The sequence below is a fragment of the Rhizomicrobium electricum genome (assembly GCF_011762045.1).
In the GTDB taxonomy this organism is placed as follows: Bacteria; Pseudomonadota; Alphaproteobacteria; order Micropepsales; family Micropepsaceae; genus Rhizomicrobium; species Rhizomicrobium electricum.
This window is the reverse complement of record NZ_JAASQS010000005.1, coordinates 343,013-400,683: the sequence shown is the minus strand read 5'-3', so window position 1 is coordinate 400,683 and position 57,671 is coordinate 343,013. Positions and strand designations below refer to the sequence as shown.

42 protein-coding genes (2 of these 42 running past the window's edge) are annotated in these 57,671 nt (G+C 61.4%); 32 read left to right on the top strand and 10 right to left on the bottom strand.

The features are described from left to right. The 4 genes from FHS84_RS12305 to FHS84_RS12290 form a co-directional block, all read right to left on the bottom strand. Positions 1 to 273 carry the 5' portion of an alpha/beta fold hydrolase gene (locus FHS84_RS12305; RefSeq protein WP_166934614.1) on the bottom strand. Its footprint begins 495 nt before the window's first position, so only the first 273 of its 768 coding nucleotides appear in the window; it begins with the start codon at positions 271 to 273; the stop codon falls past the left edge of the window. Between the two features lie 203 nt (positions 274 to 476). Further along, positions 477 to 671, bottom strand: a complete 195-nt coding sequence (locus tag FHS84_RS12300) for a hypothetical protein (RefSeq protein WP_166934611.1) — start codon at positions 669 to 671, stop codon at positions 477 to 479. Between the two features lie 225 nt (positions 672 to 896). Beyond that, complete coding sequence (locus FHS84_RS12295; RefSeq protein WP_166934609.1) at positions 897 to 1,391, bottom strand: DUF302 domain-containing protein; 495 nt, start codon at positions 1,389 to 1,391, stop codon at positions 897 to 899. A gap of 84 nt (positions 1,392 to 1,475) precedes the next feature. Beyond that, the gene (locus FHS84_RS12290) at positions 1,476 to 2,246 is read right to left on the bottom strand and encodes an alpha/beta hydrolase (protein WP_166934606.1); all 771 of its coding nucleotides are present in this window, start codon (positions 2,244 to 2,246) and stop codon (positions 1,476 to 1,478) included. 191 nt (positions 2,247 to 2,437) lie between these two features. Between FHS84_RS12290 and FHS84_RS12285 the strand changes: the two genes are divergently transcribed. Then, positions 2,438 to 3,400, top strand: a complete 963-nt coding sequence (locus tag FHS84_RS12285) for an AraC family transcriptional regulator (protein WP_166934604.1) — start codon at positions 2,438 to 2,440, stop codon at positions 3,398 to 3,400. Between the two features lie 257 nt (positions 3,401 to 3,657). On the opposite strand, the gene FHS84_RS12280 is transcribed toward FHS84_RS12285, so the two are convergent. Next, the gene (locus FHS84_RS12280) at positions 3,658 to 4,491 is read right to left on the bottom strand and encodes a spondin domain-containing protein (RefSeq protein ID WP_166934710.1); all 834 of its coding nucleotides are present in this window, start codon (positions 4,489 to 4,491) and stop codon (positions 3,658 to 3,660) included. A 229-nt stretch (positions 4,492 to 4,720) separates the two neighbouring features. Between FHS84_RS12280 and FHS84_RS12275 the strand changes: the two genes are divergently transcribed. The 3 genes from FHS84_RS12275 to FHS84_RS12265 all read left to right on the top strand — a co-directional run bounded on the left by FHS84_RS12275 (position 4,721) and on the right by FHS84_RS12265 (position 6,285). After that, positions 4,721 to 4,984 carry a hypothetical protein gene (locus FHS84_RS12275; protein ID WP_166934602.1) on the top strand — a complete coding sequence of 88 codons (264 nt, stop codon included), beginning with the start codon at positions 4,721 to 4,723 and terminating at the stop codon, positions 4,982 to 4,984. A gap of 117 nt (positions 4,985 to 5,101) precedes the next feature. Continuing rightward, positions 5,102 to 5,659, top strand: coding sequence for a sigma-70 family RNA polymerase sigma factor (locus tag FHS84_RS12270; RefSeq protein ID WP_166934600.1), 558 nt, complete (start codon positions 5,102 to 5,104; stop codon positions 5,657 to 5,659). A 2-nt stretch (positions 5,660 to 5,661) separates the two neighbouring features. Then, a complete protein-coding gene (locus FHS84_RS12265) occupies positions 5,662 to 6,285 on the top strand; it encodes an NrsF family protein (protein ID WP_166934598.1) in 624 nt (207 codons plus the stop codon). 327 nt (positions 6,286 to 6,612) lie between these two features. On the opposite strand, the gene FHS84_RS12260 is transcribed toward FHS84_RS12265, so the two are convergent. Further along, entirely contained in the window at positions 6,613 to 7,098 is a 486-nt protein-coding gene (locus FHS84_RS12260) for an RES domain-containing protein (protein ID WP_166934596.1), read from the bottom strand. A 560-nt stretch (positions 7,099 to 7,658) separates the two neighbouring features. On the opposite strand from FHS84_RS12260, the gene FHS84_RS12255 reads away from it, so the two are divergent. The 11 genes from FHS84_RS12255 to FHS84_RS12205 all read left to right on the top strand — a co-directional run bounded on the left by FHS84_RS12255 (position 7,659) and on the right by FHS84_RS12205 (position 23,157). Next, entirely contained in the window at positions 7,659 to 8,309 is a 651-nt protein-coding gene (locus FHS84_RS12255) for an RNA polymerase sigma factor (RefSeq protein ID WP_166934594.1), read from the top strand. A gap of 1 nt (position 8,310) precedes the next feature. Continuing rightward, positions 8,311 to 9,246, top strand: coding sequence for a FecR family protein (locus tag FHS84_RS12250; RefSeq protein ID WP_166934592.1), 936 nt, complete (start codon positions 8,311 to 8,313; stop codon positions 9,244 to 9,246). A gap of 91 nt (positions 9,247 to 9,337) precedes the next feature. Then, on the top strand, positions 9,338 to 12,505 hold the full coding sequence (locus FHS84_RS12245) for a TonB-dependent receptor (RefSeq protein WP_166934590.1): 3,168 nt from the start codon (positions 9,338 to 9,340) through the stop codon (positions 12,503 to 12,505). 416 nt (positions 12,506 to 12,921) lie between these two features. Further along, positions 12,922 to 14,976 carry a glycoside hydrolase family 88 protein gene (locus tag FHS84_RS12240; RefSeq protein ID WP_166934587.1) on the top strand — a complete coding sequence of 685 codons (2,055 nt, stop codon included), beginning with the start codon at positions 12,922 to 12,924 and terminating at the stop codon, positions 14,974 to 14,976. An 89-nt stretch (positions 14,977 to 15,065) separates the two neighbouring features. Continuing rightward, positions 15,066 to 18,179 carry a TonB-dependent receptor gene (locus FHS84_RS12235; RefSeq protein WP_166934585.1) on the top strand — a complete coding sequence of 1,038 codons (3,114 nt, stop codon included), beginning with the start codon at positions 15,066 to 15,068 and terminating at the stop codon, positions 18,177 to 18,179. 91 nt (positions 18,180 to 18,270) lie between these two features. Further along, complete coding sequence (locus FHS84_RS12230) at positions 18,271 to 19,017, top strand: FadR/GntR family transcriptional regulator (RefSeq protein ID WP_279589313.1); 747 nt, start codon at positions 18,271 to 18,273, stop codon at positions 19,015 to 19,017. Between the two features lie 50 nt (positions 19,018 to 19,067). Beyond that, entirely contained in the window at positions 19,068 to 20,330 is a 1,263-nt protein-coding gene (locus FHS84_RS12225; protein WP_166934581.1) for a DUF2264 domain-containing protein, read from the top strand. Between the two features lie 32 nt (positions 20,331 to 20,362). Next, positions 20,363 to 21,967 (top strand): DUF5597 domain-containing protein, encoded by a 1,605-nt coding sequence (locus tag FHS84_RS12220; RefSeq protein ID WP_166934579.1) that lies wholly within the window; start codon positions 20,363 to 20,365, stop codon positions 21,965 to 21,967. Between the two features lie 534 nt (positions 21,968 to 22,501). Further along, complete coding sequence (locus FHS84_RS12215; RefSeq protein WP_166934577.1) at positions 22,502 to 22,705, top strand: cold-shock protein; 204 nt, start codon at positions 22,502 to 22,504, stop codon at positions 22,703 to 22,705. A gap of 57 nt (positions 22,706 to 22,762) precedes the next feature. After that, positions 22,763 to 22,972 carry a hypothetical protein gene (locus FHS84_RS12210; protein WP_166934575.1) on the top strand — a complete coding sequence of 70 codons (210 nt, stop codon included), beginning with the start codon at positions 22,763 to 22,765 and terminating at the stop codon, positions 22,970 to 22,972. After that, entirely contained in the window at positions 22,969 to 23,157 is a 189-nt protein-coding gene (locus FHS84_RS12205; RefSeq protein ID WP_166934573.1) for a hypothetical protein, read from the top strand. The genes FHS84_RS12210 and FHS84_RS12205 overlap by 4 nt, the downstream gene beginning before the upstream one ends. 438 nt (positions 23,158 to 23,595) lie before the next feature. On the opposite strand, the gene FHS84_RS12200 is transcribed toward FHS84_RS12205, so the two are convergent. After that, positions 23,596 to 24,048, bottom strand: coding sequence for a hypothetical protein (locus FHS84_RS12200; RefSeq protein ID WP_166934571.1), 453 nt, complete (start codon positions 24,046 to 24,048; stop codon positions 23,596 to 23,598). Positions 24,049 to 24,438: 390 nt separating this feature from the next. Between FHS84_RS12200 and FHS84_RS12195 the strand changes: the two genes are divergently transcribed. Further along, the gene (locus FHS84_RS12195; RefSeq protein ID WP_166934569.1) at positions 24,439 to 25,047 is read left to right on the top strand and encodes a hypothetical protein; all 609 of its coding nucleotides are present in this window, start codon (positions 24,439 to 24,441) and stop codon (positions 25,045 to 25,047) included. A 56-nt stretch (positions 25,048 to 25,103) separates the two neighbouring features. On the opposite strand, the gene FHS84_RS12190 is transcribed toward FHS84_RS12195, so the two are convergent. Next, positions 25,104 to 25,361, bottom strand: a complete 258-nt coding sequence (locus FHS84_RS12190; protein ID WP_166933916.1) for a hypothetical protein — start codon at positions 25,359 to 25,361, stop codon at positions 25,104 to 25,106. 409 nt (positions 25,362 to 25,770) lie between these two features. Continuing rightward, positions 25,771 to 34,284, bottom strand: coding sequence for a glycoside hydrolase family 94 protein (locus tag FHS84_RS12185; RefSeq protein WP_208393829.1), 8,514 nt, complete (start codon positions 34,282 to 34,284; stop codon positions 25,771 to 25,773). A 776-nt stretch (positions 34,285 to 35,060) separates the two neighbouring features. Between FHS84_RS12185 and FHS84_RS12175 the strand changes: the two genes are divergently transcribed. Further along, on the top strand, positions 35,061 to 35,246 hold the full coding sequence (locus tag FHS84_RS12175) for a hypothetical protein (RefSeq protein WP_166934567.1): 186 nt from the start codon (positions 35,061 to 35,063) through the stop codon (positions 35,244 to 35,246). A gap of 452 nt (positions 35,247 to 35,698) precedes the next feature. Here the strand turns inward: FHS84_RS12175 and FHS84_RS12170 are convergent, their stop codons facing one another. Continuing rightward, positions 35,699 to 35,983, bottom strand: a complete 285-nt coding sequence (locus FHS84_RS12170) for a hypothetical protein (RefSeq protein WP_166934564.1) — start codon at positions 35,981 to 35,983, stop codon at positions 35,699 to 35,701. 315 nt (positions 35,984 to 36,298) lie between these two features. On the opposite strand from FHS84_RS12170, the gene FHS84_RS12165 reads away from it, so the two are divergent. The 15 genes from FHS84_RS12165 to FHS84_RS12095 all read left to right on the top strand — a co-directional run. Further along, positions 36,299 to 36,931, top strand: coding sequence for a TetR/AcrR family transcriptional regulator (locus FHS84_RS12165; RefSeq protein WP_166934562.1), 633 nt, complete (start codon positions 36,299 to 36,301; stop codon positions 36,929 to 36,931). A gap of 84 nt (positions 36,932 to 37,015) precedes the next feature. Next, complete coding sequence (locus FHS84_RS12160) at positions 37,016 to 38,050, top strand: efflux RND transporter periplasmic adaptor subunit (protein WP_243850996.1); 1,035 nt, start codon at positions 37,016 to 37,018, stop codon at positions 38,048 to 38,050. Positions 38,051 to 38,059: 9 nt separating this feature from the next. Continuing rightward, on the top strand, positions 38,060 to 41,104 hold the full coding sequence (locus tag FHS84_RS12155) for an efflux RND transporter permease subunit (protein WP_166934558.1): 3,045 nt from the start codon (positions 38,060 to 38,062) through the stop codon (positions 41,102 to 41,104). After that, positions 41,101 to 41,373 (top strand): TetR family transcriptional regulator, encoded by a 273-nt coding sequence (locus tag FHS84_RS12150; RefSeq protein ID WP_166934556.1) that lies wholly within the window; start codon positions 41,101 to 41,103, stop codon positions 41,371 to 41,373. The genes FHS84_RS12155 and FHS84_RS12150 overlap by 4 nt, the downstream gene beginning before the upstream one ends. A 138-nt stretch (positions 41,374 to 41,511) precedes the next feature. Then, on the top strand, positions 41,512 to 42,084 hold the full coding sequence (locus FHS84_RS12145; RefSeq protein WP_166934554.1) for an ANTAR domain-containing response regulator: 573 nt from the start codon (positions 41,512 to 41,514) through the stop codon (positions 42,082 to 42,084). Beyond that, a complete protein-coding gene (locus FHS84_RS12140; RefSeq protein WP_166934552.1) occupies positions 42,081 to 43,214 on the top strand; it encodes a CmpA/NrtA family ABC transporter substrate-binding protein in 1,134 nt (377 codons plus the stop codon). The genes FHS84_RS12145 and FHS84_RS12140 overlap by 4 nt, the downstream gene beginning before the upstream one ends. A gap of 290 nt (positions 43,215 to 43,504) precedes the next feature. Next, the gene (locus FHS84_RS12135; RefSeq protein ID WP_166934550.1) at positions 43,505 to 44,716 is read left to right on the top strand and encodes an MFS transporter; all 1,212 of its coding nucleotides are present in this window, start codon (positions 43,505 to 43,507) and stop codon (positions 44,714 to 44,716) included. A gap of 2 nt (positions 44,717 to 44,718) precedes the next feature. Next, positions 44,719 to 47,157: a nitrite reductase large subunit NirB gene (nirB, locus tag FHS84_RS12130; RefSeq protein ID WP_166934706.1), complete on the top strand. Its 2,439-nt coding sequence runs from the start codon at positions 44,719 to 44,721 to the stop codon at positions 47,155 to 47,157. A 2-nt stretch (positions 47,158 to 47,159) separates the two neighbouring features. Then, positions 47,160 to 47,501, top strand: coding sequence for a nitrite reductase (NAD(P)H) small subunit (locus FHS84_RS12125; protein ID WP_166934548.1), 342 nt, complete (start codon positions 47,160 to 47,162; stop codon positions 47,499 to 47,501). A 38-nt stretch (positions 47,502 to 47,539) separates the two neighbouring features. Next, complete coding sequence (locus tag FHS84_RS22245; RefSeq protein ID WP_341801824.1) at positions 47,540 to 50,143, top strand: molybdopterin-dependent oxidoreductase; 2,604 nt, start codon at positions 47,540 to 47,542, stop codon at positions 50,141 to 50,143. Further along, a complete protein-coding gene (locus tag FHS84_RS12115) occupies positions 50,140 to 50,946 on the top strand; it encodes a uroporphyrinogen-III synthase (protein WP_166934544.1) in 807 nt (268 codons plus the stop codon). Before FHS84_RS22245 ends, FHS84_RS12115 begins: the two co-directional genes overlap by 4 nt. Positions 50,947 to 51,279: 333 nt before the next feature. Continuing rightward, positions 51,280 to 51,936, top strand: a complete 657-nt coding sequence (locus FHS84_RS12110) for a hypothetical protein (protein WP_166934542.1) — start codon at positions 51,280 to 51,282, stop codon at positions 51,934 to 51,936. 106 nt (positions 51,937 to 52,042) lie between these two features. Continuing rightward, positions 52,043 to 53,665 (top strand): alpha-L-fucosidase, encoded by a 1,623-nt coding sequence (locus FHS84_RS12105; protein WP_166934540.1) that lies wholly within the window; start codon positions 52,043 to 52,045, stop codon positions 53,663 to 53,665. A 29-nt stretch (positions 53,666 to 53,694) separates the two neighbouring features. Continuing rightward, complete coding sequence (locus FHS84_RS12100) at positions 53,695 to 55,848, top strand: beta-galactosidase (protein ID WP_208393827.1); 2,154 nt, start codon at positions 53,695 to 53,697, stop codon at positions 55,846 to 55,848. A gap of 42 nt (positions 55,849 to 55,890) precedes the next feature. Continuing rightward, positions 55,891 to 57,671 carry the 5' portion of a sialidase family protein gene (locus tag FHS84_RS12095; RefSeq protein WP_166934538.1) on the top strand. The gene runs 430 nt beyond the window's last position, so the window shows 1,781 of its 2,211 coding nt (coding positions 1-1,781); the start codon lies at positions 55,891 to 55,893; its stop codon lies beyond the right edge, outside the window.

The following is a 57,671-nucleotide window of genomic DNA, read 5'->3' as shown; positions in this document are numbered from 1 at the left end:
CAGGACTGTCGGCCCATCTTGCCGGTCAAGCACGCGCTGGGCGGAGGCGACAGCCTCCGGCAGCGTCGTCAGAGGATTCTGCACGGCGGTGGCGTTGAGCCCCGCCGCTTGCAGGCGCGTGATCACTTCGGACCAGCACGATCCGTCGGCGAACAGCCCGTGCACGAGAACGATGTTGCGGGCTGGCACAGGAGCGGCGGCTATGCCGCCGATAGAAGTCAACGAGGCAGCGGCAATCAGTGTGGTCGAGAAAGTGCGTCTGTTCATCGTCATCGTCCTTTGGTCGTGAGAGGGGAAGATGTCTGTCGGTACACGGTGCTGTATCCGGACAGGTCTCTTCGCCATCGGATTAGGCACCATGCCTTAGTTCATGGCCATTGAAGTTGACGCCGCTGCAGCTTTTTCGATGGGATTAGCCGCAATGGTATTCATTTTGTGCATGCCATGGCTCGCGCCATCCGTTCGGCTGACCCGCGCTAGGACTTCAACAGGTAGAGCGTAGCATTGGGATAGTCCCAAACAGTCTTGTACTGTTTGAGGAACGCGTAGCCCATCCGAAATTCAGGAGCGAATTCTGCGTCGTGCGGAGACACCAGGGCGATGGCGGCCGGGGTGGCGACTACGCCTGTTAGAACGAGAGCGGTGGCAAAGGTGATCGCCGTGCGCAGCATGTAAGCTCCTTTCAGAGTCCCGCGCGTATATCGCCGCAAGACCTGGGTGGCTGGGCCGCTCGCGGCGAGCACCGCCAAAGATTTTTCCATGTCAGGCGCGAATGTGGAGACGTGACAAGTGTCGAGACCTTGGGGCTCACGTGATGACCCCGCCACGCCAGGAATAAGGCTTAAGCACGGTCGGCGGTTCGCCCGTCGGCTGCGAGAAAGCGTCATCAGGACGTTTTATCTTGCACATTCGCGCAGCAAGGTTGTGATTTTCGTATCGAGATTGCGGGCGACAGCAAGTGCTTCCGCACTGCCATACGGCAGCAGATAACTCTCCATTGTGTCATAGGAGACATGCACGCCATCGGATCGTTCATCAATAAGGATCGTGACGGGAGCGTAGGATCCGGCATCGGGTACGTGCTTGACCATTTCCTTCATGATGAGGGGATTGCCCACTATCAGCCGCATGCTCTTGGGCGTCTTGGAACCAGTTTCGCGACGCAGGACGGTGCCCAAGTCGAATTCCGCGAAAAGCATAAGACCCGTGCGGCCAAGGGCACGTTGCACAACTTGCTCCAGATCTGGAAAGGAAATTGCCGCCCTCGCCGCATTGAAGAATTCGACGATGTCAGGCAGCCCGACCGCCGATTTGAGCGTGGTCACAACAGCGTCGAATGACTTTGAACTCGTGAGGCTGAAACGTTCCACCTCGATTTTATTTATCGTCATTTTGTCCTCGGCGCGGTCGATGCGTTCTGTATTCCCTTGGGCTGGCGCGGACGCTCCCGGAACAAAAGTACCGGGAGCATAGCGTCACTTCGCGAGCGAAGCTTTTTCAATCACCGCGGCGACTTCGTCGGCGTGAACGACGAGCGCGGCATGGCTGCCGGCCACTTCCGTCGTATCGGCCTTTATCTTGGCGGCGAAATACTTCTGGACTTCGGGCGCGATCACCTTGTCCTTGGTGCTGATCACATAGAAATTTGGCTTGTCCTGCCAAGCGGCCGTGTCGACCGGCGCCTCGAACGCCACGTGGTTCAACGGGAGCTGATTATTTGCCAGGGATTCGGCGATCTGCGGGGGAAGGTCAGCCGCGACTGCATCAGGAAATACCTTGGGATCGATAGTGAGGTTGCCCTTGTCGTCGGGGTGTATCGCCGCGGCGCCTTCGGTTACCGGGCCGCTCTTGGCGAGGGCCGCCAGAGATTGTCCCACGTCGGGCGCAAATGCGGAGACGTAAACGAGTGCCGAGACCTTGGGATCGTTACCGGCTTGCGTGATGACGATGCCACCCCAGGAATGGCCAACGAGAACAGTTTTGCCGTTCTGCTTCGCCAGCGCTTGTTTGGTGGCATCGACGTCCGCGGCAAGGGAAGTGAGTGGATTTTCGACAAGCGTGACGTTGTAGCCCTTCTTTGTGAGGATGTCGGCAACGGGCTTCCAACTTGTCTGGTCAACAAAAGCGCCATGGACCAGCACAATGTTGCGGGCCGCTCCCTTGGGCAGTTCGGTCGATTGGGCGGGGGCGGCAAATGCGGCTCCGGCCATGAGGACGGCGGCAGTTGAAAGGAGAAAATTCTGCATTAGAGGCTCCTGTTGGCACGACGGATGACGTTTCCGCAGGGTCGCGGTTCTTCCATCTGCAGTTTTGAAAACAAATGACCCGCACGATGCGTCCGTGCGCTCAGCAGGACCTAATATGAAGACCTCTCGGACGGTAGAGCCCGATCGTCCAAAGGTTGTGTCCGATCGTCCGCGGGAATAGCATCAGCGTTATGGACATGCTCGCCGAAGTGCTTGATCGCGTTCGTCTGGGCGGGACCTTGCTTTTTCATTTCGAGCTTGGCCATCCCTGGCGGTTGGCGTTGCCGCAACGTCCATACGCCCTGTTCCATTATCTCAGTCGTGGCTCAGCAACCCTCGCGCTCGAACAGGGACGAGAACTCCGCATGACCGGGGGCGACTTTGTTGTCATTTCGCGCGGGGAGCCACATGAGGTTTATTCGGATCGTCGAACGAGGCCATCCTCGGTTCTGGACCTCGTTCGATCGCCCGCGCATCTTGGCGTCGTCCGTCACGGCGGGGACGTAGAGCCATACGCGACGATGATCTGCGGTAAGTTCACCATGACGCGGCCTTCGCGCTGCAGCGTCTTGGAATTGCTTCCGCCCGTGCTTCTCTTAAAGCCGGCGGAAGATGGCGAATGGCGCGAGGCGATTCTGCGACGCATGGTGAGCGAATCCGCGCGTGAGCGTCCCGGCCAAGGCATCGCGCTTTCGCGGCTAACAGAAGTGCTATTTGTCGAGGTGTTGCGAAGCTGGACCAAGTCACTCGGTCCCGGAGAGGGTGGGTGGCTTGGGGCGATGGCGGACCCGCACATCGGACCGGCGCTTAAGTTGATCCATGAACGGCCGGATCGGCCTTGGACCCTCGACGACCTCGGGCAACGCGTTGGGCTGGGTCGCTCGGCCTTTTCGGCCCGCTTCACGAAGCTCGTCGGTCAGTCCATGTATCGCTATCTGATCGTGCGGCGGATGGAGGAGGCCGCGTTTCTACTCGAGACAAGCGACGAGGGAATCGCACAGATTGCGAGCAGCGTCGGCTACGAGACCGTGGCAGCATTTTCGAAGGTGTTCCTTCGACATCACGGCCTGTCGCCCGGACGCTATCGGACATCTCACCGGTCTGATGGAGGCCAAAGGCAATCGAATGCTCTGGAAGTGGTAGCAACGGACTGACGTCGGGTTAGGTCACCATCGAGAGGGACCGATCTCTTGCTCTGGCCGGGGCGAGGATTCGGCTTGGGATTCACCGTTCTTCGCGATCCCACTGTCGCGGCTTCGCCGGAAACCATCGTATGGCGGTTTAGCCGACACAGTCGGCTTCTGTTGCTGCGCTGACGGATGCGCTTCGCATTCCGCCGCCCCCCCGCATTCCGGGGAAGGCGCGCGGATTTTGGGACTGAGGCAGGAGACGCCGCATGCGCAAGTGTTGGTCAAGCCGCTTGAGCGTCTTGGCTCCCGTTTCGCCGGCGGCGACGGCTGACAGCAAAGCCGCTCAGCATGGTAGCGGCCAGCATCAGAGTCCAACTCGCCGGCTCCGGCACCTCGCTGATGGTAATGCTGGCGAAGGTAAAACCGCCACGCTTGGCGACGTCGGCGTCGGCCGCATTGAAGGTATGCCCATTGGGTTCGAGCTGCCCGTCAAAGGTGCCAAAGCCGGGATGTAACCCCACCGCCAGGTTCTCGGTGTCGCCAAGAGCGGCGTTCTGGCCGACCACGAAGGCGGAACCGAACAACTGGTCCACCTCGGTGCCGGCATCCCAGATATCGTTGCCGGTCAGCGTCAGGGTCTTGTTGCCAAGGAAATGCCCGGCGCTGTCGAACAGGGCGAGGGCATTGTCGAGTGACGTGAAGGCGTCATTGGACGGCACCACCATGGCCGCAAAGTTGAAGAAGCGATTGGTGGTGGGATTGATGTCGAGAATGATAGAGCCGGACTCGCCCGGCTCGATCTGGGCGAGGCCGCTCGCGCCGGGAACCGGGATTAAACCAGTAACCGCACCCGGATCTGTCGCGGCAAGGCGTGACGCTAGACCGCTCGGGTTGCCGCTCTCAGCTAACGGCTCAAGACCGGGCGTCGCCAAAGAACCCGCATTGAAGACGTCGAAGGAACCGTTTCCGAACGTCACCCACAGCGGCGAGAGGTTCAGTCCGCCAACCGGCGAATTGTTGTGGATCGTGATTTTGATCTGGCCGGCGTGTGCCGCCGGTGCGAGTGCAAAGGCGATCGTCGTGACGGCCGCAGCCAACCACTTTGTGCGTGCCATTATTTTCACCTCCTGTTGAATCCAAGTACATCGCAGGTACGGCCGGCGCCTCGTGTCGTTTCATCGGGTTTGCGGAATATTTATTTTTCCGCGCCTGTAACCCGCGTCGCGCCGATTTCGTAGGGCTGCGGGCAAGCGCCGCCGCCACGACCGCATCGCCGCTCAATGCGAGGACATGTTGTCTTTCATGGCGGCGTCGGTGGGCTTGGCCGCCATATGATCGGACGATATGCTGCTCATCGCGCCCGTTGACATGCCGGCTGAGGTCGACATCGCGCCGGCCTTGGCCATTGGTTTGGCGGTCTTCTTTTTATGGGGCATCGCCACAGCCTTCATCGGTGCCGATCCGCCGGTCATCGCCGATGATTGGGCTGCGGGTGTCGCCATGCTGTCGTTGGCGCTGGCCGGCACGGTATACGCACAGGTCAGGAACGCCGCGGCGAACAGGGAAAAGAGTTTGGGCGTGAACATGACAATTCTCCAGTTTGAATGATATCCGAGGACGATCGTGTGATCTCCTGCTGTGCATTACGAAAGGCTCTGCTACAAAGTTACGGCTGGAACTTGTTTTTGGCCGCGATGTAACCGTTACGGACGACGCGACGTCATCATGCCAGGCAGCGACACCGACGAGAGAGGCAACGAGCGCTGGCGCGCCCTGGCCATAGCGGCTGCAGGCGGCGGCACAGCGATGGGCCTTCTCCTCGCCGAGCTGGTGCCGCTCCTCCGCCGTTATTGCGCTTCGCAGTTGGCGCGGTACGGCCGTGGCGATTGGGCCGAGGATATGGTGCAGGAAATCATGCTGACGGTGCATCTGAAACTGCATACCTATGACGACGCCATGCCGTTCCTCGCCTGGCTCTATGCCGTTGCCAAGCACAAGATGATTGACGCGCTGCGCCGCGAGCGCATTCATCACGTGCCGCTTGAAGAAGCTGCGGACGTCGTCGATGGCGGTGGCGAGGCCCCGCTGGCGCAGCGCGATCTGACGCAATTGCTTGCCCAATTGAAGCCGCCCGCGGGAGCGATCATTCAGGCTTTGAAAGTGGAAGGAGCTTCGGTCAAGGCCCTGGCCGCGCAATACGGTATGAGCGAAAGCAATATCAAGATCGTTGTCCACCGCGGATTGCGCCGCCTCGCCGAGATGATGGCAAAGGAGCGCGCCTGACCATGCGAACGGATGACTTGATCACGCTTCTCAGCCAGACACCGCCGCGGCGCCCGCCGCTGCGATTGTCGCTCGCTGTCGTCGCGGCGATCGCGGTGACAATGGTCGTCAATACCTTGGTGCTCGGTTTGCGGCCCGATATCGCGGTTCTGCCGCTGTCTATGGTCTACAAGAGTACCGTGCTGCTGGCGCTCGCTGCGTTGGCTGGAGGTATTCTGACGCGCATTGCCCGGCCGCTCGCCACTGTAAACCGGGGCGTGATCGCAGTGGTTCTGTTCGCCTTACTGGTGGCAGGTTCACTCGGTTGGGAATGGAGCCACGCAGCGCCGGCCGCGATCCTGCATTCCTTCGCCTTGCCGAATTTTCCCTTTTGCCTCGGTGCGGTGACGATCTATGGCACGTTGGCCGCCGGCGCCTTGACGGGACTGATGCGGTTCTACGCCCCGGCAAACGAGGGCCGTGCCGCGGCCGCCATAGGATTTGCTGCCGCCGCGGCTGGGGCTGTCGGTTATTCCATCCACTGTCCGATCGACAGCCCGACCTTCGTGGTTGTTGCGTATGGCCTGCCTATCGCCTGGGTGACACTGGCGAGCCGGATGTTGTTCGTGCGCCTCATCCGGTGGTGATTGCCATATCCGGAAGATTCCTCTGTTATCGCTCAAAATGTGTTCAGCGGCCCGCTTCAGAGTGGCTGCCTCGACGGAGATGCCAACCTTCTCGGCCCTATCCGCCGACGTCTCTCCAGCGCCAAACGAGGAAGGTCGTTCAGTGTCTGTGCGACGATCTTCTGAATATCATCCATGTTTGATCGCTTCGGCCTCAATGGCATGGGAACCGAGTGTCATCACAGTATGCGCCAGGGCGAGGTGTGGATGGGCTGTGCGCGGCATCTGGATCGTAGCCGAGAGCTGGTACCCGTCGCCTTCGTCTTGGCGTCGAGCGTTGTCTATGCCTCAGGTCAGGCCATAAAGGCGCTGGTCCCACCACACCGGTTCTGCCAGTGCATGCGAGATGGCCTTCGCTTCCGGGTGCTGCGGGTTGATCAGGACGTTCCGTTCGATGCGCGCGGGCAATGATGGCACGATCAGCAGGGCAGAACGCTTCTCATCAAACCAGTCTTGGCTATACGTTTTGCAGATCGTTTCGTCGCGTGAGTCCCACCCTGGGTGAGCGGCAGTCGGAAAGACCTCGTAGCTGATGCCGTTCGGGATCGTGATGGCGACGAAATGCTGGTTCGCCGGCAGCACCAAGTTGCTATGCACCAGCTTTTCGAGCACCGCCGTCGAATAATGCTCAGACGTGTAGATGATCGGGCTCGACGGTGTGTTCCAACGGCCGGGATAAAGGCGGGCGCCCTCGCTGTCGTAGATCGGGTGAGCGCCTGCCGGGTCGCCGATGCGATAGCAGGTCAGAACCCGGTCAGTGCGCTGCGCCATCAAACGCCGCCGCTGTACGCCGCGCGGCCGAGGAGGTTCATCACGACATCGGCACCGGGGCCGGTCGCCAAGGCGACATCGATTCGCCGAACCGCGCCCGTTTCATGCCGAGCAGGTTCTCGATCATCTGGGCTTTGTAGGCCATCGCTGCCTCCGTCTCATCTGATCTATTTGCCGGCGAGAATCAGAGCGGGAAGAACGTCCGTTCATGCGCCCGTGCCCAGCGTGCCAACTACACGGATTCTGCACGGCCCCGTTCGGGTCGTTCAACGCCTTTCGCAGCCGTTCGCATTGGCGAGAAACGCAAGTTAAGACGTTGATTTTGTTTGATTTTAATGGTGCGGAGGTGTGAATCGAACTCACGACCTACCCCCTATCAAGGTGCTTGATCGTGCAGATTGCGACGAGGGTCGCGTGGTAGCCACCGCCGTGTAGGTGTGGCCACCAAACTTATGCGGGCAGAGAAGGTGGTTTCCCAAACGCAGACAGGCTGGTCATCTTGCCGCGCAAGATTGCCCCAAAATTTTTCTAGGGGTTTTCTGCCCTCATACGTCACTACAATAATGACCGCGACAAAAGCCGTTCGAGCTTTGGCTGTATCGGAGCCGGTGGTCGGAGACGACCAGGGGAGCATCGCCATTTCGTCTAGCAGCAAAGAAGATCTGGATGGCTGGTTTCTTCGCGAAGTCATGCCCCTCGACGCGATGCTGAGGCGATACATCGCGCGGAGCTGGCGTGAGGTTAGTGAACGGTCAGACCTGCTTCAGGACATCTATACGCGAGTATATGTGTCGGCCCAGCGGGAACGGCCGGTAGCTGTGAAACCGTTCCTGTTCGCCGTGGCCCGCAACCTAATCATCGACAAGGTGCGGCATGTTGGTAGCGTTCCCGTAGAATCTTTGGCCGAAGTGCCCGATTTGGACGTCATAGATGATGAGCCCTCACCGGAGCAGAAAATCTTGGCCCAAGAGGAATTCGAACGGGTTCAGTGCGCGATCAACAATCTGCCGCCCCGCTGCCGCGACGTGTTGATCCTGCGCCGCGTCGAACGCATCTCGCAACGTGAGGTGGCCGTCCGATTAGGCATAACGGAACAGATTGTCGAGTATCAACTCGCCAAGGCGATGCGGCTTTTGACATCGGCCCTATATGGACCTCGGGAGGGGATTATTGCGCAAACCAAGCGCTATATCGCTGTCCGGGGACGGAATTGAGATGAAGGCAGTGAAGAAAATAGAGACGCAGGCGGCGTCATGGTGTGCGCGCGAAGACCGGGGCCTCAGTGCCGCCGAACGCGCCGATCTTGATGCCTGGTTGGGCGGGGACCTGGACCACCGTATCGCCTATCTGCGCATCAAAGCGGCATGGCAGGATGACGTCATCACTGCCGCCGCTGAAAGCGTGGTCCGTCAAAGCGCACCGCGCCGTTGGAGGTTCGCCTTGGCGCCAAGCTGGGCTGCGGCGGTCGCGACCGTGTTGTGCCTCATCATCGGCGGAGGTTATGTGTTGTTGTCGCGCCCGGACGTCTATGCCACCGAAATCGGTCAGCAGATGACGGTAAGCCTTGCCGACGGCAGTCGTGTGGAACTCAACACCAACACGCGGTTGCGCGCGAAAATCTTGCGGCATTCGCGTACGATCACGATCGACCACGGCGAAGCCTATTTCCATGTCGCGCACAACGCGGCCGTTCCTTTCGTTGTTTTCGTCGGGTCGCAGAAAGTAAGCGATGTTGGCACCAAGTTCCTCGTCCGCCAGGATGGCGATCAGGCCGAAATCCTGGTGACCGAAGGTGCGGTGCGCATCGAAAACAGCAAACGCAGTGTTCAGCCGCGTTTTGCCAAGGCGCAAGACGATGTCCATGTTAATGGTGATGCCGTTGTCGCGTCCAAGAATTCGGCGCAGGAGATCGCCGACAAGTTGAGTTGGCGCGACGGCTTTCTGGTGTTCAACCAAACCTCCCTCGCGGCGGTCGCCGCAGAGTTCAACCGCTACAACACCAAACAAATCGTTGTCATGGGGGAAGCTCGGGGTTTGAAAATCGGCGGTCGGTTTCGCTCCGACAATCTCACGGGCTTCGTTGCATTGTTGCACGACAGTTTCGGCTTGAGCGTGCAGGAGACTGAGCAGGCGTTTGTCATCTCTAAATAGTATGATAATTTGCTCGGCGCGATAACAGCACCCGAGATGCTGAAGAGTCCCTAAATCGGGCTGGATCGCACAGTCCTTGGGGGAGGTCGTGATGAGGAGGCGCAGGAAGGGGGCAGCCCTCAGGCTGGCTGTCTGCGTGCTTGCGCTCAGCGGCGCCGCGGCTTCCAAGCCGATCACTATTCCCGAGCAGGATCTGCGCGCCGCGCTCGACGAATACATTCGCCTGACCAAAATCCAACTTGTTTATCAGGTCAGCGATTTGGCTGGCCGGCGCAGTCATGCTGTCGCCAATGCCGCCTCGACCGAACAGGCTTTGGATGTGCTTCTGGCCGGGACGGGTTTGCTGCTCCAGCGTGACGGTTCCGGCGCGGTCGCCGTTTATCTGCCGAAGCAGGCCGCGAGCGCAGCGCCCTTATTGGCGGTGCCGCCGGACTTTGTATGGGAGCCGCCGGAAACCATCGTGGTCAACGGCTTTCGCGCCAGCCTGGACAAGTCGCTCGATGAGAAGCGCGCCGCTATCGGGGTGCGCGATACCATTCTGGCTGAGAACATCGGCAAATACCCGACCTCGAATATCGCGGAATCTCTGGTGCGCATTCCCGGCATCATCATCGTGCGCGATACGCGGACCGACGAAGGAAAATCGGTCACCATTCGCGGCCTCGGCGCGGAGTATTCGATCGTCACGATCAACGGCAATCCGGTGCGCATCGTCACCGGCACCAGCGTGGGGTTCAACAACCGCTCGGTCGACATCGACGGTCTGGATGCCGATCTGTTCACGCGGGTGGATTTCTACAAGTCGCCGCGGCCTCAACTGGACGAGGGCGGTATCGGCGGCGTGATCGATATGCGCACGCCCCATCCGTTCGACGCTCCCGGTACCAAGGCGGTCTTTTCGGTCGGATATTCGCTCAATACCTATCGCAGCCGGGCGATGCCGCGCGGCAGCCTGCAGTTCAGCCATACCAGCGGTCATTGGGGCATGCTGATGGCGCTCACGCTGTCGAAGAACGCTTATCAGTTGATGGGAAGCGAAACTGCGGGCTGGGCCCAGTCGCGCAACGCCGTCGGCGACAGCATGATCGCCACGACGTTCGATTTCGGCCCGCGCTATGGCGGGTTCGATCCGCGCGCGGACATCGGCACCTATACGCCCGCGGATATCGAGCACGCGTATATTCCGCGCTTCCTGTCGCGCCAGCATCTCGAGCTGGAAGACCGTACCCGTTACGGCGCCTTGCTGTCGCTACAATACAAGGTCGACGACCGTTGGGACGTCAGCCTCGATGTGCTTGCCTCGCATATGTCCGACCGGCGCAGCGAATATACGCTCGGAGCATTTTTGCGCAGCACCGAAACCACTGCCGCGGGGTGGGCGGCATGCCAGGCGGCACCGGAGAAAATCGGCACGAGGGGTTGCAATGGCGTTGTGCTCGTTGCCCCGAAAATCGATCGGAACAACAACCTCTATGGCACGTTCGCGGACGTCGGTTGGGTCAACGAGAACCGTTGGTATGATGGCGACGATTATTATCTGAACGCCACCGCGAGCGCCCGGTATCAGGCGAACGATCGCATGGGTGTGACGGCGGCCGGCGGCTTCAGCGGTAACCGGGCGAGCTATTCCGACAACCGCATCTATTTTTATATGTACGACACGACGGTCAATTACGATCCGAGCGTGAACAACAAATTCCCGACGGTGTGGACGGCAGCCGATATGACCGATGCGCGCCGCTATTCTAGTCCCGCCGTCGACGCCAATCTCTACAAGGAAAACGACAGTGTCCGCTTCGCCAAGGTGACGGGCGATATCCGTTTCGACACCGGCGTTTCGATTTTTGATCATGTCACGGCCAAGCTGGGCCTCAGCTTGGTGACATCGCAGAAGACCAACGACGCCAAATCGAACGGTGCCGCCGTCATGAACGAGCCGCGCGCCGACGGCCGGTCGATCGCGGCCATGGCGATCGGCGAATACGCCATCGACCGCCTGCCGGTGACCGATTTCCTCGGCGGTATCCGTCATGGCGAGCGCGTTATGAATTGGGCGACCGTCCCGCGCAGCTTTTACGAGACGCTGCATATGAACGACATCCTGAAGCGGCAGGAAAGTTCCCGCGGCGGGCTCTACGATGTGTCCGAGCAGGTGCTGAGCGCTTTTTTCTCCATCGATTCCGCCGGCGAGGTATGGGGGCGCCGGCTGCGGATCGAGGCGGGCGTGCGTTACGCCGATACGCGGCTGACGGGATCGAACTACAGCACCAGCCGCGACGCCGCGGGAGCGATCGTCTACGGGCCGAAGGGCGTGGAGAACGTCTACGACGACGTTCTGCCTTCGGTCGGCCTCAGCTACGAACTTGCAGACGATGTGCTGGCGCGAGCCTCTTTCGGCGAGGCGATCACCCGTCCTTCGCTCGGTGCCATCGCCCAGGGCACGACGATCGTGACACGCTTCGGCATGGATGCGCAGTCGGGCAATTCCAAACTGAGGCCGCTCAAATCCAAGAACGTCGATCTCGGAATTGAGTGGTATTTTTCGCCCGGTGCGGTGGTCTCACTTGGCCTATTTCACAAGGACCTGAAGAACCTTTTGTCGAGCGGCACCGAAGTGGTGACGTTTGGCTCGCTCAATTTGCCGTGGTCCTCGCTCGATCCCGGAGTGTTCGGCACGGTTGAGAACCCCAATCTGCCGATACGGCTGTCGCGGCCGGTGAACATGAACCCGATGACGGTTCAGGGCATCGAACTATACTACCAGCACCCCTTCAGTTTCCTGCCGGAGCCGTATGACGGCTTGGGCACGATGCTCAACTTCACCTATACGGCCGGCGCCACCGGCGGGCAGGGCACCGGCTTCACCGCCAACAGCGGCGCCGTCTACAAGATGCAGATCAATGGCCTGTCCACTTATACCTATGGTGCGACCGGCTATTACGACAAAGCCCCCTATAGTCTGCGCCTGACTTATAGCTGGCACTCCAAAGCGACCGGGAGCGCGAACTACTATAACTCGGATCTGCTATTGTGGACGCAAGCGCGCGGCAGCCTCGATTGTACGGTGGGGTACCGCCTGTCCGATCTGGTGCAAGTGCGCCTCGACGCCACCAATCTGCTCAACGCCGACGAATACGCTTTCCTGGCCGATGGCACCGGCGGGCGCGGTGGGATCGCGGCGGGCGCGGGTGCCTCGCGCGTCAACTTCGACTATTACCATGGCACAACGCTGACGCTGTCGGTGCGCGGGACGCTGTAAGCGTTGCAATTTTGTCCGTGGTAACGCTCCCTTGAGTTTGTCGTACAGCCTCACCAAAAAAATCATACAAATATTTTCAGGCAAGTCCTCGCGCCGTCCGTCTTGAAACGTGAAGGGCCACCGGTGGGTGCCGGCGGACCCTAAGCAAAAGACGGTACGGGAGGTGTGCGTTCGACATCCGGGTCTTTGTTGGGGCCGCCAATGATCGATTGGCGGACTCGATCGGGTACGGTTCGAACGGAAGGACTTGCAGGCGGCGGAATAACCGGCTTTTGCCGGAAGTAATCACGAGTTGGTCGTTCATTCGGGCACTCCCCTCGAATGGCGTACTGGGCGGCGCGGTCATTCGCGTCGCCCCGCTACGGATGCACGTCTTCAGCAGTGGGCCGTCCGGGTGGCAGTCGGGGAGTTGTTCTATGAAGCGTTTTGGTCTTGCTCTCTTTTTGATGCTCTCGGCTCTGCCGGCTTCGGCCCAAGCGGCGTCGCCGCCAAATCCTCAGGATGTCCTGCGCCAGACCGAGCGCGTTGCCGATTGGCAGTTGTCGGCCATTGCAAGCGTCGAAGCCAAGGCCGGGCCCAACGAGCAGATGTCGCCGCGCGGCTGGGTGTTCGGCGCCTTTTATGTCGGCCTGAGTGCCCTCGCGGACGTGTCGGCCAATCCGCGCTATGACGAGGCGATCATCGCCCATGGCAAGCGCGAACGATGGCAGCTCGAAAGCCGGCCATTCCATGCCGACGACTACATCATCGGGCAGAGCTGGATTTGGGCCTACAACCGCACCCATGATGCCGAGGCGCTGGCGCCCATCAAGGCGCGGCTTGATGCGATCATTGCGGCATCGCCGAAGGTGTCGCTGGAATACGGCAGCAATCCGCCGCCGAATGTCGAGAGCGCCTGCCAAGAACGCTGGTGCTGGGCCGATGCGCTGTTCATGGGCCCGCCGGCCTTTGCGGCCATGACCAAGGTCACCGGCGATCCCAAATACCTTCGCTACGCCGACAGCGAATATTGGGCCACGGCGGACTTTCTTTTCGACAAGAAAGAGCACCTGTTCGCGCGCGACAGCCGGTTTTTTACGCGGGTTGGCGATCACGGCGAGAAGATCTTCTGGAGCCGCGGCAATGGCTGGGTCTATGCGAGCTTGGTCCGCATGCTCCAACTGATGCCCGGCGATTATCCCTCGCGCTCGCGTTATGAGGACCTGTTCCGGGCAATGTCGGCGCGCCTGGTTCAGCTTCAGAAGCCGGACGGGACCTGGCCGGTGTCGCTCCTGTCGCCGCCCGAAGGAACGCCGCCTGAAACCAGCGGTACGGGCTTCTACACTTTCGGTCTGGCGTATGGCGTGCGCACCGGTCTTCTCAAAGAGCCGATCTATCGCGCGAGTGCGGACCGCGGCTGGCAGGCGTTGACGAGTGCGGTATCGGCCGACGGCCGTCTGGGCTGGGTGCAGCGCATCGGCGTCGGTCCGGATCAGGTCAAAGCGGACGACACGCAGCTTTACGGTGTGGGCGCCTACCTTCTTGCCGGAACCGCGATGTATCAGCTCGCGCTGGACGATCGGAGCGCTGCAGCGACGCCTGCGAAAGCCGTGCGCCTTGCCCATGCTTCCATTCCGATGCTGGTCGGCGGGACCGTGCGCGAAGTGTCTTCGGTGGTTGTGCCGAAAACGCACGTGATCCACGATCCGCTGTTTCCGATTGAGGGTGCCGGTGTCGAATCCGACCGGATCGCGTATCGCGTCTATCTCGATGGGCGCAATGCGGTCGACGTGTTCGGAAAGAAGCAGCCCGGCATCATTCTCGACAAGATCGGGCAGGGCGGAACCTCGTATCACGAGGAAACCGCCTGGGGCATGGATTTCTGGCACGTCGGCGACAGCCTTGGCGCCGGCAGCCTTGGCGTTCTCGACAACGGCATGGCCCGCCAGATCGGCGATCCGGCGCAGATCTCGGCGCGGGTGGAGAAGGCCGGACCGAACGCCGCGCGCCTGCGTATCGAAAGCCGCGGCTTCACCGTTGACGGGCGCAAAGCGACGCTGACGGCGCACTACGCCATGGTGCCGGGCTCGCGGCTGATGAGCGTCGAAGCGAGCGCAAGCAAGGGCATTCCGCTGGTCGCGGGCTTCGCCAAATATCCCAACACGACGATCATCAGCGTGCGGCGCGACAAAGGCTGGGCCTATTTCGCGACCTGGGGCCGTCAAAGCGAAAACGGAAAGGACAATGTCGGTATGGCGCTGTTCTATCCGGTAAGCGCGGTGTCCCGCACCGGCGACGATGGCCGCGGCCTGTATGTGCAGTTCAACGATGCCCGCCGCGCCCGCTATGCGGTCGCCGCCGCCTGGGAGAAGGAAGGCGATGGCATCAAGGACGAAGCGGCGTTCCGCGCATATCTCGACCATACGGTCGCCGAGCTTGGCCGCGCCGCGTCGGAGCGACCCATTCGAAGAGTTACCTCCAAGACGAAGTAAACGCACTCTGGAGGTAAAGGGGGCGGTTGATGCGGTGTCGGTGAAGTAACGCTGCACGGCCAGCCGAAAAAACGGGAGAGGAAACCCACATGCAAAGCAGAAATACCTACCGTTCGACATTGCTGCGTACCTCGGTTCTGACAGGCATCGCATCGGTGTTGTTCCTGACGCCGCAAGCCTTGGCGCAAAGTGCGGAAATGGAAACGGTCGTCATCACCGGCTACCGCGCCAGCCTCGAGAAAGCTCTCGACGTGAAGCGCGATTCCGTCGGCGTGCGCGATTCCATCGTTGCCGAAGACATCGGCAAATTCCCGGCCACCAATATCGCCGACTCCTTGCAGCGTGTTCCCGGCGTCGCCCTGAACCGCGACTCGCGCAGCGACGAAGGTAAGAGCGTTGCCGTCCGCGGCCTGAATCCGGGCTACACGGTCGTCACGATCAACGGCAACCCGGTCCATGCATCGACCAACAACAGCATCGGCAGCAATCAGCGTTCGGTCGACCTCGACCTTTTCAGCGCCGATCTGTTCGGCCGTGTCGATTTCTACAAGTCGCCGCAGGCGAACCTCGACGAAGGCGGCATCGGCGGCGTGATCGATCTGCGCACCCCTCATCCGTTCGACTACAACGGCATGAAGGTGAACTACAGCGCCTCCTACAATATGAACAGCAACCGCATGACACCGTTGCCGGGCGCGACGTTCCAGGCCAGCAACACGTGGGGTCCGTTCGGTCTGTTGTTCGCGGCCACGTTCCGCGAGAGCGACTACGAACTCTTCAGCCATGAAACCACGGGCGTCACGCAGACCCGCAACGAGCAGATCGACGGAACGGTCAATCCCGCCAGTCCGGGCAGCGCCATCAAAAGCCCGGACGGCAACTATTACCGCAACCCGAACGGCATGACGTTCGACGACTACGGCACGCCGACGGCCGGCAGTCTCCCGTTTGTCCGAAGCTCGTTCGATCCGCGTTCCAATATCGGCACCTACACCTGGCAGCAGGTGGATCAGGCCTTTATCGGGCGTTTCGAGCGCAACCATATCGAACAGAACAAGACCTCCCGTATGGCGGGCCTGCTGTCGCTCCAGTTCAGGCCCAACGAAAAGTGGGACGTCACGCTCGACATGATGGGCGCGTTGTACAATCAGGATCACAACGAATACACGCTCGGTCTGACGCTCCGTTCGATGTCGACGACCGCGGCCGGCTGGACGGCGTGTCAGGCAAATTCGGCGCTGATCGGCCAAACGAACTGCCGCGGCAATGTTCCGATCAACATCAAGATCGACCAGAACAACAACATCTACGGCACGTTTGGCAATACGCAGTGGCTGGCGGAAAACCGTTGGTACGAAGGTTATACCCACTTCGCCAGCGTTGATCTGAAGGCCAAGTATCAGGCTACCGACAATCTCGTCGTCAATTTCGAGGCTTCGGAGAACGCGAGCAACGGCCAGTTCTCGGACGATCGCATCTATGCGGTTGCCGTCAATACGACGTCGACCTTCGATCCGACCGTGAACTACAAGATCCCGCTGTTGTCGACGACGGCCGACCTGACAAACCCGGCCTTGTTCAACATGAGCCTTGGCGGCGTCGATGCCGCGATCAACAAGGAAGGTGACAAGGTCCTCATCGGCAAGATCAATGCCGTTTACGACGTCAATACCGGCGTTTCCGTGTTCGGCAAACTGAAGGCCGATGTCGGCCTTAGTTATGTCTCCAGTCAGAAGACAAACTGGCGCGGCAACGGCGCCAGCCTGGTCAAGGCGCGTGGCATGTACGCTGGCGGCACGGTCGGCTCGCGCACCTATTCCCAGTTCGCAACCAATCACATCCCGCTCGACAATTTGTTCGACGGTCAGGACGTTCCTGAGGGGCGGATCATGAACTGGGCGGGCGTTTCGCGGTCCGTCTACGAAGCCATCGGGTTCAACAGTCTCGTGAAGAATGCGACCGCCGAGCAGTTGCAGGCTTACGGGACCACCCAATACGCGAACATGTTCAACGTCACGGAAGCCGTGCAGAGCGCATATTTCATGCTCAATACGGACGGTGAATTGTTCGGACATTCGCTGAAGATCAACGGCGGTCTGCGTTACGCCCAGACGCGGCTGTGGGGCTATAACTGGAAGAAGTGTCCCGACGGTTCGGGCTACTGGTGCCACAACGCCTTGCAGAACAAGTACGACAACGTGTTGCCGACGATCAGCATCGCCTATGACGTGATGGACGATCTCGTGGCCCGTGCGGCCTATGGCAAGACCGTCAGCCGTCCCGGCCTCGGCAACATCGCCGGCGGCAAGACGATTCCGGGCGTGTTCAACGCTTCGGCGACGAACGGCAACGATCAGCTGAAGCCGATGATCGCCAACAATGTCGACGTGGGTTTGGAGTGGTACTTCATGCCCGAGTCCGTTCTGTCGGTCGGCGTCTACTACAAGGGCGTTAAGGGCCTGATCGCGAACCAGACGACCACGACGACGTTCGGGGCGTTGGGACTGCCGGAAAACCTCTTGAACTGCTCGGTCTTCTGCGACGGAACCGGTCATATTCCGGCGGATTTGTCGATGACGCTGTCGCATCCGGTGAACTTGAACCCGGTGATGGTGAAGGGCTTCGAAATCTTCTACCAGCAGCCCTTCTCGTTCCTGCCGGAGCCGTTCGACGGCTTGGGTGCGTTGGCAAACTTCACCTATACCGCCGGCAAGCAGAGCGGGCCGAACACCGGCTTCAACGTGAATACGCCGTGCGGGCCCGGTGCAACCTCTTGCGCCAACTGGACGGCGCCGGCGGGCTTCGTGGTATCGGTGCCGGAGCAGATCAACGGCCTGTCGCCGTATACCTATAGCGCCACGCTGTACTACGAAAAGGGCGGTCTCAGCGTCCGCGCGTCGTACAACTGGCGGTCCAAGTTCGTGTCAATCAGCAACAACTACTACGAGACCAACGGTCATATGATCGGACAGGCGCGCGGTACGCTCGACGGCACGGTCGGCTATAGCTTCTTCGACAAGCTCGAGGTCCGCTTGGACGTGACCAACCTGCTGGATGCGGTCGAGTATCAGTACCTCGCACCGGGCGTGAACGGCATCAATTATCCCGGCCGTTACGCGCAATGGGGCGATAACAGCAGCCACGTCTTCTACAGCATGTATCACGGCAGGAACTTCACTCTGTCCCTGCGCGGTCACCTCTGATGTCTGCGGCAAGGGGCGGCGCAAGTCGCCCCTTGTTCCTCTTGTATCCGGCGCGCGGCGTATCCCTTCGCTGTTTCATGTCTCGGTTCCAATGTCGCTACCATCGCAGGTGAACCTAACGTTCCGGATTTTTGACGATGTCGGCATGTCCATCATCGCGCGAAAATTCGTACGCGACTGTCAACTCTCCACCGAAAGCGAATTGTGCGAGCAGTACAGAGTTTCCCGGACGATTTTGCGGGAGGCGATCAAGATGCTCGCGGCCAAAGGGTTGATCGCATCGCGGCCGGGGTGTGGTACCTGGGTGCAGCCGGAGGACGAATGGAATGTCATCGATCCGGATGTCTTGCGTTGGTTGATACGAGGTGGTGGGTGTTCGTGGGTGTTGGGCGATCTCAAACAGGTGCGCTTGGCAATCGAACCCCATGCGGCCGCTCTGGCGGCGCGGGCCCTGTCGGGCGCGCGCGAGCGGGAGCTGCGCTCGGCCATTTGCCGGCAGGACGACCGCGCGCTGGCCGATTGGGGCGAGATCGTCGACCGCGAAGCCGCGCTCAACGATGCTTATGCCCGGCTGGAGGCTGCGATGTCCGGCGACGGCGATCCGACCAGGACCAGTCTCGGATTTCATCGTGCCGTGATGCGGGCGAGCGGCAATCGATTTTTCAACTTGTTGGGAGGCGTGATCGAGACGGCACTGCTGAGCGACGTCTCGGGGTGCGCCTTGCCGCCGTGCATTGCGATCGCCGGATACAGGAAAGTGCTCGATGCGATCCTCGGCGGCGATCAAGAACTGGCTGAGTCCGGCATGGTGCAGCTCATCACAGCAAACGGTGCTTAGCCGCTGTCAAATTCAACGAAGATCGGGAACCGATCCGGCAGGAGGAGCCTATGGAACGACGTGCATTTTTGAAAGCGATGACGGCCGCGGCCGCGGCAGTGCCGGCCATGGCGGCGCGAAGCGATGCTGAGACGGGTCCGGCCGCCTCGCCCGCGGACGAGCGGCGTTATTGGCTCGACCTCTTGCTCAAGATCGCGACGCCGGTTCTCGCCAGCATGGCCAAGGGCGAACTGAAGAAGAACATGCCCGTCGAGCTGAGCCCGATCTGGGACGGTCGCGACAGGAACGTCGCCTATCTGGAGTGCTTCGGCCGGCTGATTTCGGGGTTGTCGCCGTGGCTGACGCTGCCCGAGGACGATAGCTGGGAAGGGCGCGAACGCCGCCGCCTGCGCGAATGGGCGCTGCAGAGCTATGCCCATTCGGTCGATCCCAAGAGCCCGGATTATCTGCTGTGGCGCAAGGAAGGCCAGCCGCTGGTCGACTCCGCCTATTTCTCAAACGCTCTCATTCGCGCGCCGAAACAGCTATGGGAGCCGCTCGACAAGAAGACCAAGGCGCGCATCGTCACCGAATTGAAGCTCTTGCGCCGGGTGGCGCCGCCGTACCAGAATTGGATCCTGTTCGCGGCGATGAACGAGGCGTTTCTCGCCTCGATTGGCGAGGAGTTCGATCCGATGCGCATCGCGCTGGCCGTGCGCAAGATCAACGAGTGGTATGTCGGCGACGGCTGGTATGGCGACGGCACGCGCTTCCACCTCGATTACTACAATTCCTATGTCATCCATCCCATGCTGGTGGAAATCCTCGAGGTCCTGGTGAAGACCAACACCTTCGTCAATCTGCCGTCGAACAAGGACGCTCTGGACCTTGCGATGAAGCGGATGCAGCGGTACGGCGAATGCCTGGAGCGGATGATTTCGCCCGATGGCGCGTTCTCGCCGATCGGGCGCTCGGCCACTTATCGCACGGCGGTGTTCCAGCCGCTGGCTTTGCTCGCGTGGCGCAATGCGCTGCCGTCGGTGTTGTCGAAGGGACGGGTGCGTTCGGCACTGACGGCGGTGCACAAGAGGATTTTCGCCAATCCCTCGAACTTCACGCCCGACGGCTTTCTCACCATCGGCTTTGCCGGCCATCGTCCGGAGATCGCCGACATCTACAGCAACGCCGGTAGCATGTATATCACCACCGAAAGCCTGTTGCCGCTCGCGCTCGCGGCCGGCGACAGCTTCTGGACGACGCCCGCCGAGGACTGGACTGCCAAGCGCGCCTTCGGCGGCCAGGTGTTCGAGCGCGATCACGCCGCCGAATTCTGATTTATGCAAAAGCACGAACGGGGATGAATGAGATGACTAGGAAACGTTGGGGCTGTATCGCGGCGGCACTGGTGAGTGCTTCGCTGGCGCTTGGGGCCCAGGCGGCCGATGCGCCCAAAATCGTCGAGAAAAACGGCCGGCACGCGCTGATCGTCGATGGCAAGCCGTTCCTGATGCTCGGCGGTCAGATCCACAATTCGAGCGCGTGGCCCGTCGAGCTGGCGCAGGTGTGGGAGTCGGCGGCGGCGCTCCATGCCAACACCATCGAAGCGCCGATCTATTGGGAACAGTTCGAGCCGCAACCCGGACGCTTCGATACGACCAACATCGATGCGCTGGTCAAAGGCGCGCGGGCTCACAATCTGCGCTTGGTTCTGCTCTGGTTCGGAACCTGGAAGAACGGCAACATGCATTATGTGCCGTCGTGGGTGAAGACCGATACCAAACGTTTTCCGCGTACCGTCCGACCCGATGGCGAGCCGATTGACGTCTTGTCGCCGATCGGGCGCGCCACGCTGGCGGCGGATAAATCCGCGTTCGTCGCTCTCATGAGCCACCTCAAGAAAATCGATGGCGATCAGCATACGGTTTTGATGGTTCAGGTCGAGAACGAGGCCGGCAACATCGGCAGCATCCGCGACAACTCGGCGGAAGCCGACGCGCTGTTCGCCGGGCCGGTGCCCGCCGATCTGCTGGCGGCTTCGCACAAGTCCGCCGGAACCTGGAAAGAGGTGTTCGGCGGCGCAGCCGACGAAACGTTCCAGGTCTATCATCAGGCCAAGTACATCAACGAGATCGCCGCAGCGGGCAAAGCCGTCTTCGGTATTCCCTGTTCGATCAACGTCTGGGTGGCCTATCCGCCGGCGGCTCTGGCGCAACGCCAGCTCGATCAGCCGGGCATCGGCTATCCCAGCGGCGGGGCGGTGCAGAAAATGCTGGGGCTGTGGAAAGCGTTGGCCCCGTCGATCGATGTTATCGGTCCGGACATCTACGGCGACGGCCGCACTTTCGTTGACAGCTTGTTGCAGACCTATGCGCGCGCCGACAATGCGTTGATGATCCCGGAGATCGGGCGCAGCGATAATTTCTCGAAGGTTTTCTACAAGGCGCTCGGTCACGGCGCGATCGGCTTTGCTCCCTTCGGCATCGATCGCACCGGCTGGAACATTCTGGGCGACGAGAAATGGACGGGGCATCCGCGCAACTTCCAGCTTTTCGCGCCCATGAGCCGTGAAATTGCGCAGCTTGAATTCGACGGCAAGGTGAAGACCGCGGTCGAAGAAGTCGGCGAGCCGTCGCAAGAAATCGACTTCGGCGAATGGCAGGCGACGGTGGCCTATGGCTTCCCGCAAAGAGACGGCGAGACCCCGCCCGGTACCAAGGACGCCCACGGTGCCGCCTTCGTTGCGCAGCTCGGGCCGGACGAATTCCTCGTCACCGGTCTCGATGCCAGTGTGATCTTCCATCTGAAGGACAAGAAGCCCTGGATGCGCAGCCAGTTTTTGACGGTCGAGCAGGGCACGTTTGAGAAGGGTGTTTGGAAGCCGTTGCGGCTGTGGAATGGCGACGAAACCGATCGCGGTCTCAGCTTCCACCAGGAGCCGGAAGTGGTCCGCGTCAAGATGCAGAAGTTCTGACACCTTCACCGTTGAGTGCCGAAGGGCCGGGCGATCCCCGGCCTTTTGGGTTTGCGGCCGTGCATCGAGCGATGAGCGCTCGGATGAGTTCGTTCAAATTCCGCGCGGATGGCGAGCGTTTTCCGGCGCCGGCAAATCCATCACATCGACTGTGCGCAATGCCGGCTATGTCGGCGCACGGCTGGCCGCGTTGCGGAACGACACTCGTGCAATCGTTCAGGCCGCAAGCTTGGCTTCCAAAGCCTCTGGCATGATCTTCGCCTGTGGTGCCGTCTTGTTCCTTGAGACATATTCAGGGGAGGTGACGGGGCCCGGTGCGCAATAGCTTGGGTATTCGTCCGCTGCGGCTTGTAATAGGCGCATACAGCAGTTATATTAAGTGCGCGACGGCGTTCCGTCAGATGAAGTACCACTGTTGTACTCCCGATCCGCCTCGTGTGCATCCGGTCGAGACAGAAGATCATTCACGCTGATTGTTTCGTTACCGCCGCTCAGGCGACTGCTTGAGCGCAACCTGATGCATTAGGAAAAGTCATGACAATCGGAACAGTGAAGTTCTTCAACGCGGCTAAGGGTTTTGGCTTCATCGCGCCCGAAGACGGCGGCAAGGATGTTTTCGTCCATTCGACTGCCGTTGAAATGTCGGGCATGCGCGTATTGGCCGAAGGCCAGCGCGTGTCGTTCGAGATCCAGGCGGATGTGAAGGGACCCAAGGCGGTCAATTTACAGGCGGCTTGACGTTTGGGGAGCGGCGGAGAGCATTGTTCTTCGCCGCAACACCTCCAGAGGAGTGCGATGGCGATGAGCGGCGATATGACTGTCACGCATATCCTGGCCTACCGCCTTCGCCGGGCCTACGCCCAGGGCCGCGATCGGGCGTACGAACTTTCCCGCCAGGATCGAAGCCATGTCGAACTCTGCGGCATGGAGGTCTTCAATCCCTATTCAGCCGAGCCCGAAAGATCCGTTTGGAACGAGGGCTTTGCGAAGGCTTCTTCACCATGAAACCCTTTGTTCGCTTCGGTAGACGCCTTTCCCTGCCGTCAACGGTTCAGATCCGGCATGAGCTGAGAGCCTTCATCGTCGAAGAGGATGTGCGGGAGGAGTGTGCGGCGAAAGAGGGGCTGTCTGCCGGCGCGACGTGGGATGAAATCTACGCGCACCGCGACATCCGAACGGCACCGGTGTGACGGACAATTCGTTGTCCTGCGGGGCAATAGAGTAGCCGTGCCATCCGCTTCCGTCGTCCGGGCGAAATTCGAACGCTCACGAGTTTGACTGTTTCACCGCTGGAAGATCCTGCGGCCGCTGCTCGCTGACTGGAAAAACTGCGATCCCACGTGGGGTTGTACGCACGAAAGTGGGCGGGCAGCGGCAGTGTTGCGGTTTGCGCAGAGCACCGCCGCCGCCTCCACCCCGGTGCACGACTTCTCAAACCACGAGCGTCCATGCGCGTTTCCGCGCAAACACTCATGAGGAGAGCGGCACCAGAGGATACGGAACACGCTGCCGATTGCGCCGTGTCGCGCGACTGGCCGCAGTTCCGAATGGTACGGGGCGAACGTTTCGACCCTATTCACGCCGCGGCACCACACCGCAAGTAAGCGCTTATGAAGGACATCCCGCGTTCAGTCCGTCTTGGGCGCGTTGATCGCGAGCCAGTTTTGAACGCGATCGGGATGGGCCGCCCACACTTCGCCGGCCTTGTCACGGGGGCGAAAGAACAGTGCGTCTTCGGACACCGCTTGCTGCAGTTTGGTGCGATCAGCTTCGTCGCTGAAGTGGCGAAAGCTGCGTTCGACTTCGTCTTCGAATTTCTGGCCGATCTCCCGGTCGTTCTTCCCCCAAACCTTGCGCATTGCACGCATAACCGACCACCGGCGAAGGCCGGCGGGATTGGCCAAAAGCAACCGAGCCAGTTCGGTTACCATCAAGGTGTTGCAGGTCCATGCCCTGGCACAATTACCGCGGACATGCGGAGCGTATCCGTCACTCTGTTCCGTAATCGTCAAAGAAATCCTCTGATTGACCAAGTTGATCTGCTCTTCCCGCGAAAAGCCGTTCATGACATTCGCGTTCATGCGGTAGGGCTCTTTGAGCGAAGATGAGGTTTGATGTGGATCGACGTTTACACTGCGCGATCGACTGCGCACGCCGACAAACGAGGATCATATAGTGGGGATGCAAGAATAGCAATTTATGTCTTGCCGGACGAAACAACGAGACCGCCATAATTGCAGCAAGCGCACGTGATACGGATGTCCATCGTTCGCCTCGTACCAATTGCGACGGTGAATTGAGAATTCCCTCAGGAGTGCAGCGTTGTGCGAAGAGGCTTGTGCCGTCTGGCGATCCAATGCTGGGCAATTATGATTTGCGCAGGCTCGGCCTCGGGCGCTCCGCTTAACGCTCATCCGCTCCAATTCGGGGCCGGTTGGGAATGCAATCAGGGTTATCGCCAGGTCGGAACGGTGTGTGCGGCGATCACGTTTCCCGCGAATGCGCACGGCAGTGACATCTACCAAGATGGGTGGGAATGCGATCGCGGATACAAGAAGGTGCGTGCCGCCTGCGCAATTATCAAGGTGCCGTCCAACGGCTATCTGTCTGCGATTTCCGATGACGGCTCCGGTTGGGTGTGTAAACGGGGTTTCAGAGCCGTCCGCGAAGATTGCGTCGCCATCAAAATCCCGGCCAACGCGCATGCGATGGAATCGACCTATGGGCGCGGTTGGGCCTGTGACCGCGGATTCCGCATGACCGGTGCGCAATGCAAGCTGGTTAGCATACCGGAGCACGGCTATCTTGAGGACACCGGCGAAAGCTGGGCCTGCGAGCGCGGCTATTATCGTCAAAGTGCGCTATGCGTGGCCGTTTCGGTACCGCTACACGGATATCTGAATGCGACGGGATCCGATTGGGCCTGCGAGCGGGGATTTCGCCGCACAGGGCCGCAATGCGCAATGGTTCCGATTCCTTCCAACGCCCATGTCGACTTCAATGGTGATGGATGGGAATGCGACCGTGGATTCACGCGCGCAGGCGTTCAATGCAAGCCACGCCAAGCGCGTAGCGAATGATGTGCTAATTCGGTCGACGGCAAGTGTTGCGGTCGCTCGCGACCGCCATTGTCACGCTAGGTGTTTTGGCTGCTACTTTTTTTCTTCTTGGGATTGAGCGGAGTTGCGCTCGCCGCTGCAAGACGGTCGGCTTCCTCTTTGGCAAGCCGCAGGGCGCGCAATTTGACGGTCTTTGCGGCAGCGGCGGCCTGCTGCTGTTGGATCTCTTTGCGAACCTCCATATCGCGCCGTTCCGACGCCGCGAACTTGTCTTGGGCATTCAGCCGCGCGGTTGCGCGCTTTTTGTGAGGCGGGTTGGTGCCGTTATCCGACATGGTACTCCCTATTGTTCGCGGCGACGTGGAAGCAGGAACTTCACGTCGGACGCTCGCGTGAGTTTGGAAAAGAGGAATGGCTAATCGCTACATGACGAACAGGCAGGCAGCTTCAGCGTGGGCGAGGTGACTGTCGAGAACGGTGGTACGGCGTAATTTGCGGACCAGATCTCGACGACGCAGCCGATGGCGAGCGTTCCCATCACCTTCATTGGACACTACTGACAATCTGTAGCGAAGGCAAATCATCGCGGAGTTTCGCGCTCGACGGAGGGAGCGAAAGTATACGCAAGCAGCGACTGACCTTACGTCGGTCTGGGGCGGTGCTTTACGCAACGGCCTTCCTGAGAAGACCGGGGCGCACGAACATCGCGAGAGTTTCTCCAACGCGTTGGGGCAACAACAGTCATCATCCAAGGACGATCCGGATGGTGTGGTTCCGGCCATCTTCGGTCAGTTCTATCCGGGGATGTTCTGCACCTAGCCGGACGCCGTCAAATTCAACGGACGCGATGCCCCGACTTACCCCTCGCGGATTCTCGACCGCGATTTCGTAGTATGTCGCACCGCTGCGATAGGTAACGTCGAACCGCGGCCAGTACGTCGGAATGCAGGGATCCAGAGTGAGGAATGCGCCATGTCGCTGCAGACCAAGAATGAACTCGATCCCCGCACGATATGTCCAACCCGCCGATCCTGTGTACCATGTCCAGCCGCCGCGCCCCACATGAGGAGGTTCGGAGTAGATGTCGGCCGCTATGACATAGGGCTCGACCTTGTAACGGCGCACGCCGGCGCGCGAACTGGCATGATTTATCGGGTTGAGCAGTGAGAACAACTCCGTTGCCTTGTCGCCATTGCCCAGCATGGCGTGGGCAATCACCGACCACGCGGCGGCGTGGGTGTATTGGCCGCCGTTTTCACGCAGGCCGGGCGGATAGCCTTGGATATACCCAGGATCGCGCGCCGGATGGTCGAACGGCGGCGTAAACAGCAGGGCAAGACCCGCATCCGGTCTGACAAGGTGTTGATCGGCGGCTTCCATCGCCTGCTTAGCGCGAGCCGGATCGGCGGCCTTCGAGATCACGCTCCAGGATTGCGCGATAGAGTCGATCCGACACTCTGTATTCTCGGAGGCACCGAGCGGCGTGCCGTCATCGAAATAGGCCCGCCGGTACCAGCCGCCGTCCCAGCCGGCGCGCTCTAGCGCCGCCTTCAACTCTTCCCCATGGGCACGCCAAGTCGTGGCGCGAAGGGTCTCGCCACGCGCTTCTGCGTGCGGTGCGAACGCCGCGAGAGACGCGTGGAGAAACCAACCGAGCCAGATGCTTTCCCCTTGGCCCTTATCGCCTATGCGCGTGAATCCGTCATTCCAATCGCCGGTTCCGATCAACGGAAGGCCGTGGATACCGGTAGCGAGGCTCAGGTCGAGCCCACGGGCGCAGTGTTCGAACAGCGACGCACTTTGATCCGACGCGGTCGGCTGGAAATAGGCATCGCTATCGCCGCTGCGGAGCGGCTGTCCGTCGAGAAATGGAATTTCCTCGTCCAGGACCGCCACCTCACCTGTGGTCTCGATGTAGTGGGCCGCCGCATAGGCCAGCCAAATGCGATCGTCAGAGATGCGCGTGCGAACACCTTGACCGGATGGCGGCAACCACCAGTGCTGCACATCGCCTTCGACGAATTGGCGGGCCGTCGCACGCAACAGGTGTTCGCGAGTCATTGCCGGCCGCGCGAACGTCAGCGCCATGCAGTCTTGGATTTGATCCCGGAAGCCATAAGCGCCGCTCGCCTGGTAGAACGCCGATCGGGCCCATAAACGGCAGACCACCGTCTGATAGAGGAGCCAGCGGTTAAGCATGATATCCATCGCACGATCCGGCGTCTTCACCTGCACCGTGGTGAGCAAGTCGTCCCAATGCTTCCGAACCTCATCCAGAACGCTGTCGAGATCGATTTCGCGGTAATGGGCAAGAAGGAACTGGGCGTCGGCGGCGCTGGTGGACTGGCCGAGGAAGACGGCAATTTCGGTGCTCTCGCCGGGTGCCAGAGACACGCTCGTTTGGATTGCGCCGCACGGGTCGAGCCCTGGCCCGACACGGCCGGAAAGTGAAGGGGCCTCCGCCGCGAGTGCCGCGGGATTGTCCAGGGACCGGTTGCGGCCGAGAAATTCACGCCGGTCTGTTGTCCAGCGTTTCTGCCGTCCCGCCATGTCCAGGAATGCTATATGCCCCCCGAAAGCGGTACTCCACGGATTCTGTGCAAAGAGAGCGCCGGTTGCGGAGTCGATATCCGTCGTGATGAAGGGGGCGGTGGCAGCGCGAGACTGACCCAATACCCATTCGACATAAGCCGTGATCGATAGCCGCCTCGTTCGTGTCGATGTATTGCGGATGGTCAGGCGCGATATCTTGATGGGGTCTCGCAGCGGAACGTATTGCAGCAAGTCGAGTTCGATTCCATGGGCATGAAGCTCGAAGCGACTGTAGCCCTGCCCATGGCGAGCAACATAGGACGCTGTCTCGTCGCGGACCGGCAGGGCCGTCGGCCCCCATATCAAACCGCTTTCTTCATCACGGACATACAGGACTTCACCGCTGCGATCCGTGATGGGGTCATTCGACCAAGGGGTTAATTGGTTCTCCCGGCTGTTGACCGACCATGTGTATCCCGAACCTTCGGAGGAAACTTGAAAGCCGAAGTTTTCGTTGGCGATTACGTTGATCCATGGGGCCGGCGTCATCTGGCCCGCGTTCAAGATGGTTACATATTCCCGTCCATCGTCCGCAAATCCACCAAGGCCGTTGAAATATTCGAGATCGGATATCGCGGGCTTGGTCGTGCGCATGTCAGAGGATACGGACCGCCGCGGGGATGGCGGCGCGGCCATAGTCGTCTTGCGCATCCGCTCGAGCTGCTCTTTGAGCCTGCCGCGACGTGCCGACAACACGATTCTCGCCACTGCCGAAAGGCGGGAGCGGGTCTCCTCTGGGATCAAATCGGCACGGAGCAGGAAAACATTGCCGCGGGCGGCATCTGCTACGGGCTGCGCGCGCGACTGGCTTTTGCGTATCTCCGTTTCGATTGCGGTATGAAGATCCTGGATATAGGAGGAGGACCGCTCGTTCAAAATCACGAGGTCGGCAGCGAGACCTTTCATTCGCCAGTATTCGTGAGCTCGCAGCATCTGGCGAACAACCGCGATGTCCTCCACATCGTCTATCCGCACCAGTACGATCGGAAGATCGCCCGAAATGCTCTGTGCCCATAACGCGGCGGGACCGCCGCCGCCGCGCCGGATGGTGTCGGCCATGGGTCTCATGGCGGGGTTGGCATACAGTATGTGCCCGGCGAGGATCTGATATAGTCTGGCTTCGTCGGTATCGATATCGAGATGGCGAAGTTGCACTTGCGCCTGGGTCCAAGCGAGTGTCGCCGCGCGGTCAAAGGCATTGGCGTCTTGGTGCTTGTCGACAAGATCGAGCAGCTCGGTTCGCGATGATGCCGCTACGGTCCAGAATGTGACACGCACCGTCTCGCCCGGTTGGATGCGGACGCGGCGGCGCATCGCAAATACCGGATCGAGCACGGTTCCCACACTGCCGGAAAGCGGCCGCCCTCCCATGATGGATGCTGGCGACGTGGCGCTGTGTCCCCGGCCCAGAAATTTCGCACGATCGGTTTCAATTTCGATGTCACCGACCGTTTCGCCCTCGGCGACCGAGAGATGGGCGGCCCAGATCTCCGGTTCGGCTGGTGCGCGTCGCCGCCGCGTCGCGAGAATGATCCCGGCCTTGGCATCGTGTTCGGTTTGGACAAACATCTTGGAGAACGCAGGGTGAGCGCCATCTTGGGCGGGAGGTGCCAGCACAAGCTCGGCGTAGGAGGTGATCTCGATTTCGCGCGGTCGCAGGCCGGAATTCGACACCGATATGCGGCGCGCTTCGGCACTGCTCTCCGACGACACGACCACTTCCTGAATGGTCGCTATTGTGCCGTCACGGCGTGTAAATTCGGCCTTGTCTTCGCTGAATTCGACGTCATAGCTGTCCGGTTCGGTGCCGGCTGGCTGGTAACCTGCGGACCAGACACTGCCGCTTCTGACGTCCCGCAGATAAATGAACGAACCCCAGTCGTCGCAAGTTGGATCTTCCCGCCAGCGGGTAATTCCGATGTCGTGCCATCTGCTATAGCCGGAGCCGGCCGCGGTCAGCATCACGGCATAGCTGCCGTTCGAAAGCAGATGGACTGCCGGTGTCGGATTGTGCGGCGTACGGATGTGCCGCACGGTCGGTCGGTCGAGCACTCGCGCTGCCGTGGCTGTGTTGGTGTCCTCCGCCCAGGGACGCGCCGCCGCTATGTCGCGAGGAGTACGCTCCTGCAGCAAGAGTTCCGTGGCGCGGATTGCCGGTTCGGCGTGGAAGTAGGCGCGGACGATCCCGCCGAGCAGGGCATTGGTGATGGCGACGATCGTCATCCCTTGGTGGTGCGCCATGTGGGCGCGAACGACCGCGTAGGTGCTGCCTTCGGGTAGGCGCGTGCGCGTATAGTCCACCGCTTCGTAGAAGCCGTAGCGCCCGCGCGTGCCGATTTCGGCCAAACGGGCAAGATTGCGCAAAGCGGCGGCCGGGGCGACCATCGTCGCAAGCGCCGTTGCATAGGGCGCGACAACGGCATTCTCGCCAAGCCCGCGCTTCAGCCCCAAGCCGGGTACGCCAAAATTCGAATACTGGTAAGTCAGTTCCAAGTCGCGCGCGTTAAATGCGGATTCGGAAATGCCCCAGGGCCGGCTGCATTCTTTGCCAAAGGAGATCTGGCGATCGACGATCAGGTGACTGGTTGCTTCGAGCAGGGTGCCGGCCGGCGCACGCATCACCAGCGATGGCATCAGATACTCGAACATGGATCCCGACCATGAGACCAGGGCCGCACCATGCTCGATTGGCGTTACTGATCGACCCAGACGAAACCAATGACGCGATGGAACATCGCCTTTGGCGATCGCCCAGAAGCTGGCGAGCCGCGCTTCCGAGGCAAGCAGGTCGTAGCAGCTGCCATCGAGCCGGCCTTCGGCGACGAGATAGCCGATGGAAAGCAGGCGGCGATGCGGATCGAACAAGAAGTCGAACTGCATCGCGTTGGCCATCGATCGTGCTGTGGCCTCCAGCGTGAGCAGACGTGTTCTCAGCGCGGCTTCCTGCTCGGTCGACAGGATAAAATCACGGCGATGGCTGTCGATGGATCGCTGAACTGCGCGTGTCCAGAACAGCATTTCGATGCCGGCATCGTCGCCGCTTGCCAAGGTTTGCGTGATGTCGACGACGATCATTGCCAGCTTGGCGAGTTCGTTGATCCGGGCAGGCAAGCCGTTTGCCGGCGCCGCAAGCACGGCTGCGCTCAAAGCGTTGAACGCGTGGTCGAGTTCCTGCCGTGTGACGAACTCGCTTTGGGTGTCGTCGGAAAGCGCACTGATCGCGGTTCTCGCCAAGCGCAGGCTGTCGTCGATGCCCGCAAGCCATTGCGCCGTGTTGACGGAGGCATCGGTCCATTCCCGGCAAGCGTTCGCGATTGCGATCAGGTGACCGGCAAGATTGCCGCTATCGACGGTCGAGATGTAACGCGGTTCCAGCGGCCGTAGATCGCCGGTGTCGTACCAATTGTATAAGTGGCCGCGAAAATGCTGCATCGACTCGATCGTCGTCAACGTCGTTTCCAGGCGTTCGGCGGCTTCGGTTGTTCCGATCCAGCCGAATTCGCGAGCGCTGACGGCCGAGAGAAGATAGAGACCGATGTTGGTGGGAGAGGTTCGGCGCGCCAGCACCGGCTTGGGATCTTCCTGATAGTTGTCGGGCGGCAGCATGTGGTCTGCGGCCGTGACGAATGTCTCGAAATATCGCCATGTCCGTCGCGCAACGAGTCGCAACTCGTGGGCGTCGTCATCGGAAATCGGAAGAGATCCCGCTGCCGACGGCGGTAAGCTGACCCACCGTGCAATGGCGGGCGCGGCGATCCAGAGGAGTATGAGAGGGGCGGCGCACGACGCCGATCGGCCGCCGCTCAACCAGACCAGGCTGGCAGCGGCGATAGATATGACCACACTTCCCGCCATCCAGCGATACACACCGGCCAACTGAAGCCGGGGACTGAGAGAGGCATGCGCGGCGGTCATCCATTCGAGCAGGCGGCGATGGCTTACAAACAGGCGGAAGAGCGTTCTGCCGATCGCATCGCTCATCGACCAGGCCTGATGCGCGAGGAATATCAGCGTCATGGCCGTCTGTGTCAGAGCCAGCAGGATATCGTCGCCAAGCGCATCGAGATGACTGCGCAGCGTTATTCGAACACGATGCGGCACGATCGCTGCGAGCGCCGGCAGCAACGTCGGTAGAGCGATCGTTGCTATGATGAAGCCGGTCCAAACGGCCGCGTCGTGCGGGGAGAGTGTCCAGGCAGTGAGCAAGGTAATAACGCAAGCCGGCGCCGACAGAGTCCGCCTGAGGTTGTCCAGCATCTTCCATCGCGCAATTCGCGGCAGTGCGTTGGTGCCGGGTTCATCGCGCGAGACATCGCTACGGCCGAATATCCAAGGCAGCAGCTGCCAATCGCCGCGAGCCCAGCGATGCTGGCGGGAAACCGCAACGTCGTAGCGGGCGGGATACTCTTCGACAACTTCTACATCGGATACCAGAGCCGCGCGGGCGAATGTCCCTTCGAAGAGATCGTGGCTGAGAAGCGTGTTTTCCGGTACGCGCTCGGCAAGCGCCGCCTCGAAGGCATCCACATCGTAAATGCCCTTTCCGGCGTATGTCCCCTCGCCGAACATATCCTGGTACACGTCGGAGACGGCGGATGCGTAGGGATCGATGCCGCTCATGCTGGAGAATGCACGCTGAAACGCCGATCCCTCGGAGCCGACCGGCAAGGACGGCGTCACCCGCGGCTGCAGCACCGCATGGCCCTCGACCACGCGCCTTGCAGCGGCGTCGAGCATCGGTCGGTTGAGCGGGTGTGCCATCTTGCCGATGAGTTGGCGCACGGCTTCGCGCGGCAACCGTGTATCGGCATCGAGGGTTATGACATAACGGACATTAGGCGGGACGGCCGGTGCACGGCCGTTGATCGTCACAAACGTCGTGTCTGCGGCGCCGCGCAGCAGACGATTCAGTTCATGCAGCTTTCCGCGTTTGCGTTCCCAGCCCATCCATTGCTGCTGCCCTTCATTCCAAACCCGTCGGCGGTGAAGCAGCAGGAATCTATCGCCGCCTTGTGCCGGGCCGTATTGGCTGTTCAAATGGCCAATCCCCTCGGCCGCGACGGCAAGAAGGGCATCGTCGTCTCGCGAGCGTTCCTCGGGCGAGTCCAGCCAGTCCGAAAGCAATGCGAAGTGCAGATGGCCATCGGGGCTTGCGAGAAAGTAGACCTCGAGCCGCTTGAGTTGCTCTTCAATGGCGAGGCGGCTTGTGAGCAGGAACGGAACCGCGACGACAGTGCGTAATTCCTCTGGAATGCCGTCGCGAAGGGCCAGGCTTGGCAAGATCGTCGTGCCCACGATCGCCATCGCGATCCGATTTACCAATGCGACGGCCAAGTCGAACGCAGGAATCAATCCCACGATCGCCAACAATGCCGCTAGCCAGCCAGCGGATTGCAGCGCAGAAAGGGGTAACAGCAAGATCGCGACGGCTACGACAACGACGCTTGCGATGTATGCGCCGATGCTGATCCGTCTGTGTGCGAGCCTGCTTCGCAGTGGCGGGCGAAAGCCGATCCGTTTTTCGAAATCGCGGCGCCCGCCGGAAATCAGGTGATAGCCCGGATCGGCGGGACGGCCGGCTTGGCCTTTTGCCGCCGAAAGCGCGGCCTGCGCGATATCCAACTCGGACAGAGTCGAACCGCGCGCCAGTTCTTCGATCGCACTGCGATAGAGGTTGCGCGTCGGGAAATCCATCGCTGCGAAATCGGTATCCGTCTGCAGAATCCCATCGACCAGACTGACGCTCTCGAATATCTCGGTCCAATCGAGCGCCGAAGCGAGGCGCATACTCGTGATGATGTTGCGCACAGTCACGCTCGCGGCACCCTGCCGCTGGTGTTCATCATGCACGAGTTGGTCGGCCGTGGTTCCCTGGGCGGCGAGCTGGCTTTCCAGCCAGGCCAGCGCTGGCGTGACGCGAGGATCTTGGTCTCGCAACCGCTGAATCAGCTGGACGGCGAACGTCTTGGGCAACGGCGCTTGGCTGTAGCCCTGAAGCATGATGTCGACGGATTCGGCGGCGCGCCCGTCGATGCCCAACTGCTGATCGGCGACGAGATTGGCATTTTGTCGGGCGACACCGCTATTCATGATGCGTTTGGCCGCGCGCCGCAGGTTTTCGACGAGAACGATACGCAGCGTGATGGCAATGGCCCACAATTCGCCGATCGTGAGCGGCTGGACGCGTTGATACGCGCGCACAAACCGGCACAGCATATCGGGGTCGAGGCGGCTGTCGGTGTGTGCAACGAAGGCCCAAACCAAGCCGAAAACACGCGGGTATCCGGCAAATGGGCCGCCTGCCAGCTTTGGCAATTGGCGGTAATAGCGGGGCGGCAAGTCGTCCCGCACCTCGTGAATCTGTTCTTCGATCAGATGATAGTTGTCGAGCAGCCATTCGGCGGCCGGCGTGTTCGGTTGCCCGTCGCGCGTGGTATGACCTATTTCCCGATAGGCCGCCAAAAGAACGGCTTCGTTTTCCTTCAGCCTTACCGACAACGATTGGCGCGGGATCGGTGTCGCCGTGACGATCTGGGCCTCGGCGAGACTCTCGGCATGTTGTTCCAGCCGTTCGACACCGAAGAGTTCCTCGCGGATGGAGTCTTCGCTATCCCATGGCGACAACAGTTGATTGCGCCCGAAAGCGGCTAGAAACGACAAATTCAATGTGGCCCTTCTGCCGTACGCGACAACGGCAAGCTCGTACGCGCAGATCCAATGCTTGATCCTGCGTCTGGCACGAGTGTTTTAAGTTTGACTTCGCGTCGGCGGACAACATCTGTCGTCCGCAAATTACGGCGCGTTCGATGAGGAGACTATAGCACGCTTCCGACGCTACGGTGTCATGCCTTATTCTTCAAATTGAGGCGGTAAACGCCCGAATTTGAAGATAATAGTAGGTTCATCATCATATTCGCCAAGTTCCGGGTCACCGGAACTTGAAAATGCCACCACGCCGAGTTTTGTGTTTGAGAGCCTTTCCGCCGTCCGGAGCGCTGCTTCTGCCGACTTGCATGGGACCGGTGTGTCGGGTCTCAGGCGATTTCCCTTGCCGGCGACATATGCTTGGACGATGTGGACGGTTTCTCGGGCCACGAAGTACCTGCCTGTAATGATAACCGGTGCGAACAATCCGGCGCCAACTTGTATTAGGCGCTTTTAGCGCTTATATCCATGCGCGACGGCAGTGCCGTCAGATGAATCGCATCCTTGACATCGCCGGGCCGCTATCGCGAATTCGGCGGTCGCGCGCGATGTTATCAGACTGATTGTTCCGTATCTCGCCGACCGAGCAAATGCTTGGCCGAAACCTCGTGCTGCAGGGTGTCGCGATGACGATTGGAACTGTGTGTTTCTTCAAATCGGGGCGTGGCTCAGGCTTCATATCGCCCGAAGGCGGCGGCGAAGACGCGCAGTCAGGTTGCCGCTGAATAGGTGTTATCATGGACAATAAAGGGTTTCGTCTCAGCAGGATCTATGCCGAAGGCTGGAGAATGGCGGCCGAGTTGCCGTCAAACGACTGTGACGAGCTGGACCCAGACCGTATCGCGGCGTTGAATCCCTACGCCACGGAGCCGGAGAGATCGCGCTGGCGCGACGGTTTTTCAAAAGCCATTTGGAGTTTCTGACGGTTCCGGCGCTGGTTGGCGTATTGCCAGAGGCGCAGGAAGCACCGGTGAAAGGCATCCGATGCGAAGCTTTTTTCGTACGTACAACTGGCGAGCCGTCGCTGCAGCGGCAGTCGTCGTCGCGCTTGTAGGGGTTCAATACATGATATTGAACCGGTAACAGTTGGGCTTCCTGGCGAGACCGTTCTGATGAGGGCTTTTACTCGTTTCGGACAGCGTGTTCCGTACCCGATGGTGCTTCGATGTTGTGCGTTTGAGAGGATGCTGGCATGCCGGACAATGTGACTATTGGGCAGAGATGGTCCGTATGGGCCTCCGGACGCCAGCAATGGCTGCTGGCGGCGGTGACGAGTCGGCAAAATGGCCGGGCGACACTCAAGTTTGACTGCCGGTATGGAATTCAAGGCAGTGATGGCGAGCACATTGCGGACGAGGATACTATGCTCACCGCATCAAATCTCTTCCGTTTTGTCGAAGGTTGATTGCGGCTGCCCGATTTGCGGCGGTGCGGAAAGTGTCGAGTTCCTATGAACATCATCCCGCTTATCGTCATGACCGCCTTCATTGTTGCCGGTGTTCTCGGAACGGTAGGAAAGCTGCTGTTCGATGATTGGCATGTTCGTCGGGTTGCGCGAATGCCCGCAGTGTTGCCTTTGGTGAAGCCAACGAGTTGTTCGGACGAATGACGAAAGAGTATCCAGGCTGGACGGATTTGACGGCGGCAGAGTTTCTGTCATTGCGGCTCGTCGCGCGAAACGTCCCTGCCATCATGATTCCCTCAACGCATCGCGCCCGGTTGGCCGAGCTTGGGCTAATTCGTTCGTTCAAGGGCAAACTCCAGGTGACGCCAAACGGGCGTATGGTAGCGCGCGGTTAGCGATAGGACAGGGCTGTTTTGGACAGCCGTGCCGGCCGTGCGGTCTCGGTCCGGCGCCAGAATGGCCGTATGACGTTCCCGGCAGCAAGTTCTGGTGCATCCGCCATGCTCGACAGGTAATGGCCGTCGGGATTGCCTATTGACAATAAATGAGTGATCGCTTATATAATACGAAATGAGCCCGAAACGAGACGTAAAAAAGCACCTGGGACGTCCGCGCGATGACGAGGCGCGGGCGGTAAGGCGCCAGCAGATCCTGGATGGCGCGCGCGCCTGCTTCGTTCAGAAGGGCTTCCACGCCTCTTCGATCGCGATGATCGCGGAGGAGGCGGGCGTCAGCGTCGCCAACATCTACCAGTACTTCGAAACCAAGGACGATCTGATCGTCGCTCTGGTCGAAGCCGAAGTCGAAAACGATCTGGCGATCGTGCGTTTGATCGGTGAAGCGTCCAGTCTGCGCGAAGGCCTCGATGCCGCGATGGTCCGCCTGATCGGCATGGCGAAGATGCACACCGTCGTGCAACTGCGGCTGGAGGTCTTGGCCGAGAGCTTCCGCAATCCGGCGGTTGCGACCGTGGTGCAGCAGGGCGAGGAGCGCACCATCGCGCAGCTCGCGCAGATATTGCGGGCCGCCCAGGCGAACGGCGAGATCCGGACCGAAATCAAGCCGGCGCAAAGTGCGGCGGTTATCCTTGCGCTTTCCGATGGCCTGTTGAGCCGCTTGCCGATCAGCCCGCGGCCGATCCGCGAACTCGCCCATGAGGCGGTGCAGGTTCTGTTTTCTCATCTTGGTATGAAGCCGGTCTAGCGGCCGCTCCGTTCTCGGACCCGGACCTTTCGTGGAGTATTTATGAGCGAATGCTCACTTTTATATTGTAGAGCAATGCCGGTGATGATGGCTGTTGCGTTCCTCGCTGGGCTCACCGGCTGTTCCCGGCCTGAGCCGGAACAGGCCAAGACGGTGCTCGTCGTTGCGGCCCGTCCGGCGGAAGACCCCGCCGGCGTCGCCATTGGTGTGGTGCGGTCGGCCTCGTTGCATGCCGTCGCGGCGCAGAATGGCGGCCGGGTGGAAAAGCTGCTCGTCGATGTCGGCGCGCATGTTCGCGCCGGTCAGGTGCTGGCGATGTTCGATAGCCGAGCCGAGAACCTGAAACTCGCTTCGGCCACGGCCGATGCCGCGCGCCTGTCCGCGGTCGCCGAGGAGCGGCGCCATAACTTCAAACGCATGGATGCCTTGATGCGGGCCTCGGCGATTTCGCAAAGCGCGTTCGATGCGGCGAAGGCCGATGCGCGGTCGACGGAAAAGGCCGCCGCTTCGGCGCGCGATCTCGCAGCGCTGGCCAAACGCGATCTCGATTTGACGGCGGTACGCTCGCCGATTGATGGCGTTGTCGCCGCGCGCCCGGTGCGCTTGTCGGATACGGTGGCGCCCGGCACAGTGATGTTCGAAGTCGATGGCCAAGGCCCTCGCGAAGTCGTGACTTCGGCGCCGGCCGCGGCGGTTGCGCTGCTGCAGCCGGGAATGTCGTTGCGATTGCGGATGAACGGCAGCGAAGGCCGCGGTGTCGTCACCGAGATCGGCGAGCGCGTTTCCGCCAACAGCAGCCGGGATATCCGCGTTCGGATCGCGAGCGGCGACTTTGCGCCGGGCAGTGTGGTCGAAATCGTTCTGGCGCCGGATCGCACCAAGGCTGCCGGTGCTCTGGTTCCTGCTTCGGCGGTGATTGCTCCGGCGGGCACAGCGAAGGCCGTATTCATTGTCACTGCCGATGGCCGGCTGAAGCGCGTGCCGGTTTCGCTCAAGGCCATCGGTTCGGCCGGTGCGCTCGTCGACGGCGCGGTCAGGCCCGGCGATCGCGTCGTGGCCGCGGGGGCGTCGTTCCTCACCGACGGCATGGCCGTGAAACCCGTTTTGACGGCGCGCTGAGAGATCACCATGTCGATCACCGCAACCGCGCTGGAGCGCTCCCGCTTCACATTGGCCGCCGCCTTTGCCTTGGTTCTGGCCGGCATTGGCGTGCTGTTCGGATTTCCTTCGACCGAAGAACCGACGGTTCCGGTCCGCACGGCTACCGTGCAGGCGTTCTGGCCCGGTGCCTCGCCGGAGCGTCAGGAAGCGCTGGTCGCCCATCCGCTCGAAGAGGTGATCCGGGAAATTCCCGAGGTCGAACACATCGATACCATCATCCGGCCCGGCTTCACGCTTCTCTATGTCAATCTGCGCGGTAATACGGCGCCGGAAAAACTTCCCGTCATCTGGCAGCAGGTGAAAGCCAAGGTGGCGCAAGCTTCGTTGCCTGAAGGCGTGTCGCCGCCGCTCGTCAACGACGAATACGGCCGCGTCGCGGTGCGCAGTCTGGCCTTGACGGGCCCGAACTATTCCGCCGGGCAGTTGCAGGATTGGGCCAAGAAGGCGCGCGAACGGCTGCAAAGCGTGTCCGGCGTCCAGGCGATTGCGCTCTATGGCGTGCGCGAGGATCGCGTGTATGTCGAACTGTCGCCGGATCGGCTGGCGGCCGCGGGCGTGACACCGCAGGCAATTGCGCAGGCGCTGCATGCCCGCAATGTCCTCACTTCCGCCGGTGAGATTGAGGTGCAGGGAAAATCGCTCGCCTTGGCGCCGAGCGGCGACCTGCCGAGCGTGGCCGATTTAGCTGCCGTTCCCATCGCGACGCCCAACAGCGGCACGCTTCCTCTGTCGGCGTTGGGCAAGATCGTGCAGCGGGCCGAAGACCCGCCGATGAGTGCGGTTCTATTCAATGGCGAGCCCGCGGTCGTGCTGGGCGTGTCGATGCTGCCGGGCCTCAATGTCGGCGACTTTGCCGAACGGCTCAATGCGCGCCTCGACGAGGTGGAAAGGGAACTGCCTTACGGCATGCATCTGTCGAGCGTGACCGATCAGTCGATCGTGGTCGCCACCCAACTCGGCGAAGTCGGCCGCGTTTTTCTCGAGACGGTGGTAATCGTTCTCGCGGTGGTAGTCGGCTTTCTCGGCTGGCGTGCCGGATTGGTGACGGGCTTGATCGTGCCGGTGACCGTACTGGGCGCGTTTGCAATCATGCGGGCTTTGGGCATCGAGCTGCATCAGGTATCGATTGCCGCGATCATCATTTCGCTCGGCCTGTTCGTCGACAACGCCATTGTGGTGGTCGAGGATTTCCAGCGCCGTGTCGCAAGCGGCGAGGAGCGTCATCGCGCGGCGGTGGCCGCAGGGCAGGGCATGGCGGCGCCGCTCCTGACATCGACGTCCGCCATCATCCTGTCGTTCGTGCCGCTGGTGTCGGGCCAGAACAGCACCGCCGAATACATGCGCAGCCTCGGCTTTGTCGTGGCGATCACGCTGCTGCTGTCGTTGCTCCTGGCGCTGACCTTCACGCCGCTGCTTGCGAAGCTCCAGCCCACAGCCAATGCGCATCACGGCGGTGAAGCGATGATGGCGCGTCTACGCGGGTGGTATGCCGGACGGGTGCAAGCGGCGCTTCGCCATCCCTTCCTCGTGATCGGGACGATGGCGGCAACGTTGGCCGTGTCCGTCGTGCTGTACTCTTTGTTGCCGCAGGAATTGCTGTCGTCGTCGGAGCGGGCACAGCTTCAGATGTCGATCGAACTCGATCCCGGCACCTCGACGCGCCGGACTGTGGATATCGCTGCCAGGATTTCACGCACGCTCGCCGACCGGCAGCGGTTCCCGGAAATGAGCGGCAATGCCATCTATGTCGGCGATGGCGGGCCGCGCTTCATCCTTGGCCTCAATCCGCCCGCACCGGCCGCCAATCGCGCGTATGCCGTCATCAATCTCACCGCCGATGCCGATCGCGAAGCCGCTGTCGAGCATATCCGCAGCGAGCTCGCCCGGCTTTATCCGATGGCCAAGGTCGAACCGAAGCGCTTCTCGCTGGGCGCGTCCGAAGTCGGCAAGGCGGTGTTCCGTTTGGTCGGGCCGGATCGTGCAGTGCTGGCGGATGCCTCGCGCAAGCTGATGGACGCGCTGCATCGCGACAGCAAGGTTCACACCGTTTCGACCACGCTGGAAGGCTCCTCGCCCTATCTGACGGTCGACATCGATGCACCGCGCGCCGCGCAAGCTCAGGTCAGCAATGCCGACATTGCCGGCGCGCTCGATGCCGCTTATGCCGGTTTGCCTGCCACGGTCCTGCGCCAGGGCAATGCGATGGTCCCGGTGATCGTGCGCGCACCCGACAGCGAACGCTTTTCCCCGGAGCGGCTCAGCCATCTTCCGGTCGGTGCTACTACGCGCCTCGGCGATGTCGCGGCGTTGCGCCTGGCCGACCAGACCTCCGTTCTCAATCGCCGCGACATGTTCCCGAGTGTGGAAGTTTCCGCCTTCGGTTCCGGTCTGACCGCTCAGGATATCGTCGACCGCATGCAGCCGGTCATCGCCAAGCTCGGTCTGCCCAAAGACACCACGGTCGAATACGGCGGCGAACTGGCCGACAGCGTCGAAGCCAATCAGGGCCTGCAGGATTATCTGCCGCTGGCGCTGCTCGGCATGGCCGGACTGTTCCTCTGGCAATTCCGTTCCTTCCGCAAAACTCTCATCATTCTGGTGTCGATCCCCTTTGTCGTAATCGGTGCCTGTGCGGGGTTGTGGCTGACCGGCCAGCCGGTGAGCTTTTCCGCCACTCTCGGTCTTCTGGCGCTGGGCGGCATCATCGTGAACAACGCGGTTCTCTTGATCGAGCGGATCCAGTTCGAGTGCAATCAGGACAAGCCGCTGGTGCAGGCCATAGCCGATGCCGCCGTTCTCCGGCTGCGCCCCATCATGATGACGATGCTGACCTGCGTGTTTGGTCTGGTGCCGCTGTTTGCCTTCGGCGGCCCGCTGTGGCGTCCGCTGGCGGCCACCATGATCGGCGGCTTGGCGCTCGGCACCCTGGTTACACTGGTTTTGGTTCCATCACTCTATGCCGTGGCCTTCCGGTGGAACGGTCGGGCGCGCCCAGACGGAGATGTGCCATGACGTCGACCGGAAAACATTGGAGCCGCCGCAAGAGTATGCGTCCCGACGAAATCCTTGCCGCCGCGGCGGAGGAGGTATCCAAAAAGGGGCACGATGGGCTCCGTGTCGCCGCCGTTGCCGCGCGCGCCGGCGTCGCTAAAGGGACGATCTATCTCTACTACCGCAGCAGGCAACAATTGCTGGAAGCCCTGCGCGAAGCCGGCGTCTCTGGTCGGCCTTGCCGCAGGACATCGGATCGGGATTGCTCCGACGACCTTGGGAGGTTGTGACGTCCGGCGGAAAGTACGGAGAAGCGCGGCGGAACGCGGGGCGGTCTGTGAAGCGTTCTTCGATATACCAGGCATCCGGTTCTGCTCTGGATCATTTCGGGAGGCTCTGCCAATAATAGACGGATGCCTCCGGCCGGCTTGACCATACTGCTCGTGGATGCGAACGGACGCCGGGCCGCCGAGTTGGCACGGCTGATTGCGAGCGCAGGCGATCATCGTGTCTATCGCTCGGCCGGCGGCGCCGGGCTGGCGGATGAGGTCTTAGCGCTGAAGCCCAGCGTAGTTCTCGTCGATATGAGCCTTCCGGACCGTGACACCCTTGAAGGCTTACGGCAGGTGTCGTCGCGTTCACCTTGTCCGGTTGTGCTGATGACGGAGGAGACGGCCGACGATTTCGTTGAGGAAGCTATCCAGGCGGGCGTCTGCTCCTACCATGTCGGCGGCGTCGATCCCATGGCCATACGGCCAATCCTGGCGGCCGCCATCGCATTGTTTGCGCGGCATCAGCGCGCCACCAAGGAACGCGACGCGAGCCTGGCGCAATTGGAAGAGCGGCGCATCATCGACCGCGCCAAAACCCTGCTCATGCGGTCGAGCCGGATGAGCGAGCCGGAGGCCTACCGCTGGCTGCGCAGCCGCGCGATGCGCGAGAGCCGCAAGCTCGCGGACGTAGCGGCCGATCTCATCGCAAAGAGCGGAGATGCACCATGAGAATAGGCGTCTTGAGGCTCACGGATTCTGCGCCGGCAATCATCGCCCAAGAGTTCGGCTTTTTCGCCGAGGAGGATGTTCCGGCCGTTCTTTCGGTCGAGCCGTCGTGGGGAAACATTGCCGACAAGCTGGCGCACGGTTTCCTGGATGCGGCGGTGATTTTGCCGCCTTTGGCGTTTGCGCTTACCCAAGGGCTGCGCGGGGCGCCGTGTCATTTGATCGTACCGCAGGCGGTCAATCTCGGCGGAAACGCTATCACCCTCAGCCGTGAAGTGGTGGACGCGCTTGCTCCGGTGTCGACGAGCGGGAGCGCGGCGGTTCTCGAATGGTCGCGCCATTTTGCGGCGTGGGTGCACGCCCGCCAAGACGGTCCGGTGCGTCTGGCCGTGGTCCACCAGTTCTCGACGCACAATCTTCTGTTGCGATACTGGCTCGTCGCGGGCGGTATGGATCCGGACCGGGATGTCGCCTTCACATACATTCCACCCAGCCGAATGGTGGAGGCTTTGGCGCGCGGCATGATCGACGGGTTCTGTGCCGGTGCGCCGTGGGGCGATATCGCGGCCGCAGAGACTCGTGCCGTCAATATCGTCTCTTCGCACGGCATATGGCGCAACGGGCCGGAAAAAGTGTTCGCCGTGCGCCAGGACTTTGCCGACAAAAATGCGGAATTGCTGCAGGCCGCACTGCGGGCGTTGCTGCGGGCCGGGCAATACTGTGACGACCCGGATCATGCGGCCGCGGTCGCTGCTATTCTCGCGCGCCCAGAATACCTGGCGGTGTCGCCTCAGCGCGTTCTCACGGCGTTGCCCGGCGCAGGCCCTGGCGAGCGGTACTGGCAGCAGCCTGGATTACGTTTCTTTGCGCATGCCGCGACGATGCCCTGGCTTTCGCATGCAGAGTGGTATTTGCGCCAGATGCAACGATGGGGAATGTTACCTGCACAAATCCCCGTCGAGGATGTCGCTGCAGCGGTTTATCGCCCGGATCTGCTGCGGCGCGCCGCGCAAAGTCTTGGAATTTCGGTTCCGGCGATCGACAGCAAAACCGAAGGGCATCTGAAGAGCTGGACCCTGGAGGGCACCTCTGCACCGATTGCGATGGAGCCGGACGGCTTCTTCGATTTATAGCCACAAAACTTTTGCGAGCAAAATTTAGTCCCGCTCTCTTTTTAGGCGGAATGCCGCGCGGGCGCGCATCGTCGCGAAAAATCATCATCGCAAGTACTTGATTTTCCTCGATCTCCGAATGGCATGCCAATTGCCTAATAGGAATGGTCGGGTCGATCCTGATCGCTTTGGCATCAATGGCGGTGTCGCAGGCGTAGTGACAGGCAACGCCTGTTCCGGTCGTGCACGGCCAGCCAAAGGCGGCGGCCACTGCGTGGAGAGTCGGGTGCTTTGCGCCGCGACGCGTCTCGATGAAAACTGGCTTCCTCAAGGCTGGGCATTTGCCCACGCTGTTTGCGTCGTTTCTCTATTTCGACCTGAGTTTCATGGTTTGGGTCCTGCTTGGACCACTGGCCGTTTTGATTGCCAAGGACCTCGGCCTTAACGCGGCGCAAAAGGGTTTGATGGTTGCGACCCCCGTTTTGGCCGGTGCTTTTCTGCGCATCGCGGCGGGGATACTCGCTCAGTATATCGGGCCCAAGCGTGCCGGCATTCTGGCGCAGATGGTTGTGATCCTTGCGCTCGCCTCGGCTTGGCTGATTGGCCTGGAAAACTTTTCCCAAATGCTGCTGGTCGGGGTGGCGTTGGGTGTTGCGGGAGCGTCTTTTGCCATCGCCTTGCCGCTGGCATCGCAATGGTATCCGCCCGAGCATCAGGGAACCGCACTCGGCATTGCCGGGGCGGGGAATTCCGGAACCGTGCTGGCTGCCTTGTTCGCGCCGGGAATAGCTGCGGTGTTTGGCTGGCGCGATGTGCTGGGAATGGCTTTGCTTCCGCTGATCGCCGTATTGGCGGTCTTTGTCCTGATCGCGAAAGATAGTCCGCGCCGGCCCGAGCGCCTTCCCGCCGCTGCCTATTGGAAGGTTCTGCTGGTTCCGGAGGCCTGGAGTTTGATGCTGTTCTACAGCGTCTCTTTCGGCGGCTTTGTTGGATTGGCCTCGTCGCTGCCGATCTATTTCCACGATCAATATGGTCTCAGTCCTGTCGCGGCGGGGTATGTCACGGCGGCCTGTGTCTTCACCGGTTCGATGCTGCGCCCGATCGGTGGTGCCGTGGCCGACAGGATCGGCGGTCTCAAAACATTGGGCTGCGTCTACCTGGCGGCCTTCTCGGCGCTGATCGTCGTGGCCATCGGCTTGCCCTCGATGACGATGGCCCTCGGTGCCTTCATCGTCGCCATGGGCGCGCTCGGGATCGGCAACGGCGCCGTGTTTCAGCTCGTGCCGCAACGTTTCCGCAGCGAGGTCGCGATCATGACCGGTCTCGTCGGGATGACGGGCGGTATCGGCGGCTTCTATCTCGCCTCGAGCCTCGGATTTTCGAAGTACCTGACCGGCAGCTACGCCGCGGGCCTTTCGATATTTGCCGCCCTCACATTGATCGCTTTGATGGGCGTGCTCCTGGCGCTTCGCAGCAAGACGAAATGGGCCGGATCCGCCGTTGCAGCGGAGTCCGCCACATGACCATGGAACGAAACCCGCTCATGCGTCTTGTCGTCATCGGCAACGGCATGGCTGCGATGCGCACCGTCGAGGAATTGCTGCAGCGTGACGGTGGCGCGCTCTACAGCATCACGGTGTTCGGGGCCGAACCTCATCCGAACTACAACCGGATCATGCTGTCCTGCGTCTTGGCCGGCGACAAGTCGTTCGACGAAACCGTCATCAATACACGGGAATGGTATGCCCAGAACGGCATCACGCTCTTCAGCGGTGATCCGGTTGCCGCCGTCGATCGCGAGGCCAAGACGGTAACCTCGCAAAGCGGTCGTGTCGTGGCGTACGACAAGCTGTTGATCGCCACCGGGTCGCGCCCTCTGGCGCCCTCCATTCCCGGTCTCGGACTACCCGGTGTTTGCGCCTTTCGCGACATCAATGACGTCGAGACGATGCTGGAAGCGGCCCGGACCAAGTCCCGCGCGGTCGTGATCGGCGGCGGTCTCTTGGGCCTTGAAGCGGCCTGGGGGCTGAAACAACGCGGCATGTCGGTGGCGCTCGTACATCTGATGCCGACGCTGATGGAACGCCAACTCGATGTGCCGGCCGCGCAGATGCTCCAGAAGGCGCTCGACCGGCGCGGAATTTCCTTCTTTACCAGCGGGCAGACGGAAAGCATCACGGGCGATGGTCATGTCGAAGGCGTTCAGCTCGGCGACGGGCGGTATATCCCGGCGGACCTTGTGGTACTCGCGATCGGCATTCGCCCCAATATCGATCTTGCCAAGGCGGCAGGCTTGCAGATCGGGCGCGGCATTACCGTGTTCGACGATATGCGGACCAGCGATCCGGCGATTTTCGCGGTGGGGGAATGCGTCGAACATCGCGGGCAAGTGTTCGGTCTCGTAGCGCCGCTCTGGGATCAGGCCAAGGTTTGTGCGTCCCATTTGGCCGGTGAGGCGACTGCCGCCTTTGCCAGCAAGGCTTTGGCGACCAGCCTCAAGATCACGGGCATCGACGTATTCTCCGCGGGGGCGCTGACGGCAGCCGATCCCGACGACGACGAGATCACATTGCGCGACGATGCCCGCGGCATCTACAAGAAGGTGGTCCTGCGCGAAGGAAAACTGGTAGGCGCGGTGCTTTATGGCGACGTGACCGACGGGCAATGGTATTTGCAGTTGATGCGGGACAAACAGGATGTCTCGGTCTGGCGCGAACGCCTGGTGTTCGGCCGCGCGATTGCGGAAACGGGCAAGCCGGTTGGGCCGGACTTTGCCGCGATGCCGGACGACACCCAAATTTGCGGCTGCAACGGCGTGTCGAAGGGCACGATCTGCAAGGCCGTCCGCGAAAAGAACCTCACGACGCTCGCGGACGTTCGGGCCCATACCAAAGCCTCGGCGTCTTGCGGCCAATGCACCGGGCAGGTGGAGGCGCTGCTCGCATTCGTTACCGGAGGTGTGAAGACCGCCAAGAAGACGATCTGCGCCTGTACCGACCAGTCCCATGACGAGGTGCGCGCCGCAATCGTAGGGAAGAGGCTGAAGACAATGGCGGCGGTTCGCGCCGCGCTCGGCTGGAAAACGCCGGAAGGCTGCCAGAAGTGCCGTCCGGCGCTGAACTACTATTTGCTGTGCGCGTGGCCCGGCGAGTACGTCGACGATCTCCGCTCGCGCTTTGTCAATGAGCGTGTGCACGCCAATATCCAGAAGGACGGCACCTACAGCGTGATACCGCGGATGTGGGGCGGCGTAACGACGGCGGCGGAGCTTCGCGCCATCGCCGACGTTGCCGACAAGTACGCCGTTCCGACGGTGAAGGTCACCGGCGGTCAGCGCATCGATCTGCTTGGCATAAAAAAAGACGACTTGCCGTCGGTATGGCGCGATCTCAACCGCGCCGGAATGGTTTCCGGCCACGCTTATGCCAAGGGTTTGCGGACAGTGAAGACCTGCGTCGGCAGCGAATGGTGCCGGTTCGGAACGCAGGATTCGACGGGACTGGGGATCAAGCTCGAAAAGCTGTGTTGGGGAAGCTGGACGCCGCACAAGGTGAAGCTTGCGGTGTCGGGGTGTCCGCGCAACTGTGCCGAAGCGACGATCAAGGACGTCGGCATCGTCTGCGTCGAGGGCGGCTTCGACATCATGATCGGCGGCAACGGCGGCATCGAGGTCCGGGTCACCGACAAGCTTGCGCGGGTGGCGACCGAAGGCGAGGTGCTCGAGATCACCGCCGCATTCCTGCAGATGTATCGCGAAGAGGCGCATTACCTCGAACGGACCGCGCCGTGGGTGGCCCGCATCGGACTGGAAGCCATTCGCCGCCGGGTGATCGATGACCGCACCGAGCGACAAGCTCTCTTCGACAGGTTCTTGTATTCGCAGAAGTTCGCGCAGACCGACCCATGGGCCGAACGCGTTGCAGGCAGCGAAGCGCATGAGTTTGCGCCGCTCGAGGAGGTCTGAGCGTGTCTACGGCAAATTGGAATAAAGTCGGCCGTTTGGAGAGCATTCCGGTGCGCGGGGCCCGGCGGCTCTGTAGTTTGTATTTTGGCCGGCCGGTAGCGGTGTTCCGCACGGGCGACGACCAAATTTTTGCTTTGGTCGATGAGTGCCCGCACAAGAAAGGTCCTCTTTCCGAAGGCATCATTGCGGGCGATACGGTCGCCTGTCCCTTGCATGGAATGGTGATCGGGCTCCAGGACGGCGTCGCTGTTGCTCCGGACGAAGGCGCGGTGAAGACCGTGCCTGTCAGCGTCATCGAGGGGGAGGTTTATCTGCATCTGCCCGAACCGGGAGCGCCTGGGTGACGCGAACCACTTGTCCTTACTGCGGGGTCGGCTGTGGCGTGCGCGTCGCATCGGGATCGATCGTCGGCGACCCGGACCATCCGGCGAATTATGGCAGGCTGTGCGTCAAGGGTGCCGCGCTCAAGGATGCGGTCGATCTACCGGAGCGATTGCTTCAGCCGACACTGCACGGTATCGCGACCAGTTGGGATACTGCTCTTGATCATATCGCCGGCGAGCTGCTGCAGATCCGTGACCGCTATGGTCCGGATGCGATCGCGTTCTATGTCTCCGGCCAGTTGCTGACCGAGGATTATTACGTCGCCAACAAGCTTATGAAAGGCTTCATCGGCAGCGCCAATATCGACACCAATTCCCGGCTATGCATGTCGTCGTCGGTTGCCGGACATATCCGCGCCTTCGGCGAAGACGTCGTGCCGGGGTGTTATGACGACATCGAAGAGGCCGATCTCGTGGTGGCGGCGGGCAGCAATATGGCGTGGTGTCATCCGGTACTGTACCAGCGGCTGGTTGCGGCACGCGAGCGGCGCGGCACCAAGCTCGTGACAATCGATCCGCGGCGCACGGCGACGGCAGAAACGGCCGATCTTCACCTCGCACTCAAGCCGGGATCGGATGTGGCGCTTTGGCAAGGTCTCTTGGCTTATCTCGCCGATGCCGGAAAGCTCGATCTCGACTGGATCGCGCAGCATGTGGAGGGAGCGAAGGCGGCAATCGCCGCGGCCAGGCGGGCGGTTCCTTCGGCCGAAGCTGCAGCGGTAGTAACCGGATTGGACATCGCCGCCGTCCGCGAATTCTATCATTTGTTCGCCGCGACCGAACGGACGGTGACGCTCTATTCGCAAGGGGTCAATCAGTCGTCGGTTGGAACGGACAAGGTCAATGCCATCATCAATTGCCATCTGGCCACGGCGCGCATCGGAAGGCCCGGCATGGGGCCGTTCTCGCTGACGGGGCAGCCGAACGCCATGGGCGGGCGTGAAGTCGGCGGATTGGCAACGACGCTGGCGGCCCACATGAATTTCACCGCGGCCGATGTCGATCGCGTGCGGCGATTTTGGAATGCGCCGAGGATGGCGACCAAGCCGGGGTTCAAAGCCGTCGAAATGTTCGAGGCGGTGCGCGAGGGAAAGATCAAGGCGATCTGGATCGCGGCGACCAATCCTGCCGCTTCGATGCCGAGGGCAAGTCTGGTGCGCGAGGCCCTTGCTGCCTGTCCTTTGGTGATCGTTTCCGACGCTTGGGCGACCGATACCACAGCCCTGGCCGATGTGGTCCTGCCGGCGGCGGCGTGGTCGGAGAAAGACGGTACGGTCACCAATTCCGAGCGCCGCATCTCGCGTCAGCGTCGTTTTCGCGAGTCTCCGGGCGAGGCGAAGGCCGATTGGTGGATGTTTGCGGAACTGGGACGCCGCATGGGATGGGCGGAAGCCTTCGCGTATCGCACCCCGGCCGACATTTTTCGCGAGCATGCCGCGCTGTCGGGGTTCGAGAACCGCGGCCGGAGGATTTTCGATTTGGGTGCGCTGTCGAAGCTCGACGATGCGGCCTATGAGGCGCTGTCGCCGGTGCAATGGCCGGTGGGACTGCACGGGCAGTCCCCTCCGCGTCTGTTCTTCCACGGCGGTTTTCCGACAGAGAGCGGCAAGGCGCGGATGGTGGCGCTGGCGTGCGCAGATGAAACCGAGGATGCGGACTTTCCTCTGGTGCTCAACACCGGACGGCTTCGCGACCAATGGCACACGATGACGAGGACCGGGCGCGTCGCGAGCCTCATGCGCCATACGCCGTCGCCTGTTTTGGCAGTCCATCCGGATTCTGCGGCAGAGCAGGAGATCGCCACCGGCAGTCTGGTTCGTGTCGAAACCAGGCACGGGGCGGCGGTGATGCGAGTCGCGCTCGACGAAACGCTGCGGCCGGGCGCGTTGTACGCTGCCATGCATTGGACCGACCAATACACGTCCAGCGGCCCGATCGGAAAATTGGTGCATGCGGCGCCCGATCCCTACTCGGGTCAGCCCGATCTGAAGGGTACGCCGGCGCGTCTTTCACCAATGCCGGAAACCTGGCGGGGGCAGTTGTTCCGTTGTTGCGAAGGCGTGCCGCCCTGGAACGGGAAAACGTGGTGGTCGAAGGCGCAGATGGAACACGGCTTTGCGTTTGATATCGCAGGCTGGTCTGCCCTGGCGGAAACCATTTCCTCGGAGCAGGCGCTGCGCGGGCTGCTCGGAATTTCAGATGGTGACGAGCTTGTGCAGTTATCCTTCCCGCGGGGCTCGGTGTACCGCTTTGCCGCTTTCGACGGCGATCGGCTGCTGGCATGCGCGTTCTTCGGACCTTCAGGCGCGGAATTGCCCGAAGCGGAGTTCGCGCGGGATATGCTCGGAAAGTCGCTCTCCGCGCTCGAACGCTTATCGTTGTTGTCCGGAACGTCCGGAGGCAGGCCGGCGCGGCGTTCCCGCACGATCTGTAGCTGTTTTGCGGTGTCGGAGGCGGACATCCGCTTGGCCATCGCCGAGCACGGTCACGTCACCGTCGGCGACATCGGCGGACATCTGCGTGCCGGCACCAATTGCGGTTCGTGCATACCGGAACTAAAGAAGCTGCTGGCGGATCGAAAGCTGGCGCAGGTTGACGGATGACAGCACTAAACGGCTTGCGGATTTTGGTTCCCGAAAGCCGGGAACTCGACTTGTTCGCGGCAATGCTGGAGGAGGCGGGCGCTGCAACGCTGCGCTGTCCGCTTGTCCGGATTCTTCCTTTGGCCGATACGGGCGAGGCGGATGCATTTATCGACCGCTCCATCGCCGGCGAGTTTCAGGACATCGTTCTTCTGACCGGCGAGGGATTGCGCCACTTGGTCAATTATGCCGGCTCCCGCAAGGAAGCCTTTGTGGCGGGCCTCGGCCGGATGCGGAAAATCGTACGCGGCCCAAAGCCTGCACGGGTCTTGCGCGAACTGGGGCTTGTGCCCGATATCTCTGCGCCTCAGCCGACGTCCGGCAGCGTGCTCGAAGCCCTCGTGACCGGTCCGTTGGGCGGTCGGACCATTGCGGTGCAGCTATATCCGGGCGACGGCGCCGCGCGGCTGGTGGAAGGGCTCGCCGAGCATGGCGCAGTGGTCACAACCATAACCCCTTACCGGTACGCGTCCGATGCCGACACGGCTCAGGTGCTGGCAGCAATAGAGGCCGTAATCGCGCGCCGGATCGGTCTTGTCGCTTTCACCGCATCGCCGCAAATCGACCGCATGATTGCGGTTGCCGCGCAACACGAGCGGAAGACGGCCTTGCTGGAGGCTTTGGCGGATACACCGGTCGCCGCGGTGGGGCCGGTTGTCGAAGCAAGTCTCGCCCGATATGGAATTTCGCCGAGCCTGTCTCCCAATGCGAGCTTCCACATGAAGCCCTTGGTCCGCGCCATTATCGGTTGGTGGCAGCGCTGATCGTATACGGCAGCCTGCCAACGGATATGGCGGGCGAGGATGCCGGTCCTGTAGATGCCGGGGCTGTCAACTCGCACGCGTAAAGGGGCGTCACCGCATTGGCTGCGGGGAGCCTCGGTCCGTTGTATGACAGCGCAATGGGGATGCTCATCGCGTCTACGCCGGGAAAACCGCAACCGGATTTGGCGCGTTCGCAACGCCACAATCCGGTTCGCAACAAATCTGCCGCCGTGGCCATAATTGCTCTAAACCGAAGCGGTTCCGGCTGCGAAATCCTCGCAAGAAGGATGATGCGCCGGGCGCTCGAGGGAAAAATTCACGGGGAGGTGGACCATGCAGACGCGGCGCGGATTTGTGGCGTCGGCCGCAGCGGTGGGGGCGATTGCGGCCTGCGGAGCCGCCGCACGGGCTGAAGAGGCGCCGTCGGCGCGGTTCGTCAAAGGAACGCCGTCAATTCTCGATTACGGCGGCGGCGTGAAAGTCCCCTGCACCAAGGAGGCGTTCTTCACGCTGTGGGAAGGCGAGACGTTCTGGCTGACGTTCGGCTTCGGCATCTCGTCCGCCCAGGAAACGGCGAACAAACTGGCTGCGAAACAAGCCACGGGCCTCATGAAGTTCATGCTGCTGACGTTGGCCTTTGCACCGGAGCGGCTCGTGAAGCGCGATGGCGGCGGCTGGTGCAAGAAGGATCCGGCGGCGCGCGATTTCGTGCTCGGCGAACTCGACTTGCCGGTGCAATCCTCCAAGTCCATGACCGATGTTTTTCTCGGCAGCGGCAATACCGTCATCAGTCCGTTCTGGAACTTCGGCGGCAACATTACCGGCACCAATCTCGCCGGACCGCGCAGCGATGCGCCCGTGGCGTCGTCTCCCGGCGCGCCAAGCGATCTGCGTCAGGCCAACCTGCACGCCTTCAGCACCTGTCTGGTGATGAAGAAGGATTTGAGCCTGGAGGCCGTCCGCCAGCGCGCCGTGATCATCCAGCTCTAGGGGCGGCGCGACAGGACGTCAATTCAATGCTACACGCGCCGCGATAGAATGCCGGTGCCTGGCCGCTCGCCGGCCCATGGCGCTGACAAGGGAGGATAGAACGATCATGCTGAGAAAACGCGATTTCTTGAAAGCGACGGCGACGCTGGCCATGGCGGCGGGGCTGCCGGGCGGGGCCGAGGCCAAAGCGAAAGCTGCCAAGCCTTTTGTCGGCAACTGGGATTCGCTGGTCGAGGGTTATCGCGCGCCGGAGTGGTACCGCGATGCGAAATTCGGCATCTGGGCCCATTGGGGTCCGCAATGCCAGCCGGAAGCCAACGACTGGTACGCCCGCAATATGTATCAGCAGGATCAGTGGCAATACGAACACCACTTGAAGACCTACGGCCACCCCGCCGATACCGGTTTCATGGACATCATCCATGCCTGGAAGGCGGATGCGTTCGATCCCGATGTCCTGCTCGATCTCTACAAGAAAGCGGGCGCCAAGTATTTCGTCGCGCTGGCCAACCATCACGACAATTTCGATACGTTTGCCTCCAAATTCCATGCCTGGAACGCGACCAGGGTCGGTCCCAAAAAGGACCTGATCGGGATGTGGGCCAAGGCGGCGCGGGCGCGCGGCCTCAAGTTCGGCGTCTCCAACCATTCGGCGCATGCTTGGCACTGGTTCCAGACGGCCTACGGCTACGACCCCGAAGGGCCGCGCCGCGGCGAGCGCTATGACGCTTGGAAACTCACCAAGGCGATGGGCAAAGGCAAATGGTGGGAGGGCCTCGACCCGCAGGAGCTTTATGCCGGGCGCGTGATGCCGCTGCCGGATGGCTTCACCGACAAGCTCGTCGCCAAGAAGTGGCATGAGGATCACGACGGCCAATGGGACGAGAACCCGCCGGCCGCCAATCCGGCCTTTGCCAAACAATGGTTCCTGCGTTGCCGCGACCTGATCGACAGCTATAGGCCCGACCTCGTCTATTTCGACAATACCGGTCTGCCGCTCGGCCAAGCCGGTCTCGATATCACGGCCTATTACTACAACGCTGCCATGCGCTGGCACGGCAAGCCGGATGTGGTGGTCAACGGCAAGAACCTGCCCGAAACCCATCGCCCCGGCATCGTCGAAGACGTCGAACGCGGCTTGCGCAGCGGCATCCAGGCCTATCCCTGGCAGACCGACACCTGCATCGGTTCGTGGCACTACGACCGCAACATCTACAACACCAACGGCTACAAGAGCGCGAGCTACGTCATCCAGATTCTGTGTGACATCGTTTCCAAGAACGGCAATCTCCTGCTCAGCGTGCCGGTGCGCGGCAACGGCACCATCGACGAAAAGGAAGTGGCGATCGTCGAAGGCATCGCCTCGTGGATGAGCCGGTTCTCCGACGCGATCTACGGCACCCGTCCGTGGAAGGTGTTCGGCGAAGGCCCGACGGAAGTCGCCGGCGGCATGTTCAGCGAAGGCAAGACCAAGCCGTTTACGGCGGAGGATATCCGCTTCACCACCAAAGCCGGTGCGCTTTATGCGATGACCTTGGCGCGTCCCGCATCCGGAACGGTGACGATCAAATCGCCGATCACCGGTAGCGTGCGGCGCGTGGAAGTGGTCGGCGCACCGCAGCCGCTGGAATTCAAACAGGACGGCACCGGCCTTCACATCACGGTACCGGAATCCGCCAATCACGAATTCGGCATCGCCCTGAAGATCATGGGCGAGGGGCTTGTCTAGTCCGCCGGCAACAGCTTGAGGAGAATAGCATGAACGGGCTTGTCGCGATGCGTCGCATGACATTGGCGGTTTTGTTGGCGTTCGCGGGCGCGACAGGCCCGGTCGGGGCCGGACAGACTGGCGCCGTACCGGCGTTCGACACCATTCTTTACGGTGCCGCCTATTATCACGAGTACATGCCGTACGACCGGCTGGACAAGGACATCGCCTTGATGAAGGCGGCCGGGATCAATGTCGTGCGCCTGGGCGAGTCCACCTGGAGCCTGTGGGAGCCGGAGGACGGCCGCTTCGAATACGCCTGGATGGACCGCGTCGTCGCGGCGATGGACAAGGCCGGCATCAAAGTCGTGATGGGCACGCCGACCTATTCCATCCCCGCCTGGATGGCGAAGAAGCATCCCGAAATCCTGGCCCGCCGCATGAACGGGACGTCGCTCGGGGCTCCGGCGGCCTACGGCATGCGCCAGAACATGGACACCGACGCCAAGGCCTACCGGTTTTATTCCGAGCGGCTGATCCGGAACATCGTTGCCCATTATAAAAACAGCTCTGCCGTGATCGGCTGGCAGGTCGATAACGAAACCAGCCCGTATGGCGCCGCCAACGACGACGTGTTCGAAGGCTTCCGCAATCACTTGCAGAAGAAGTTCGGCACGCCCGAGGCGCTGAGCAAGGCGTGGTTCCTGAATTACTGGGGCCAGAATATCCACACCTGGGAAGACTTGCCGCGACCCGATGGCGCCCAAAGCACGGGCTACAAGCTTGAATGGGCCCGCTGGAGCCAAGAGCGCGTCACCAATTTCCTGAGTTGGCAGGCCGATCTGGTCCGCCAGTGCGCATCGCCGCGCCAGTTCGTGACTCACGATTTTGCCGGCTCGCTGCATGCCGACGTGAACGAGACCGCCGTCGCTGCGGCGCTCGATATGCCGGCGGTCAATGTCTATCACTGGGCGCCGCAGGATCAGTACGACGGCTCCGAGCAGGCGTTGCAGGGCAATTTCACCCGCTCGCTCAAGGGCGGCAATTACCTCGTCACCGAGACCAACGCCCAGACCACCGACTGGTCGTCGTCGTTCCAGTATCCGCCTTATGACGGCCAGTTGCGCCAGGACGTCTACACCCAGATCTCGAACGGCGCGAACATGGTCGAGTATTGGCATTGGGCCTCGATCCACGCCAATCAGGAGACTTATTGGAAGGGCGTGCTGTCGCACGATCTCGAGCCCAACCGCATCTACGGCGAAGTCAGCCGCACGGCGCACGAACTGCAGAAGATCGGGCCCAAGCTGGTCAATCTCAAGATCCACAACGATGTCGCCATCCTGTGGAGCCGGGACTCGCTGAACGCCATTAACGACATGCCGTTCGCCAAAAGCGCGTTGTGGACCAACAACGCCGCGATCAAAGCCGATTACAACAGCCTGGTGCGCCAGATCCATCGCGCGCTTTACGACATGAATGTCGGTACCGATTTCGTGTTCCCGGAGACGGCGGATTTCTCCGGCTACAAGGTGCTGATCGTGCCGTCGCTCTATGTTGCCGACGATGCCTTGCTCGGCAAAATCGCGGATTTCATCAAGAAGGGCGGCCGCGTGCTGATGACCTTCAAGAGCGGCTTCACCAACGAGAACACCGCGGTGCGCTGGGAAATGGCGCCGGGGCCGCTCAAGGAAGCTCTGGGCTTTCACTATCAGGAATTTTCCAATCTGGCGCAGCCGCTGGCGTTGAAGGCCGATCCGTTCCACGCCGGGGCCGACAACAAGGTGCAGTACTGGGCCGAATTCCTGGAACTCGACAGCGCCAAGGCGCTCGCGAGCTACGATCATCCGTTCTTCGGCCGCTGGCCGGCGATCACTGAAAACAGCTTCGGCAAGGGCAAGGTCGTCTACGAAGGCACCTATCTCTCCGACAAGCTGCAGGCGAACGTGCTGCGCGGCGTACTTGCCGATGCCGGTCTGATGGGCGGCGATCAGAAGCTTCCGGCCAAGGTGCACGCCCAAAGCGGCATCAACGGCCAGAACCGGGCGCTGCATTACTATTTCAACTATTCCGGCACGCCCCAGAGCTTCGCCTATCCGCATCGGGCGGGTGCCGATCTCTTGAGCGGGCGCCCCATCGCCGCCGCGCAGACCATCACGCTGGCGCCGTGGGATCTGGTGATCGTCGAGGAAAACACGAACTGAATTGGCGATCGGCGAACCAGCGCCGGTCGAGGGGAGGGGATAATGAAGTTTGGGACGCTTGCGCTTGCCGCTGGTCTCTGTCTGGCCTCGGCGAGGGCCGACGTCTTGCCGCCGCAGCACTATGATTTTCAGATGGTGCCCTGGGGCGGCGGCGGTTATGTCGACGGCTTCGTGTATCACCCCAAAGCCAAGAACCTGCTCTATGCCCGCACCGATGTCGGCGGCGCCTATCGCTATGACTATGCCGCCAAGCGCTGGATCCCGCTGACCGACGGGTTCGGCCGCGCCGAGGGCGACATGAACGGCGTTCTCAGCATCGCCGTCGATCCCAACGATCCGCGCAAGCTCTATATGGCCTGCGGGCTTTATACCTCGTCGTGGGCCGGCACCGCGTTTGTGCTGCGCTCCGACGATCAGGGCACGACCTGGCAGAAGACCGCTCTCAGCATCAAGCTTGGTGGTAACGAGGACGGGCGCGGCACCGGCGAGCGGTTGCAGGTCGATCCCAATGCGGGCGAGATTCTGTTTCTCGGCACCAACCACGATGGTTTGTGGAAAAGCACCGATGGCGCCAAAAGCTTCGGCAAAGTGTCCGGCTTTCCGGGTGCCTCTGTAAGCTTGGTACTGTTCGCTCCGGCCTCCGGCGCGAAGGGCGCGCCGACGCAGACGATTTATGTCGGGTCGGATGCAGGACTTTACGTCAGCCAGGACGGCGGCATGAGTTTCCGTCTCGTCCCCGGTGCACCGGTGCAGGTGCCGCAGCACGCGGTGATCGGCGTCGACGGCTTTCTCTACGTCGCCTTCGCGCAGAACGACGGGAAAAATAAGGGCGTCGTCAATCCGAGCAATGCCGCGACGGGTGGGGTCTGGAAGATGGACCTCAAATCCGGACAATGGACCGATATCTCGCCGTTGCACCCCGGCGGCGCTTTGGGAAGTTTCGGCTATTCCGGCGTCGATATCGATCCGGCGCATCCCGGCACGGTTTTGGTATCGACGATCGATCATTGGTGGCCCGATACCGACGACATCTTCCTGTCGCGGGACGGCGGCGCGCACTGGCAGGGTCTGAAGTCGCAATCCAAGCACGACCGTTCGCGTTTTCCGTGGCTCGATACCGACCGCGGCGTGATCGATGACGGCAAGGACAAGATGGGCGGCTGGCCTTCCGACCTCAAGATCAATCCGTTCAATTCGAGCGAGATGATCTACGGCACCGGCGGCGGCGTTTGGATGACGAACAATCTGTCGGCGGCCGGTTCCGGCCAGCCGGTCGTGTTCGAGTTCGCGGACGACAATTTGGAAGAAACTGCGGTGATGCAGATGGTTTCGCCGCCATCCGGACCGAAGATCGTAGCTGTCTTGGGCGATGTCGCTGGCGGCATCTGGAACGATCTGACAAAGACGCCGCCGGCAGGGAAGGCATTCAAGGCGAACGAAACCGATCCTTCGGTCGATGTTGCCTGGCTCAAGCCCGCCGTGATGGCGCGCATATCCAACAACAAACCGTATGCCTATTACACCGAAGATGGCGGCGCGAACTGGTCGGCCTTCCCGTCGATTCCGCCTTACACGCCGCAGGATGCGAACGGAAATTGGCGCAGCCCCGGTGCGATCGCCGTTTCTGCCGGCGGGCGTTCCATCGTTTGGAATATTCCGTACGACCCGGCCTACGTTTCCTTCGACAAGGGCAAGACGTGGACCGCGTCGACGGGCTGGCCTCAGGACAGGGAAGGCAATCTGACGCCGCTGGCCGATCGCAGCGTCGACGGCGTGTTCTATGTGCACGATCGCGCCGGCGGACGGATCCTGATCAGCGTTGA

What these genes read in the sequence shown, in the direction of transcription:
- FHS84_RS12250 (WP_166934592.1), top strand. Translation starts at nt 8,311, where the DNA reads ATGAAGGCAGTGAAGAAAATAGAGACGCAGGCGGCGTCATGGTGTGCG.
- FHS84_RS12105 (WP_166934540.1), top strand. Translation starts at nt 52,043, where the DNA reads ATGCTGAGAAAACGCGATTTCTTGAAAGCGACGGCGACGCTGGCCATG.
- FHS84_RS12295 (WP_166934609.1), bottom strand. Translation starts at nt 1,391, where the DNA reads ATGACGATAAATAAAATCGAGGTGGAACGTTTCAGCCTCACGAGTTCA.
- FHS84_RS12230 (WP_279589313.1), top strand. Translation starts at nt 18,271, where the DNA reads ATGTCGCTACCATCGCAGGTGAACCTAACGTTCCGGATTTTTGACGAT.
- FHS84_RS12215 (WP_166934577.1), top strand. Translation starts at nt 22,502, where the DNA reads ATGACAATCGGAACAGTGAAGTTCTTCAACGCGGCTAAGGGTTTTGGC.
- nirB (WP_166934706.1), top strand. Translation starts at nt 44,719, where the DNA reads ATGGAACGAAACCCGCTCATGCGTCTTGTCGTCATCGGCAACGGCATG.
- FHS84_RS12150 (WP_166934556.1), top strand. Translation starts at nt 41,101, where the DNA reads ATGACGTCGACCGGAAAACATTGGAGCCGCCGCAAGAGTATGCGTCCC.
- FHS84_RS12240 (WP_166934587.1), top strand. Translation starts at nt 12,922, where the DNA reads ATGAAGCGTTTTGGTCTTGCTCTCTTTTTGATGCTCTCGGCTCTGCCG.
- FHS84_RS12255 (WP_166934594.1), top strand. Translation starts at nt 7,659, where the DNA reads ATGACCGCGACAAAAGCCGTTCGAGCTTTGGCTGTATCGGAGCCGGTG.
- FHS84_RS12245 (WP_166934590.1), top strand. Translation starts at nt 9,338, where the DNA reads ATGAGGAGGCGCAGGAAGGGGGCAGCCCTCAGGCTGGCTGTCTGCGTG.
- FHS84_RS12235 (WP_166934585.1), top strand. Translation starts at nt 15,066, where the DNA reads ATGCAAAGCAGAAATACCTACCGTTCGACATTGCTGCGTACCTCGGTT.
- FHS84_RS12100 (WP_208393827.1), top strand. Translation starts at nt 53,695, where the DNA reads ATGAACGGGCTTGTCGCGATGCGTCGCATGACATTGGCGGTTTTGTTG.
- FHS84_RS12160 (WP_243850996.1), top strand. Translation starts at nt 37,016, where the DNA reads ATGATGGCTGTTGCGTTCCTCGCTGGGCTCACCGGCTGTTCCCGGCCT.
- FHS84_RS12270 (WP_166934600.1), top strand. Translation starts at nt 5,102, where the DNA reads ATGCCAGGCAGCGACACCGACGAGAGAGGCAACGAGCGCTGGCGCGCC.
- FHS84_RS12280 (WP_166934710.1), bottom strand. Translation starts at nt 4,491, where the DNA reads ATGGCACGCACAAAGTGGTTGGCTGCGGCCGTCACGACGATCGCCTTT.
- FHS84_RS12115 (WP_166934544.1), top strand. Translation starts at nt 50,140, where the DNA reads ATGACAGCACTAAACGGCTTGCGGATTTTGGTTCCCGAAAGCCGGGAA.
- FHS84_RS12205 (WP_166934573.1), top strand. Translation starts at nt 22,969, where the DNA reads ATGAAACCCTTTGTTCGCTTCGGTAGACGCCTTTCCCTGCCGTCAACG.
- FHS84_RS12220 (WP_166934579.1), top strand. Translation starts at nt 20,363, where the DNA reads ATGACTAGGAAACGTTGGGGCTGTATCGCGGCGGCACTGGTGAGTGCT.
- FHS84_RS12265 (WP_166934598.1), top strand. Translation starts at nt 5,662, where the DNA reads ATGCGAACGGATGACTTGATCACGCTTCTCAGCCAGACACCGCCGCGG.
- FHS84_RS12165 (WP_166934562.1), top strand. Translation starts at nt 36,299, where the DNA reads ATGAGCCCGAAACGAGACGTAAAAAAGCACCTGGGACGTCCGCGCGAT.
- FHS84_RS12210 (WP_166934575.1), top strand. Translation starts at nt 22,763, where the DNA reads ATGGCGATGAGCGGCGATATGACTGTCACGCATATCCTGGCCTACCGC.
- FHS84_RS12155 (WP_166934558.1), top strand. Translation starts at nt 38,060, where the DNA reads ATGTCGATCACCGCAACCGCGCTGGAGCGCTCCCGCTTCACATTGGCC.
- FHS84_RS12175 (WP_166934567.1), top strand. Translation starts at nt 35,061, where the DNA reads ATGGACAATAAAGGGTTTCGTCTCAGCAGGATCTATGCCGAAGGCTGG.
- FHS84_RS12285 (WP_166934604.1), top strand. Translation starts at nt 2,438, where the DNA reads ATGGACATGCTCGCCGAAGTGCTTGATCGCGTTCGTCTGGGCGGGACC.
- FHS84_RS12200 (WP_166934571.1), bottom strand. Translation starts at nt 24,048, where the DNA reads ATGAACGCGAATGTCATGAACGGCTTTTCGCGGGAAGAGCAGATCAAC.
- FHS84_RS12275 (WP_166934602.1), top strand. Translation starts at nt 4,721, where the DNA reads ATGCTGCTCATCGCGCCCGTTGACATGCCGGCTGAGGTCGACATCGCG.
- FHS84_RS12110 (WP_166934542.1), top strand. Translation starts at nt 51,280, where the DNA reads ATGCAGACGCGGCGCGGATTTGTGGCGTCGGCCGCAGCGGTGGGGGCG.
- FHS84_RS12290 (WP_166934606.1), bottom strand. Translation starts at nt 2,246, where the DNA reads ATGCAGAATTTTCTCCTTTCAACTGCCGCCGTCCTCATGGCCGGAGCC.
- FHS84_RS12300 (WP_166934611.1), bottom strand. Translation starts at nt 671, where the DNA reads ATGCTGCGCACGGCGATCACCTTTGCCACCGCTCTCGTTCTAACAGGC.
- FHS84_RS12225 (WP_166934581.1), top strand. Translation starts at nt 19,068, where the DNA reads ATGGAACGACGTGCATTTTTGAAAGCGATGACGGCCGCGGCCGCGGCA.
- FHS84_RS12135 (WP_166934550.1), top strand. Translation starts at nt 43,505, where the DNA reads ATGAAAACTGGCTTCCTCAAGGCTGGGCATTTGCCCACGCTGTTTGCG.
- FHS84_RS12140 (WP_166934552.1), top strand. Translation starts at nt 42,081, where the DNA reads ATGAGAATAGGCGTCTTGAGGCTCACGGATTCTGCGCCGGCAATCATC.
- FHS84_RS12170 (WP_166934564.1), bottom strand. Translation starts at nt 35,983, where the DNA reads ATGACAGAAACTCTGCCGCCGTCAAATCCGTCCAGCCTGGATACTCTT.
- FHS84_RS12190 (WP_166933916.1), bottom strand. Translation starts at nt 25,361, where the DNA reads ATGTCGGATAACGGCACCAACCCGCCTCACAAAAAGCGCGCAACCGCG.